The following is a 57671-nucleotide window of genomic DNA, read 5'->3' on the forward strand; positions in this document are numbered from 1 at the left end:
CCGGGTCACATTCTGAAACGCATTAATCTGAGGACAATCTGTGTGTTTGCACAGATTGTCTGTCTGTTTGTACCCGATAAAAATGTTTGAATCGACAGTATTATGTTTTCCCTGAAAAAAATTTTGCCTGAATATCATTTAAGTGCTGAAACAAGCCGGCTGATTGCCGGCCGTACATTGCGGGTGGATAGCAGAAAGGTACAGCCCGGAGATGTATTTGTAGCCTGTCAGGGTGAGTATAGTGATGGCCGTGATTTTATACAGGCTGCTATTGATAATGGTGCAGAATTTATTTTCTGGGATGATGATGGTCAGTTTGTATGGCAGACCGGCTGGAAAGTAGCGAATGAGGCTGTAAAAGATTTACGTCAGCGTGCCGGACTGGTGGCTGCTGCCTGTTATGACTATCCGGGCAGAAAGCTGAGTGTCTGGGGAGTGACCGGAACTAATGGTAAAACGTCAGTGTCACAATGGCTGGCGCAGGCTTCAGATATTCTTGGCAAAAAATGTGCCATTATGGGTACGGTAGGGAATGGATACTGGCAACAGCTGCATGATACTGCCAATACTACTATGGATGCGGTATCCAATCAGACATGGTTACGTGATTTTGCTGAAAATAATGCTGCAGCCGTTGCCATGGAAGTGTCCAGCCATGGTCTGGATCAGAGCCGTGTCGTTGGTGTCCCTTTTACCAGTGCTGTTTTTACCAATCTGACCCGGGATCATCTGGATTATCATCATAGCATGCAAAGTTACGGTGATTGCAAGGCTTCATTGTTTTACTGGCAGGGGCTGAAACACGCCATTATTAATATTGATGATGAGTTCGGCTATCGGTTATGGCAGGATTTATGCCGTGATTGTCCGCAGTTAACTGTACTGGCTTATGGTTTTCATGCTGATGCAGATATTCATATTAGTCAATTTCACGCTTCAGCAAGTGGTATGCAGGTGCATTTGCGTACGCCGTGGGGAAACGAAGTAGTACATACACGTTTACTGGGTCGGTTTAATGCTCAGAATCTGGCAGCCTGTATAGGTGTATTGTGTGCTAATGGTTTTACTTTTAATGAGGTAATTGCTGTCTGGCCGCAGATTAATCCTGCTACCGGACGTATGGATTGTCTGATGGGAAGTAATCAGCCGCTAGTGGTGGTTGATTATGCTCATACACCGGATGCACTGGAAAAAGCATTATCGACTTTGCAGGAAATTAAACCTGACGGAGCGCATTTGTGGTGTGTTTTTGGCTGTGGCGGAGACCGTGATGCAGGTAAAAGACCATTAATGGGAGCCGCAGCCGCTGCAGGAGCGGATTATGTTGTCGTAACCAGCGATAATCCGCGTACAGAAAATCCGCAGGCAATTATTAACGATATTTTGCCCGCTGTTGCTGAACCGGTGCTGGTAGAAGCAGACCGCAAATCTGCGATTAATTATGCTGTAAATCATGCAGCAGTTGACGATATTGTTCTTATTGCAGGAAAAGGTCATGAAACCTATCAGGATATCGGTGGTCAGAAGCAGCATTTTTCAGACTTTGAAATAGCACGGTCAGCTTTGCAACAGCGAGTCTAAAGTTTTGTAATTGCTTAATAATATGTCAAATTTAGATCTTAATTTTATTTATCAGACTTTTGGACAAGTGTTACCTGATAATAATCAGCCGGTCACACGGGTAGTTATTGATAGTCGTCAGATTCAGCCGGGTGATGTATTTGTAGCCATTAAGGGTGAACGCTTTGATGGTCATGATTTTGTTGATGAAGTGCTCGCTCAGGGAGCTCAGTTGTGTATTGTCAGTCGCTCAGACTGGCAAAATAAGGCGAAATGTCTGGTAGTTGCAGACACAGAAAAAGCGTTGGGAGAGCTGGCACAGGCATGGCGAATGCAGGTTAATCCGGCATTGCAAGTGTTTGGTATTACCGGTTCAGCAGGTAAAACCACGGTAAAAGAAATGCTGGCTACAATTTTGCGGCATCATGCAGGTACTAGTGCGGTTCTGGCTACTGCCGGTAACTTTAATAATCATATTGGTTTACCGCTGACATTATTACAGTTAAAGCCGCAGCATCGCTATGCTGTGATTGAAATGGGTATGAATCATACCGGAGAACTGAGTTATTTAACTGGTCTGACCAAACCGGACTATGCTCTGGTTAACAACGCACTGCGTGCTCATATCGGCTGCGGTTTCTCAAATGTTGCTGATATTGCCCGTGCTAAAAGTGAAATTTATCAGGGGCTGAATGCGAATGGAACCGGTTTTGTTCCTACTGATGATGGTCAGTCAGATATTTATATTTCAGCTTTGCAAGGTAAGCAATGTGTCCGCTTTGGTACAGAACAGGGTGATGTATATGCCGGCAATATTGTACTGCAGCCATTAAGTGTCTGTTTTGATTTGTGCAGTCCGCAAGGGGTGGTTAATTTACAAATACCGGTTCCGGGATTGCATATGGTACATAATGCTGTGGCCGCCTGTGCACTTGCTCTGGGTGCCGGTTTGCCCTTAGCGGCATTACAGGGACTGAAATCATTTGAAAATGCTAAAGGCAGATTGCAACAAAAGCACAGTGTGCATGGCGCTCTGGTAATTGATGACACTTATAATGCTAACCCGGATGCATTTAAGGCAGCTGTCGATGTTTTGGCGGCTTTTCCTGCGCCACGAATTATTGTGATGGGTGCTATTGGTGAGCTAGGCAATAATGCTTCTGCTCTGCATGCAGAGGTAGGTGCTTATATACGGGCACGCGGTATTGATGCGGCATTTTTTATTGGTGACGAAGCGCGGTTTGCAGCAGAAGCTTATGGTGTACCGGATGCATTTTATACGAATCGAAACAAACTAATTGATGATTTACGTGCATGGGATCAGCAGACAGCTACCATTCTGGTAAAAGGTTCAAGGTTTATGCATATGGAAGATGTAGTACAAGCAATAACACAGAAATAAATTATTGCTAACTCTCGTCAAGTAGTGCTGAACGACTTAAAATAGCCGTTTTTATCCGGCTCAGGCTATCTGGATGATTATGCATCATTCATATAGCAATAAATTATTTAATAACGGTTATGGCTTTGGCTGTGACAAGGGAAAACAACCATGCTGTTGTGGTTAGCAGAAATTTTTCACTATTGGATAAATGGTTTCCATTTATTTCAATATACTACCTTTCGTGCCGTAATGGCGGCACTGACTTCCATGGGGCTGAGTCTGGCATTCGGTCCGTGGATGATTCGCAAATTAACTCAGCTCAAAGTAGGGCAGGCTGTTCGCGATGACGGTCCCAAAACCCATCTGGTGAAAACCGGTACACCAACTATGGGCGGTACACTTATTTTACTGGCTATCACTGTTACCACATTATTATGGGCTAATCTGGCCAACATTTATATCTGGATACTTTTGCTGGTTATGCTGAGTACCGGTGCTCTGGGTTTTTATGATGACTGGAAAAAGGTAGTTTACAAAGATCCGCACGGGGTTTCAGCCAGATTTAAAATGATCTGGCAGTCTGTAGTGGCTCTGGTAGCCGGTCTGGTGCTGTTTTATGTGGCACACTTAAGCTCTACAAATACTTTTATTGTTCCTTTTTTCAAGGAAATTACTTACCCGCTGGGTGGCATTGGTTTTGTTATTCTGACTTATTTTGTCATTGTCGGTACTTCTAATGCAGTAAATCTGACTGACGGACTGGACGGGCTGGCTGCTTTTCCTATTGTGCTGGTTGCTGCCGGTCTGTCAATTTTTGCTTATGTCAGCGGTCATGCTGAATTTGCTCATTATCTGCAGCTGCCGCATGTCCCCGGTGCGAATGAAGTTATGATTTTCTGCGCTGCTATTTGTGGTTCTTGTCTAGGATTCCTGTGGTTTAATGCTTATCCGGCACAGGTATTTATGGGAGATGTCGGTGCACTGGCTTTAGGTGCAGCTTTGGGTACGATAGCTGTGATTGTGCGTCAGGAAATTGTGCTGGTAATTATGGGCGGCTTATTTGTTGTTGAGGCAATGTCTGTCATGCTGCAGGTAGGTTCATATAAATTACGGCGTAAACGTATTTTTTTGATGGCACCGATTCATCATCATTTTGAACAAAAAGGCTGGAAAGAAACTCAGGTTGTAGTACGTTTCTGGATTATTACCATGATTCTGGTACTGGTTGGTTTAGCTTCCCTGAAAATCCGTTAGTAGTCAGATAAGCAGGATCAGACGATATACATTTGGGTTAAATTTAGTGTAGGACTTAACCATGATTGACTGGCGTAATCAAAAGGTTTTAGTTGCAGGGCTGGGGCGTACCGGAATTTCAATGCTGGAGTTTTTAACTCAGGCAGGTGCTGATGTAGCTATTTATGATGCCCGGCCTGATGCAGAACAATTGCAGTCTTTAACTGAGCGTCATCTGGTTGCCGTATATACCGGAGAGCTGGCAACAGTGTTTGAACAGCACCAGTTTGATATTCTGGCTTTAAGCCCGGGAATCAGTCAGCGTCAGCCTGCTATTGTTGATTTTAAACGTGCCGGCGGTGTCGTACTGGGTGATGTGGCTATTCTGGCTGATTTACTTGAAAGCAGTAACAGTAAAATTATTGCAATTACCGGTTCAAACGGTAAAACCACTACTACCAGTCTGGTGGGTTTTTTATGTGCGCGATGCGGACTTGATACAGTGGTGGCAGGTAATATTGGTACCCCAGTACTGGAAGCCTATCTGGAGCGCGCAGGTAAAGCAGCAGATGTCTGGGTTCTGGAATTATCGAGTTTTCAGCTGGAGACTACCCCCTGCCTGAATGCGACTGCTGCCACAGTGCTGAATCTATCAGAAGACCACCTGGATCGCTATGATGATTTTCTGGATTATGCGCATAGCAAAGACCGGATTTTTCGTGGCCAGGCCATACAAGTGTTAAATGCCGATGATGTTTTTTGTCGTGCTATGGTACGGAATAACCGGCCGGTGAAATGGTTTTCTTTACAGCATAATACTGATTTCTGGTTGAATAAAGATATGCTGTGTGCCGGTAATGAACCATTGCTGGCTTGTGATGCTCTGTCTTTACAGGGTACACATAATGCGGCCAATGTTTTGGCTGCATTTGCTTTATGTGAAGCCATTGGCTTGCCGCGTGCACAATTGCTTCAATATGTGCCCACTTTCAAAGGTTTACCGCATCGTGTGGAAAAAGTAGCCGAAGTGAAAGGTGTGACATTTATTGATGATTCCAAAGGTACTAATGTTGGTGCTACCTGTGCTGCATTGCTCGGGTTGGATAAACCTATTGTGCTGATTGCGGGCGGACAGGGTAAAGGTCAGGATTTTACTCCGTTGCAGGCTGCATTACAGGATAAGGCACGTGCAGTTTTACTGATTGGTGTGGATGGTCATCAGCTTGGTGCAGTTCTCGGACAAGCCTCCTATCCGATAGAGTACTATGACGATTTGCCGCACGCTACTGAACGTGCTTTTGAACTGGCTCATCCGGGAGATATTGTGCTGCTTAGTCCGGCTTGTGCCAGCTATGATATGTTTAAGGGTTATGCACATCGCAGTGAGGTATTTATTGCCAGCGTCCGTCAATTGCAGGGTAGCGCAGCATGATTACTGAATCACGTCTGCTGGATCGCAAGCTATTGCGACGCGGATATACTTTTGATCAGTCACTGTTATGGATGGTGGTATTGATGGCCAGCTTCAGTCTGATCATGGTTTACTCGGCCTCAGTTGCGTATGCAAAGCATGATGGCGGCAGTACTTATTTTTATCTGATTCGTCAGGCTATTTTTCTATTGTGCGGCGGCGTACTTGGTTGTGTGGCTGCACGTATTCCTTTGCGAACATGGAAAAAGCTGACACCACTGGTGTTGCTGCTCAGTATCGTGCTGCTGATTCTGGTGCTGGTAATGGGTAGAGAAATTAACGGTGCCAAACGTTGGATTAATGTAGGAATGGTTAATATCCAGCCTACCGAAGTTTTTAAACTGGCGATAATTTTGTATTTATCCAGTTTTTTTACCAGACGTGCTGAAATCTTGAAAGAATTCAAAAAAGTCTGGTTTGCAGGTATTCCGGTAGGACTTGGTCTCGGGCTGATTATGCTGGAACCGGATTTTGGTTCATTTGTAGTGGTTTCTGTTATTGCGGTAGGCTTGCTTTTTCTGGCTGGTTTACCGTTTCGCTGGTTTATGGCTGTAGTAGGTTTTGGTTTGCTGGCCATGGTTATGCTGGTGCTGTTTGAGCCTTACCGTATGGCACGTGTAGCCGGTTTTCTTGATCCGTGGGCAGATCCCCTGGGTAAAGGTTATCAGCTTACGCATTCATTAATGGCAATCGGGCGCGGCGGCTGGTTTGGTGTCGGACTGGGAGCCAGTCTGGAAAAACGTTTTTATTTACCTGAGGCTCATACGGATTTCATTCTTGCGGTCATTGGAGAAGAATTCGGTTTTGTCGGTATTCTGGTATTAATGTTTTGTTATATCTGGCTGGTAGTCCGTGCTTTTTCCATTGGTAAACAGGCTCGAGATTTAGAGTTGTTTTATGGATCTTTCGTCGCCAAGGGTATTGGTATCTGGCTGGGTATTCAAAGCTTTTTTAATATTGGTGTGAATATTGGCCTGTTACCGACTAAAGGGCTGACTCTGCCTTTACTGTCATATGGTGGTTCAGCTGTTATGATTATTTTAATCAGTGTGGGTTTGCTGTTGCGAGTGGATTATGAGAACCGGCGTGTGATGCGTGGATTCAAAGTATAAATAATCACAGAACTCTGATAGTTTTGACGGGAAAATAATGAGTGTAAAAACTTTCATGGTCATGGCCGGCGGAACGGGCGGACATATTTTTCCTGCGCTTGCAGTTGCTCAGGCATTACAGGCACAGGGTCATCGTATTATCTGGCTGGGTAGTGACGGGGCAATGGAAACCCGTCTGGTTCCGCAGTACGACATACCACTGGAAACCCTGGCAATCAAAGGAATACGCGGTAACGGGCTAAAGCGTAAGCTAATGCTACCTTTTACCTTATTAAATACCATTGCGGCAGCACGTCAAATTATTCGCAGGCATCAAGTAGATGCAGTCATCGGTTTTGGTGGTTTTGTTACTTTTCCGGGCGGTATAGCCGCAAAGCTATGCGGTTTACCCTTGATTGTCCATGAACAGAATGCGATTGCTGGTTTATCTAATAAAGTGCTGGCTCATTTTGCCAATCAGGTAATGTATGCATTTCCACAAGTATTCGCAAATGAAAACGGACTGGTAGGTAATCCGGTACGTGCTGATATTGCTGCATTACCACTACCGCAACAGCGCTTTAACGGTAGAAATGGTGAGCTGAATATTCTGGTAGTTGGTGGAAGTCTGGGTGCTGATGTATTGAATCAGATTGTGCCGCAGGCTGTGGCTTTGTTACCGGCTGAACAGCGTCCGCGACTGCTGCATCAGTCCGGACGAAATAAACTGGCACAGTTACAGCAGAATTATGCTCAGTGTGCAGTAAAGGCACAATGTGTTGAATTTATCACAGATATGGTATCAGCCTATCGTGATGCCGATTTGGTGATTTGCCGGGCAGGTGCACTGACAATTGCTGAATTAACCGCCGCCGGAGTAGGGGCAATTCTGGTGCCTTATCCGCATGCGGTAGATGACCATCAGACAGCTAATGCACAGTTTATGGTTAAAGATGGTGCGGCAATATTATTACCGCAGACGAATCTGAATGCAGAGACATTAATGGCTACGCTGGCCGATTTATCGCGCGAACGCTGTTTAGACATGGCGATTAAAGCACGTGCGCTGGCTCAGCCTGACAGTGCGGCTAAGGTTGCGGCAGCAGCCCTGGCGAGTATCCGTTAAATTTTGATTGAGCCGGATGAATTGTTGCAGACTCGAGCTGTCAATCGCAATTCAGACTGGCCGGAAAAGTTATAAAGTATGAAAGAAAACATGAAAGACCGTATCCGCCATATTCATTTTGTAGGGATTGGCGGAACCGGTATGTGCGGTATTGCAGAAGTTTTACATAATGAAGGTTATCAGATAAGTGGTTCTGATTTGGCTGATAATGCCGCCACCCGGCATTTACGGACAATCGGGGTGCGTATCTGTTCTGGACACAATGCTGAAAATATTACTGGTGCAGATGTAGTAGTGACATCAACAGCCGTTAAAAAAGATAATCCGGAAGTGGTAGCGGCGCAAGAACAAAAAATTCCGGTAATTCCGCGAGCCATGATGCTGGCTGAAATCATGCGTTTTGGTCGCGGTATTGCCATTGCCGGTACACATGGTAAAACCACAACTACCAGTTTAGCTGCTTCAGTACTGGCAGCAGCAGAGTTAGATCCGACTTTTGTTATTGGTGGTCGGTTAACTGCGGCCGGAACCAATGCCAAGCTGGGTAAAGGTGAATATATTGTTGCTGAAGCAGATGAATCAGATGCTTCGTTTCTGTATCTAACACCATTATTTACGGTCGTTACCAATATTGATACCGATCATATGGATACATATGATCATGATGTAGAAAAACTACATCAGGCGTTTGTGGATTTTGTGCATCGCATGCCGTTTTACGGCAAAGCCTTTCTATGTATTGACAGTGAGCATGTGCGCCAGATTTTACCGTTGATTCAGAAACCTTTTGTTACCTATGGTTTGGATGAAAGTGCTGATTTATATGCAACTAATATTGTTGCCGATGGTGCACAAATGCATTTTGATGTTCATACGCGTAAAAAAGGCATAAAACCTTTTAGTGTGACGGTCAATATGCCGGGGCGACATAATGTTCTGAATGCACTGGCTGTCATCGGGATTGCACTGGAGATTGGTGTCTCAGTATCGGCAATTCAGCTTGGGCTGGAAAGTTTTGCAGGTGTGGGTCGCCGTTTTCAGCAGTACGGTGAGATTGCATTACCGAATGGTGGCGAAGCGTTACTGATTGATGACTATGGTCATCATCCTGTTGAAATGTCTGCAACCATAGCTGCTGCACGAGGTGCATATCCTCAGCATCGTCTGGTCGTAGCATTCCAGCCACATCGCTATACACGGACACGGGACTTATTTGAAGATTTTGTTCAGGTTTTGAGTAAAGCTGATGGCGTGGTTTTAACAGAAGTGTATTCAGCAGGTGAAGACCCGATTGTGGCGGCTGACAGTAAGGCATTAATGCGTGCGATCAGGGTGCTAGGCAAAGTTGAGCCGATTTATGTGGCAAACGTAGACGAAATGGCGCCCACGTTATTAAATGTCTTGCAAGATGGTGATGTTTTGCTCAATATGGGTGCCGGCAGTATTAACAAAGTACCTGCTATGCTTACCGGAATGTCTGCTGCAGTATAATGACTACAGTTTAATTATTTCACATACTGTTCTTATTAAAAGAAAAACAGGATTAATGACAAACAATGAGTGATTTTGGTAAAGTTGCCGTACTGATGGGCGGTTTCTCCAGTGAGCGTAAAGTCTCACTGGCTAGTGGTGCATCAATTCTTACTGCATTGAAAAGCCGAGGTATAGATGCACATGCATTTGATCCGTCTGAGCGGCCATTGTCTGAACTGGTCAGTGCCGGCTTTGACCGGGCTTTTAATATTCTGCATGGCTCTTATGGAGAAGACGGAGTTGTACAGGGGGCATTGGAAGCATTTGGTATTCCTTACACCGGTTGCGGAGTTGCAGCCAGTGCGCTGGGTATGGATAAATTCCGTAGTCGTCTGGTCTGGCAGGGAGTTGGTTTGCCTTGCGTACCATTTATTGTGTTGCATGACGATAGTGATTTTGCTGCGGTAGAAGAAGAACTGGGTTTACCTTTATTTGTTAAGCCGGCAGCAGAAGGCAGTAGTGTGGGTGTGGTGAAAATCAGGCAGATTGGTGAGCTGGCACGAGTTTATCAGCAACTGAAACAGTACCATGGTGAAATTCTGGCTGAACGTGCAATCGAAGGTGGTGAGTATACGTGTGGTATTCTTGGTGAACAGGTATTGCCCAGTATTCGCATCGTACCGGCAACGGAGTTTTATGATTATGAAGCTAAATACCATCGCGATGATACCGAGTATCTGTGTCCGGCTGATCTGACACCGGCGGATGAGCAGTATATGCGTGATTTGACAGCCCGTGCTTTTAAAGCATTGGGTGGTCGGGGCTGGGGGCGAGTAGATTTTCTGCGTGATGCGGACGGTACAATCTATATTCTGGAAGTTAATACTGTACCCGGTATGACCGGACACAGTCTGGTGCCTAAAGCTGCACGTGAAATTGGCTTGAGTTTTGAAGATTTGTGTGTTGAAATTTTAAGTCATGCGACTTTGGGATAATGCACAGGCCTTAAAACGGCTTTACCGGTGGTTATATGTATGTGTATTGTTCTGCCTGCTGGCAGCAGGCGGATCCTGGCTGGTGCATTCACCATATTTTCCGGTCCGGCAAATTCAGGTAATACATCCGTTGAAGCATTTGCAGTCGGCCGAAATTGAACAAATCAGCAGACAGTATTTGCAGGGTAATATTTTTACTGTGGATGTAAGTGCAGCACAATCTGCATTGGCTAAACTACCCTGGGTATATAAAGTACAGGTAAAACGAATCTGGCCGGATACGGTACAGTTAGACATCAGGGAACGGGACCCTGTTGCACGCTGGAATGACCAGCAGCTGGTGGATACTGACGGACAGATATTTAATGCAGTAGTTCATGAGCAGCTGCCGGTATTTGTTGGAAGCAGCGGTTCTGCTCGCTACATGACCGTACATTTGTTAACATTCGAAAATTTGTTGCAATCAACAGGTCTGCATATTCAGCAGTTGCAGTTAAGTAATCGTTCTGCCTGGCAGCTGACCTTAAGCAACGGAATTACCCTGAAACTGGGGCGGGAAAAGGTAGAACAGCGTTTGGCTCATTTTGTCTGGGCATGGCCACAGGTTTTACAGAAACAGGCCAGTAATATCGATTATATAGATTTGCGTTATCCGGATGGTTTTGCGTTACGGTACAAAAATAAGGCTAATTCAGCTGCAAGTACCAGAACAGTAAATGCATCTGAAGTGGCGGATCAGTATGAAGCAAATCTGGATTGATCCGGACAGACCGATTGATTATTTGATTTTAAAGTGATGACCATGGTTAAAGGTAAAAAATACATCAGTGCACTGGATATCGGCACTTCAAAAGTAATCGCTCTTATTGGTGAGGTTCAGGAAGATAATGAAATCCACATTGTTGGTTTAGGACAGGCCCCGTCGCGCGGTTTGAAAGCAGGTATGGTGACCAACATTGAAACCACTGCACAAGCAATCAAGCAGGCCATGGAAGAAGCGCAGATGATGGCTGATGTACAGGTAGACTGTGTAACAACCGGTATTGCAGGTAATCATATTCGCAGTTTCAATTCACAAGGTGTGGTTAAAATCAAGGACGGAGAGGTGAGTCAGGCTGATATTGATCGTGCAATTGAAACAGCCAAAGCTGTCAATATCCCGCCGGATCACGATATTTTACATACAGTAGTGCAGGAATTTATTATTGATAATCAGCCGGGTGTGCGTGAACCCATTGGCATGAGCGGGGTTCGTCTAGACACGCGCATACATATTATTACCGGTGCTGTAACAGCGATGCAGAATATCCAGAAGTGTGTCAATCGCTGTGGTTTGCAAATCAATAAAATGATATTACAGCCACTGGCCAGTGGTCAGGCAGTACTGACTGAAGATGAAAAAGATCTGGGTGTCTGTGTTATTGATATCGGCGGCGGCACGACAGATATTGCCGTATATACTAATGGAGCTATCAGGCATACAGCCGTTATTCCGGTGGCAGGGGATTTGATTACCAAAGATCTGGCACAAGCGTTGCGTACACCCCACAGTGCAGCTGAATACATCAAAATCAATCATGGAGTGGCACTGGCAACCATGGACGGTCTTGATGATATGATTGAAGTGCCCAGTGTGGGCGACCGTAATCCGCGCCAGATTTCGCGTCGGACACTGGCAAGTGTAATTGGTCCGCGCGTGGAAGAGATTCTGGAACTGACACTGAATGAATTGCGCCGTTCCGGTTTTCCTGAGGATGTGCTGACTTCAGGCATAGTTCTTACCGGCGGAGCATCATTATTACCCGGAATGGTCGAGCTGGCAGAGGATGTATTTAATCTGCCAGCCCGAATTGGTGTGCCGCAGGAAATGGGTGGTGTCTCAGAACGGATTCGCAATCCGCGTTATGCTACTGCTATTGGTCTGTTACAGTCTGCCTGTGAAGAAGAAAACAAAACAGACATGCCTGTGGCAGCAGCTTCTGAACCGAAAGATTCATGGCTTAAAAAATTACAGACTTGGTTTAAGAACAATTTTTAACTAAACTCAAACATTAAATGACAGAACTTTTGCGCATTGTATATAACTGTCTATATAATGATAGCTATACAAGGGCAGATGACGTTTATGCATAGGTTTTGTCAGGAGACATAAATGCAATTGGTATATGATGTTGTGGAGACGGTAGTCGGTGCTGCAGTTATCAAAGTCATTGGTATCGGCGGTGGTGGCTGTAATGCTATTAACAATATGGTGGAAAATGCGGTTGCCGGTATTGAGTTTATCAGTGCCAATACTGATGCACAGTCTTTACAAAACAGTAAAGCATCTAAACGCATTCAGCTGGGCAATAATCTCACCCGTGGTCTCGGCGCAGGAGCCGATCCGGAAATTGGCCGTAACGCCGCAATGGAAGACCGCGAAGCATTATCTGATGCTATTCGCGGAGCGAATATGCTGTTTATCACCACTGGTATGGGGGGGGGTACAGGTACAGGTGCGGCTCCGGTAGTTGCAGAACTGGCAAAAGAGATGGGTATTCTGACTGTTGCTGTTGTTACCCGTCCGTTTGAATATGAAGGTAAACGTATTCACGTTGCTAATAACGGGATTGAGATTCTTAAAAATACCGTTGATTCACTCATTGTGATTCCAAATGACAAATTAATGTCAGCACTGGGTGAAGATGTAAGTATGCGTGAGGCTTTTCGTGCGGCAGACAATGTATTGCGTAATGCAGTAGCCGGAATTGCTGAGGTCATTACTAATCCGGGTATCATTAATCTGGATTTTGCCGATGTGAAAAATGTCATGAGTATTATGGGTATGGCCATGATGGGGTCAGGCAGTGCACATGGTGTTGACCGTGCCCGTATTGCTACAGAACAGGCTATTGCCAGCCCGCTTCTGGATGATGTGACTCTGGATGGCGCACAGGGTGTGCTGGTTAATATTACTACCGCACCAGGCTGCCTGAAAATGTCTGAATACAAAGAAATTATGTGCATGATTGATGAATATGCACATGATGATGCCGCCCTGAAATACGGTACTTCTGAAGATGCCAGTATGGAAGAAGGCGAAATCCGCGTAACCATTATTGCAACCGGATTGCAGGAACAGAAAGTTTTACATCACCAGCAGCCGAGCAGTTTGCGTGTTTTGCAAACCGTACAAGCCACTGGTACAGAAGATGCCTATCCGGATATCGGAAGTGTGGTACGTTCAGGACGCAGTGCACGCGGGATGAATCTGGCTGCTGCTGATTTCTCAAATCAGTCTGTGCTGGATGACTTCGAAATTCCGGCAGTCATTCGCCGACAAGCTGATTAATTGATTAAAGTTATTAAAGCTGTCCGGGCTAAGCTCCGGACAGCTTTTTTATTTTTAAAATCAATATATATAATTTAAATACGATATATTGCCGGCATAAGAAAATTTTTTTAAAAAGTTAGATAAAAAAGTTTATTCTTTAGAAAAAATGCAATTTCTGAAAAGTTGTGTTGTATAAAAACCAACAATATTTTACTGAAATGATAATGGTTTTTATAACATGAATTTCTGTTTTGTTATTTCATCAAACCAAAAGCAGTAGTTTTGGGTATAAAAGCAAAATCCTTTACAATAGGTAGCTTAGATAATCTGTTCCACAGAAGAATTTAATTAAGTCAGAATAAGTATGAGTGAATCTATTCAACAATCAGACCGCAGTGATGATCATCTGTTACTTGGTCAGTATGCAGAACGTGCTTACCTTGCGTATGCCATGAGTGTGGTAAAAGGGCGGGCATTACCGGATGTGGCTGACGGGCAGAAGCCGGTTCAGAGACGCATTTTGTATGCTATGAAAGATATGGGGCTGGCTCATGGTGCCAAACCGGTAAAATCTGCCCGCGTGGTTGGTGAGATACTAGGTAAATATCATCCGCATGGTGATTTATCTGCTTATGATGCTATGGTTCGGATGGCGCAGGATTTTACCTTGCGTTACCCTCTGATTACCGGTATTGGCAATTTTGGTTCACGTGATGGTGACAGCGCAGCAGCTATGCGCTATACCGAAGCTCGTTTAGCACCAATTGCTGAATTGCTGCTATCGGAAATCGATATGGGTACTGTGGATTTTGTGCCCAATTATGATGCCAGCTCTGCTGAACCCTCTGTATTACCGGCACGCCTGCCAATGATATTGCTTAATGGCGCCTCAGGTATTGCAGTAGGTCTGGCAACTGAAATTCCTTCACATAACTTGCGCGAAGTCAGTGCAGCTGTTGTGGCTCTGTTGAAACAGCCTGAGCTGAATTCGGCAGCCTTAATGCAGTATTTACCCGGTCCTGATTTTGCCGGTGGTGGTCAGATTATTACTGCACCAGAGGATATTCAGGCAATTTATGCACAGGGTAAAGGCAGTATACGTGTACGTGCCCGTTATGAAATTGAAAAACTGGCACGCGGACACTGGCGGGCTATTGTCACGGAGTTACCTCCCGGTACTTCTGCGCAAAAAATTCTGGCTGAGATAGAAGAACAGACTAATCCCAAACCGAAAACCGGTAAAAAAAATCTCACTCAGGAACAGCAGAATACGCGCACATTAATGCTATCACTGCTTGAGCGGGTGCGTGATGAATCAGATAGTCAGGAACCAGTGCGTCTGGTGTTTGAACCGAAATCCAGTCGTCTTCAACCTGAAGAATTTATGAATACTTTGCTGGCACAAACCAGTTTGGAAGGGAATGTGCCGGTCAATCTGGTTATGATGGGGCGGGATAATAAACCGGCACAAAAGAATTTATATCAGATTCTGCGTGAATGGTTGGATTTTCGGATACTGACTGTAACCCGGCGTTTGCAATACCGTCTGGAACAGGTGGAAAAACGTATTCATATTTTACATGGGCGGCAAACGGCATTTCTTCATATTGATGAAGTCATCAGGGTTATCCGTGAATCAGATGAACCCAAAAATGAATTGATGTCTGCATTCGGTTTAAGTGAGATACAGGCGGATGATATTCTTGAAATCCGTTTACGTCAGCTGGCCAGACTGGAATGGATTAAACTGGAAACAGAACTGAATAAACTACAGCAGGAACGTGATCAGTTAACCACCCTTCTGGAAGATGATAAAGCTAAAAAACGACTAATTATCAAAGAAATTGAGTCTGATACCAAAATCTATGGAGATGACCGGCGTACACTGATACAGCCGGCAGAGCGGGCTTCGCTTACCCGAACTACTGCAGATGAACCAGTTACGCTGGTATTGTCACAGAAGGGCTGGCTGAAAACGCGTGTCGGACACAATCTGGATTTAAGCCAGACTACTTTTAAGGAAGGTGACGGTCTGCTTCAGGCAGTAGAGGGACGTACAGTTTGGCCGGTAGTTTTACTCGATTCGCACGGGCGAGCATATAGTGTGGATGCTGCCAGTATTCCGGGCGGACGTGGTGATGGTGTGCCTGCAGGTTCATTGGTTGATTTAGATAAAGGTGCCAGAATTGTAGCTATGCTCAGTGCCTTGCCGCAACAGCATTATGTACTGAGTAACAGTGGCGGATATGGATTTGTGGTTGCATTTAAAGATATGGTCAGCCGTACTAAAAACGGTAAAGTTGTTATGACAGTTAATAGTGATGAGACATTGCTGCCGCCGCTTCCTGTACCGTCTGCCTGCCTGTCTGTAAACGGGCAGACTCAACTTATTGCCATTTCCAGTGCCAATCGCCTGCTGGCCTTTCCATTACATGAATTGAAAGTGATGGCTAAAGGCCGCGGTCTGCAAATTATGAGTTTACCGGCTAATGAGAAACTGCTTTATCTTACTCTGACAAATAAATCGGAATTTAAACTGGAGACTCAGGGAAAACGTGGCGGACGCTATCAGGAAACCTTACGCGTTCAGGATATTCTTAATAAACGCGGACATAAAGGTAAGGAATTAAGCGTTTCGGGTGAAATCGTTGCCATCTATGGTGATCTGGATAACGGAAACTAAACCTGTATGAAAACACGCACAAATAGCTGGCCGCAATATCTGGACAGGCTTTCTGCTTTGCTCAATATTGCGCGAATGAGTTTGCTGTTTTCAATTATGACCTTCTATGTACTGACCCGCAGCGTGGATGAACCCGGTCTGGCTGTACCCATATTCAATAAAATTGAACTGTATAGCTGGGCGACGCTTTATGGGGTTTTGATTGTCTTTTCCATGCTGGTACCACGCTGGCAGAATCAGCCTGATGCATTGCCTAATGTCAACTCTGTTGTAGATATCACCATGATAGCCTGGCTGATGAGCATGGGGGGGGGGATAGATAGTGGCTTTGGTATTTTGTTGCTGCCATTTGTCGGCTCGGCTTGTCTGTTCAGCCGTGGCCGGTATCCGATGCTTTATGCCGGCTATGTAACTTTACTGATTGCCATCATCACCTGGACGCAGCTAAGCCGTAATGGTTTTGAAAATATCAGTATGCGAGTATGCACTGTTGCCATCATACTGATTGCTGCTGTCTATCTTGTGGCCGGTCTGACTGCCTATGCTGCAACCTTGCTGGTACGCTCACAAAATTTGCAATATCAACAGTCAAAAATGCTCGACAGTTACCGGCATTTACTTGATCGTGCCTTTAATTATGTGCAGGAAGGTGTGGTTGTACTGGATGAAAGTGGTCTGGTATGGCTGATTAACCGGAAGGCGCAGAATTATTTTCCGATGTTAGTGGTTGATACCCAGACTACTTTATTTCGTCAGGTTATGCATTACTGGCATACTGAGCAGAAAAATATTTTTGAAATGAATTGTACGCTGGATGGTTGGCCGATGCGGATACATGCACGCTTGTTACAGGAAGCAAATACGCCTTTACTAATGTTATCAATGCGTTCGCGTACTGAAATTGATAAGGAGGCTATGGCTATTAAACTGGCCTCATTAGGCCAGTTAACAGCTAATCTGGCTCATGAAATTCGTAATCCGATGTCTGCAGTAAGACAGGCCAATGAATTGTTACAGGAAGAAGAACAAGACCCGATGCGGCGGCACCTGTTTAATATTATTGAAAACAATATCAGTCGTATTGATAAAATGCTTGAAGACATCAGTATGCTGAATAAGCGAGACAAAAAAAATAAACAGGCAATTGATTTGCAGGTATTCTGGACAGCCTTTTTGCAGGAATTTATACTGATTAAACAAAAAGCTAAGGATTGTATACAGCTACAAGCCGATAAGGGAGACTTAGTCGTCTGGTGTGATTCCGTCCACTTACAACAAATTATATGGAATCTGATGAATAACGCCTGGCGTCATAGTTTGCAGAATAAAAATGCTATTCGTATTATCTTTTACAAAAAAGAACAGAATGAAATTTCCATTACCGTAATTGATAATGGTGCTGGAGTCAATGCGGAAAATCAGTTGCATTTGTTTGAACCGTTTTTCACGACTGAATCCAGCGGTACCGGTCTTGGATTATATGTGGCGCGCGAACTGGCTCAGGCTAATCATGGTCAGTTAATATATCGCCCTGAAGTGAATGGATTTGAATTAACATTGCCAAGGATGGTTGATGAATAATAATAATCAAATAGATTTAAAGAAGCCGGTACTGGTGATAGATGATGAAGCCGATATACGTGATTTAATGGAGTTAACCCTGATTAAAATGGGTTTATCTGTAAAAACTGCTTCAGGCGTGACTGAGGCAAAAAAAGCTTTACGTACGCATGCTTTTTCACTGGTGCTGACGGATATGCGTATGCCAGATGGTTCCGGTCTGGAGATTGTTGATTATATCACTGCCCATAATCTGGATATTCCGATTGCAGTTATTACTGCTTACGGAAATGCAGCACAGGCTGTACAGGCACTGAAAAACGGTGCTTTTGATTATTTACAAAAACCCATTACTCTGGCACAACTGCGTACCCTGGTTAAATCTGTTATTACAATCAATAATACTGTTGAAACCGAAATAGATAATAAAATGGTAACCGCATTTAAACAGTCTGAAAATAAACAAAAAAATGAAGATACTTCCGCAACGGTTAATGAACAGCCAGTACGTGAGCGTCTACTGGGTAATTCTCCGTTAATAACTGAAGTACGTCAGCTGATCAGCAGACTGGCTAAAAGTAATGTACCGGTATACATTGCCGGAGAATCAGGCAGTGGTAAAGAGCAGGCAGCACGCAGTATTCATGAACAGTCAGAACGCAGAGACAAGGCATTTGTTGCTGTAAATTGTGGTGCCATACCTGAGGCATTGATGGAAAGTGAGTTTTTTGGTTATAAAAAAGGCAGTTTTACCGGAGCTGAATCAGATAGGGTCGGTTTTTTCCAGCATGCGGACGGCGGAACATTATTTCTAGATGAGGTAGCTGATTTACCACTATCAATGCAGGTTAAATTATTGCGAGCCATTCAGGAACGTGCTGTACGCCGGATTGGCGAAATGGAAGAAAAACAGGTTGATGTCCGTATTATCTGTGCAACCCATAAAGATTTAAATGCTCTGGTTGAATCAGGTCAGTTTCGTCAGGACTTGTTTTATCGTTTGAATGTTGTATCTATTACCATGCCGCCATTACGTGAATTACGTGATGATTTGCCGCAGTTAATTCGGGTTTTACTGCAACGAATTTTGCATGATGAAACCATGACATTAACACCAGAAGCAAAAAAAGCACTGTTGCAATATAGTTATCCCGGTAATTTCCGTGAATTGGAGAATATTCTGGAACGTGCTATTGCACTGTCAAAAAATCATATTATTGATATAGATGATTTACAGATTCATAGCTATCAGCTGGATAATCCGCGTACTGAATCTGCAGAGAATGCCGGCAGTAATCTATCCGCAGATAGTAATGAGGAAATTAAGGATTACCAGTTCGGAAAAACTCAGATACAAGATTATCTGGATGAAATAGAGAGAAAAATCCTGGAACAGGCTTTGGCGCAAACCCGATATAACCGAACACAGGCCGCCAAATTACTGGGTATCAGTTTTCGTTCTATGCGTTACCGGATGGAACGGTTAGGGATTGTCTGATGGTAAAGCCTCTGATTTTAACCAGTCAGATAGCAGATAAAACTGATCTGATCACTCCTTTACAGAAATTGCTGGCCAGTAAAAATCTCTGTTATCAGCAACAGCCACCCGAACAGGGATTGTATCTGATATACGAAAATGGCAGTCTTGCGCTGGCTAAAGCCGGGCAGAAAGGAGTTGTGCGGGTTGATTTTGTAGAAGGCACTGCACGACACCGGCGGCTTTTTGGCGGGGGAGAGTTACTGGCACGTGCTATTCAGGCTAAAAACCGGCCGTTTGTCTGGGATGCTACCGGTGGATTGGGTCGGGATGCTTTTGTAATGGCTACATTGGGTCTGGAAGTTACGGTATTTGAACATAATCCTTATGTACATGTTTTGCTGGCAGACGGGCTGCGGCGGGCACTGGCAGAAGAACAGACTGCGCATATAGCACAGCGGATTCATTTGTATTATGGCAGTATTACTTTACCGGATGCTGAACAAAAACAGATACCATTGCCTGATGTGGTCTATCTGGATCCGATGTATCCGCAAAAGCAAAAAGCGGCGGCAGTAAAAAAAGAAATGGCTTATTTTCATGAATTACTGGGTAATGCGGATATAGATAATGATCAGGCTTTATTACTCGCAGCACAGAAATTAGCCCGAAAACGGGTTGTGGTAAAAAGACCGGCTAATGGGGTAGTTTTAGCAGGAAAGACGCCGGCATTTCAGTATTTTGGTAAAACGACTCGATTTGACGGGTATATGCCTTTGTAGCTTTAAAAAGAAGTCAATTTTGTGAATCTGAATTATTTTGTTTAAATTTAATACAGGGGAGAATAACAAATGGCTAGAAAAGTCTGGGCATATGCTAAAGATAAAAATCAATGTTTTATCTATAAAAATCAATCCTTGCAGCCAAAAATTTTTTATATCTGGGATGTTCTGAGATTAAAAGAACAAAATTTTAAAAAATATCAGGAATTAAAATTTTATTCAACGGAACACGATGAAATCAATCGTCTGGAATTAATTCCAACTGAACACGGCTTTTTTCGGTACAAATCCGACGAAATTGATGAGAACACTAAAGAGTCTATCTATCACTCTGCAGCGACACTGATATTACTGGAAATGCCTGTAATTAAATTCGCTTTTGATAAAAATAAATATATTTTAAATTTTTCAAAATTTTTAGTTGAGCCGTGTTTTCGATTTAAGGATTTTGATCAAAATGAAGAGAAATATTATCCTGATCTTGTTGGCTATTTTTCCTCGGAGTGTGAATTACAGGAAAAATGGAAAGGATGCCTGGCTATAGAGGTTGTTTATACTAGTAGATGTTATGAAAAAAAGGTGAATTCTTTTGAAAAAAATAGTATTCCGATAATTGAAGTAATTATTTCTAAAGAATTAAAATTTAATACAAATTTTTGTGGTGAAATTAATTTTACTGCAGCAGATGTTGAAAGTTATTATAAATTATTAAAAGCAGAGTTTAAGAATCAGGTATGCGGAGAAATTCTTTCTGATCCGGTGAGTCCTGATTTTTATATAAAAAAAGTTAGTTCTTTGAAAGAAGAATGTAAACGTAAATTAGAGATCAAACAGCAATTCCATAATAATGAAAAAGCAAATTTAAAAAGAGAGCTTAGTTATATAAATCTAAAGTATGAAGAAATGAAATCTGAAGCATCACATTTACACAATTTACTTGAACAAATGAAACAACAGGAATGGCACTTAAATAACCGGTTAAATAATTATGCAGTAATGGGATTTTGGCAGAAACTAAAATTTTTATTTAATATTTCTGCAGATTAAATAATAAAGCTGCTTAGTAATTAAGACAGCTTTATTATTTCCTGGCAGATATTTAATCATTTTGATTTATTTAGAAGGTATAACCTGTCTGAACTTCTTCTGAGCCAATTAATTCAGTAATTAATTGCAGTAGCGGGCGCAATTCACCATAACGGCGGCTGGTTTTGCGTAAATATTTCAGGAAGCGATGAATTTCACCGCGATATTTATCTTTACCATCGCGGTAATATAAGCGGGCAAAGATACCGGCAACTTTCAGATGGCGCTGTACACCCATCCATTCAAAATCACGATAAAACTGATCAAAATCGGTACGTACCGGTAATCCGGCAGCTCTTGCTTTTTCCCAGTAACGAATGACAATATCAAGTATAAATTCTTCGTCCCATTCGATAAATGCATCACGTAATAGTGATACTAAATCATAAGTAATGGGACCATACAATGCATCCTGAAAATCGAGAATGCCCGGACGGCTGCGGGTCAGCATGATGTTTCGAACGATATAATCGCGATGCACATAGACCTGCGGTTGTGACAATATCACCGGCAATATAGTAGTAACTGTCTGCTGCCACAACTGTTGCTGTTGTTCAGTTAAAGATAAACCAAGTTCTTTCTGAATATACCATTCAGGAAAAAGTTGCATTTCCTGCTCTAACACAACATCATCATATAATGGTAGCTGGTCCGGCTGGCTTGAAAGTTGCAGTTTGATGAGTTCATCAATGGCTTCCAGCAGTAATACTTTGTGTACTTCAGTACGTCTATCCTGTTGCAGTGCAGCCAGATAAGGAGTACTGCCGAAATCTTCCAGAGCCATAAATCCCTGCTGTATATCCAGATGATAAATTTCGGGAACCTTAATAGCCTGAAAAAGTTTTTGTACTTTAATATATGGCAGGATACTCATTTTATCCGGTGGCGCATCCATACAGATTACAGTGTTGTCATCTGTGAAAGTGGCGCGGAAATAGCGTCTGAAATCAGCATCAGCGGCGGCAAAGCTAAGAACAAATTCCTGTTGCGGGTAGCAGCTATGAAGCCATTTTTTTAGTTCAGTTTCTCGTTGCATGACATTTTTCAGGGTAAAATAAACACTATTTTAACTGTCAAAGCCGTTTAGGTGATACTTTGTCTTACTTATTCTCTCCAAAACCATTAGTTCTGGCTTTAACAACAGTTTTTTATACCTTGCCCGGGCTTGTTCTTGCTGCTTCTCCTTTATCTATGGGTGAAGGAAACGTTTGTACAGCACCACATCGTCCGAAAAACTTTGTCAAACCTGTTAAAAGCAGCGGTGAAACTAATCCGGGTAATGATGTTACCCGGGTAGTGGCTGATGATGTCAATGGGCAGTCACAGGTTCAGGTACATGCAAAAGGGAACGTTATTATTGAGCGTAATGATGTTACTCTGAATTCAGACTGGGCTGATTATGATCAGCAAAATCAGATTGTGAAGGCGGGTGACCATTTTACTTTAGATAATGGTCAGGGACGTGTTACCGGTGAGCATGTTACTTACGACATGGCTAAAAATACAGGTATTGGTGATGCTGGTCGTTTTGAAATGGAAAAAGATAACCGGCGTCTGCAAGGTGTTGGTGATGAGATACAGATGGGTGGTAAAAATCGCTATCGTCTGCAAAGTGCCAAATTTAATACTTGTAATCCGGGCGATGATAGCTGGTATATCCGTTCAGGCAGTATTGATCTGGATTATGATAAAAATGTTGGTGTAGCCCGTAATGCAACGCTGGTCTTTGGCGGTGTTCCGTTGCTGTATACACCATGGATTGATTTTCCGTTGAACGGTAGTCGTAAAAGTGGTTTTCTGGCACCTACGCTTAAGGGAGGATCTGACGGTTTTGAGCTGACGGCTCCTTATTATCTTAATCTGGCACCCAATTATGATGCAACTATCCGGCCGCATTTTATTAGCAGCCGTGGCATACAGCTGGGCGGTGATTTTCGTTACCTGCAGCCGAATTATCAGGGACAGCTTAGTGCTGACTGGGTGCCGAATGATCAGAAAAGTAGTCACAAAAATCGTGCTGAAATTGATTTTACTCATTCCCAGAGACTGACAAAGGGATTAACCGGCGGTATTGACTATCATCAGGTATCGGATGATGATTACCGGCGTGATTTCTGGAACGGAGATAATGGCAGTTCTAATCTGAACCGGCAGGCATGGCTGAATTATCAGCGGGATTTATGGGGCGGGACATTTGATGGCAGTTTAATGGTGCAGAAATATCAGACTCTGGCCTCAACCAGTGGTTATAAGGATCAGCCTTATTCACGTTTACCGCGTTTATCTGCTACGTGGAACCGTTATTTTGGCAACCATTACACTGTTAATATATATGCAGAAGCAACTCGTTTTGAAGGCAGGGAATTAGGCCATAAAAATTCGATGTATAAATACCCCAATGGTACCCGTCTGGTATTATTGCCAGCGTTTACTGCTGACTATTCCAATAACTGGGGTTATATCCGGCCAAAACTGAGTTTTCATGCCACTCATTATGATATCAACCGGCAGGATAATCAGGACAGCCGCAGTATGGATCGGGCCGTACCTTTACTGAGTGTGGATTCAGGCATGACGTTTGAGCGTTTATGGAAAAACAATCAATTACACAAAGGATATATTCAGACACTGGAACCTCGCCTGTTTTATACCTATATACCGCGACGTAATCAGAATGATATGCCTTTGTTTGATACTGCTGAAAACAGTTTCACCTATGATCAGTTATTTCATGAAAACCGTTATTCAGGACAGGACAGAATCAATGCGGCTAATTTTATGACAACGGCGCTGCAGTCTCGCATATATGACAGTAGTAACGGTATTGAACGTTTTGCGGCCGGTATCGGTCAGCGCTTTTATTTCCGTGATGATAACGTTAAACTGAACGACAATACGCCTAAAAATAAAGAACGCAAACGCTCTGATATGGTGGCTTTTGGGCGTGCTGCTCTGAGTAAGCACATTACAGCTGAAACCAACTGGCATTACAATCAGGATTTAAAAACATCTGAAAGTTATAATTTTGGCATCCGCTATACCCCAAATCCGGGTAAAACTGTCAGTGTTCGCTATAAATATGGCCGTTATGAAAATTTATACGATGATGTTTATGGCAAAATGCGTACAATAGATGTTGGCGTTCAGTGGCCGATAACCCGTAATTACTATCTGGTTGCACGGCAGGATTATGATTTTAACAGTAGTACATCTCTGAATCAGACAGTAGGCATAGAGTACCAGAGTCCGTGTCATTGCTGGAGCGCCGGACTGGTAGGTTCCCGTTATACAAATGATTATAAAAAGCATAAAACCGCCGTATTATTTCAATTACAGCTGCGCGATCTGGCAGGTATGGGGAATGGAACCCTCAATCAGCTCAGTTCGCAAATTCCCGGTTACAGCAATACTTATGAGGTAAAACATTAATGAAGCAGAGACATTCATGGCTGGCAGCGACTATGCTGACTGTATTATTACCCTCAGCAATGGCATTGGATATTAAGCCTGTTGATAATATTGTGGCTGTTGTTAATGATGATGTAATAACACGTCAGGAGCTGGATTTAGTGGCTGCTCAGCTGCATTCACAGTTACCCAAAGGACAAAATATTAATAAATCAGCTTTGTACCAGCAGGCACTGGATCAGCTGATACGTAAAGATCTGCTGGTGCAGGCTGCCAAACGTTCTAATATTAGTTTAAGTAATGCTGATGTAAATGATGCGATTGAACAATTTGCTTCACAACGCAATATGACAGTTAAAGAACTGATGCAGCGTATTGCCAAAGAAGGTGTGAATGAAAACCAGTTGCGTCGTACCATTACTGAAAACTTACTGGCACAGAAGATTGAACAAAGTGAAGTAATGGGCAAAAGTCAGGTCAGTGATGCAGAGATAGATGATGCTATTGCACGCGCACAGCAGGAAGGGCGACCTCTGCCGCCACCGGTTACAGCCTATTCCTACCATGTGCAGCATATTCTGTTGAAAAATGACAACGATATCACACGAAAACTGATCGAGCAGATTGCCCACCAGGCTCGTTCCGGTGCCTCATTCGATCAATTGGCACGGCAGTATTCTCAGGATGGCAGTGCACAAAATGGCGGGGATCTGGGCTGGATTATCGATGGTGAGACTGTCCCGCCATTTGAGGCAGCGGTGAAATCATTGCAGCCCGGTCAGATATCCATGCCGGTGCGTACTCAGTTTGGCTGGCATGTAATTCGTCTGGTGGCTGTCAGAAGCAATGACAGCCCGCAAGAGCGTCAGCGTAACGGGATGCGTGCAGTACTGGTGCAGGAAAAACGCGAAATTTTGTTGCAGAATTTCCTGAAACAGTTACATGATCAGGCCTTTATCCGAGTTCGTCCTCTGGATTAATTGTCTTGATACAAATTTTTTCACAATTTGTGCAGCCAGTATCATGATCAGGTCTGTATATTCTGGCAACAAACCATTTTACTGTTGGTTGTTCCGTGGAAATACAAGATAAAATTCTGGCTTAAATTTATGAATACTCAGTTGATTATTGCCATTACAAGTGGAGAACCGGCAGGTATTGGTCCTGATATCTGTCTGGATCTGGTCAGCCGCGACTGGCCGCAACGCGTTGTGGTATTGGGAGATATGCATTTATTGCAGCAGCGTGCGGCACAACTGAATAAAAAAATTACCATACAGGCTTATCAGCCTGATAGTAATAAACCTGTATCCGGCATACTGGAAGTTTGTCATATTCCGGTTCAGGTATCTGTTCAGGCTGGAAAGTTAAACGTACAAAATGCGGCTTATGTATTGCAATTGCTGGACAGAGCATATACAGGCATAGAACAGGGTGAGTTTGCTGCAATGGTGACCGCTCCGGTGCATAAAGGTATTATCAATGATAGCGGTATTGCTTTTAGCGGCCATACTGAATATCTGGCTGCCAAAAGTGCTACTTCTCAAGTAGTAATGATGCTTGCCGGTGGTGGTCTGAGAGTGGCTTTAGCCACTACACACTTACCATTGCGGTCTGTAGCAGATACCCTGACAATTGAATTATTAACCGAAGTACTAACTATTCTGCATCACGATTTACAGACAAAATTCGGGCTGATGCGGCCACGTATTCTGGTTGCCGGTCTCAATCCGCACGCTGGTGAAGGCGGTCATCTGGGTAATGAGGAAAATGATATTATTATTCCGGTAATCAGACAGTTACAGAAACAGGATATGCAAATAACCGGACCATTTCCGGCAGATACACTGTTTCAGCCTTTTATGCTCGAACAAGCAGATGCTGTACTGGCTATGTATCATGATCAGGGATTGCCGGTATTAAAATATGCAAGTTTTGGTGAAGGCGTTAATATCACTCTGGGTCTGCCTTTTATTCGTACATCAGTGGATCATGGTACCGCGCTGGATCTTGCCGGATCCGGCAAAGCAACCAGCAGCAGCCTGTTTGCCGCAATTCATGCTGCAGTGGATATGAGCGGGCACTGGAAAGCGGATAAGTGTCCATCTGTATTTGATAAATATCTTCAGACATCATAAAATCTAAGTTGCTATACGGCATGGGAATTCTCAATATGGTTACGCCGTTTATTGAAATGAAAGATGTGGTTTTCGCTTATGGCGACCGACCCATTTTAAAAAATATTAATTTTAAACTGGATCAGGGCAGTTTTACCGCTATTATGGGTAGTTCCGGAAGTGGTAAAACAACCCTGCTGCGTCTGATTACCGGCCAGATCAGTGCACAACAGGGGCAGGTTTTGATCAATGGTCGTGATATTGCCGAATTCAGCCGAGAAGAACTGTATAACCATCGGCGTAATATGGGTGTACTTTTCCAGTTTGGTGCTTTGTTTACGGATTTATCGGTATTCGATAACGTTGCTTTTCCAATGCGGGAACATACTGATTTGCCGGAAAGCATGATACATGATCTGGTGGTCATGAAACTGAATGCAGTTGGTTTACGCGGGGTAGAGCAATTAATGCCATCCGAGCTTTCCGGTGGTATGGCAAGACGGGTGGCATTGGCTCGTACAATTGCACTTGATCCGGGATTATTGCTATATGATGAACCATTTACCGGCCTGGATCCGATTTCACTCGGAGTAATAGCCAGTCTGGTAAGTAAGATCAATAAAGCCTTACATGCTACCAGCGTAATGGTGACACATGATATCCAGCAATCTCTGGATATTGCTAGCCATGTGGTTTTTCTGGCACACGGCGAAATTATTTTTTCCGGTTCACCGCAACAAATGCGTGAACTGGATTCACCATGGATAAATCAGTTTATTCATGGTCAGGCAGACGGCCCGGTAGCATTTCGTTATCCGGCTACCACCACCTTACAACAGGATTTAGACATCGCGTGATGAAAGCAATCGAACAACTGGGTGCAAAAACCCTGAGTTTTGTCCGGCATCTGGGGCGGGCGGCATTATTTCTGTTTGCCGCTCTGTTGCGCAGCGGAACAGTTTTACGCCGTCCGCGCCTGATGATCCGGCAAATGTATTTTTCCGGCGTTCTTTCTATTGTCATTATTGCTGTATCAGGACTGTTTGTCGGAATGGTACTGGGGTTACAGGCCTATACACAGCTGGCTAAATTCAAATCTGCTGATATTCTTGGTTATATGGTGGCCGCAGCTATGCTGCGTGAGCTTGGTCCGGTACTGGCAGCGATACTGTTTGCCAGCAGTGCCGGTGGCGCAATGACCAGTGAAATAGGTTTGATGAAAACCACTGAACAACTGGAAGCCATGAATGTCATGGCTATTGATCCGGTGGCAAGAGTTATCGCTCCCCGTTTCTGGGCAGGTGTACTTTCCATGCCTTTACTGGCTTCAATATTCAATGTGGCCGGTGTATATGGTGCTTATCTGATTGGCGTAAAATACTTTGGCATGGATAACGGCGTATTCTGGGGTCAAATGCAGAATAATCTTGATTTTTATTATGATGTTGTGAATGGCTTAATTAAATCATTGGTATTTGGCGTAGTTGTTACTCTGATAGCCGTTTATCAGGGTTTTTATGCAAAACCGACATCAGAAGGTATTTTGCGCGCCAATACACGTACGGTTGTATCCAGCTCACTAACTATTCTGGCAGTGGATTTTATGCTGACCGCTCTGATGTTTACTAAGTAGGGTGCAGATTAACAAGGTAATGATATGAAAAAAAACAGTCTGGAAATGCTGGTTGGTCTATTCGTTTTAATAGGTGTAGTGGCAATTCTATTTTTATCTTTTCGCGTTGCAGGCGGTAATGGGATCGGTTCTTCACAGCCTACATATACTTTGTCGGCATCGTTCAGTGACATTGGCGGTTTGAAAACACAGGCACCTGTCAAAGTAGCTGGTGTTGTGGTTGGCCGGGTAGACAGAATTGTGCTTGATCCGAAAACTTACTGGGCTAAAGTGACTTTAAAAATTGATAAACAGTACCAGTTTAGTACAGATACCTCAGCGCAGATTCTGACTTCAGGTTTGCTTGGCGACCAATATATCGGACTGGCGCAAGGCGGCGATCCGGATAATCTGGCCGATGGCGATAATATTACTATTACCAGTTCAGCTTTGGTGCTGGAGCAGTTAATTGGTAAATTTATGACCAGTTTTGCTGAGGGTAATGCCAAAGGCGATAATAAAAAAACAGATACTGCTGCTTCTGCAAGTGAATAAGCAGAATTAACAGTAAATAAACAAATTTGATTTAATTAAAGGAATATATTAATGAAACTGAATAAATCTTTATTTTTCGGGGCGGTAAGTATTGCCATTATGAGCATTAGTATGGCATTTGCTTCACCTCAGCAGGCAGTAAGCCAGCTTAAAGACAATGCTACTCAGGTATTGAATATTTTAAGTTCAGCCAATGGTAAAAATGATAATCAGGTACGTCGTCAGGCTGAAAACTATGCAATTCCGTATTTTGATTTTGAGCGCATGACTGCACTGGCAGTAGGTGCTCCGTGGCGTACAGCCAGTACTGCACAGCAGCAGGCATTAACTCAGGAGTTTAAAACCCTGTTAATCCGTACTTATTCCGGCACTATGCTGAAATTTAAAAATGCTCAGGCAAATGTATACAATAATCCTGTCGTTAATAAGGGCGGACGCGAAATCATTGTGCGTGTAGATGTTACTACACCTAACAGTAAACCAGTACGTATGGATTACACACTGTATCAGGCAGGCAATATATACCGTATTTATAATGTAGCTGTAGAAGGTGCCAGTCTGGTGACTGTATACCGCAACCAGTTTAACCAGACTATCAGTCAGAAAGGCATAGATGGTTTAGTAGCGGATTTACGTGCCAAAAACGGTAAATAATCATGCAAACCAAAGTGCAGGGTAAAACCCTGATGATTCATGACAAGGTAACTATGGGTACAGTAGGAGAAAACGATTTCAAACGTTTCTGTGACTGTATCCAAACTGGACAAATAGAAAAAGTGGACGTCAGTGGTGTAACCGAAGCCGATTCTGCCTGCGTGGCATTACTCGTGGCAGCTAAACGGCTGGCGCACAAACAGAAATTTATGTTGCATATCGCCGGTGTGCCAGCGGGACTCATTACCCTAATGGCACTTTACGGTGTAGAGGAATCATTACAATGAGTAGTAAGAAAAAGTTGCTGGCAGGTTGTGTACTGCTTGTGCTCAGTCAGGCTGGCTGGGCAGCAGCAGAGCAGACCTATAAAGATCCGTATGAAGGATATAACCGGGTGATGTTCAATATTAATGATCATCTTGATCGTTACATCATGACCCCGGTTGCCCGCGGTTACCGGAAAGTAACTCCTTCACCTGTACGTACAGGCGTCAACAACTTTTTCAATAATCTGCGCGATGTGGTTAGTTTTGGCAGTAATCTGCTACGACTGGATATTGAAAAAGCCAGTACAGATTTCGTACGCGTGGGCATTAATACAACTTTTGGCCTGGGTGGTTTACTGGACATCGCTGATTTAGGTCAGATTCCGAATAATAAAAATACCCTTGGTGATACCTTTGCCTCATGGGGCTGGAAAAACAGTAATTACTTTGTTTATCCTCTTCTGGGTCCGTCGACAGTACGTGACAGTATCGGAAGTACCATTACTGATGTATTCCCGATAGAAAATGCCATTTTCAAAGATGATCCAGTTCGCTGGAGTCTTACCGGTCTGAATGGTGTTGCTTCGCGTGAAGCATTGCTGGATGTAACTGATAGCTTGAATGATGCTGCACTGGATCGCTATACATACATGCGTGATGTATATATGAAATTGCGTAACAATCAGGTAGGCGGCTCACTGTTTCCGGCAGATGATGAAGATGATGACGATATTGATAATCTGGTAGCTCCGGGTAGTGAGACTACAGCTACACCGCCTGCAGCTTCAGTATCCTCAAATAAATCAACTGTAAATACAACTGATTCTAATGATAGAGTACCAGCTACAGCTGCATCAGAAACAGATAAACAGACAGACAGTGCCACCATATCTGTGCCGGTTTCAGCAAGTCAGCCTTATTGGCAGCTGGATTAAACAATCAGCGTATAAAAATTATTATTACTTGATGAAGCCTGAATTCAGATTCGTATAAAACAGGAATAAGATTATGTATGAAGTTAATCGCAGTGTATTTTTGCTTGTTCCGCTTGAACCATTCTGGGCTTGGTTACAAAGCCTGCCCGATATCGATCTGGAACAGTTGTCACTGGATATCTTGCAACAGGATGCCAATGCCTATCTGACTTCTACCAGTGAAGATATAGATAATTTGTGGGTCGAGATTGAACAGCGTTATGAGGATATCTTTGCAGCAGAACTGGCTGACTGGTGTGAGGATGAAAGTTTATGGCCTGATTTAAGTTTTGATAATTTCAGAAGCTGGTTCGGAGTACAATTTTCCACAGTAGTAACAGATCTGGCACAGGAAGATTTGGTGCGTGAAGCTTTTGTACCGATCGCCCTGAGTTAAGAAGTTCAGTTGTTATATCATGAAAAAAGCCAATATTGATATTGGCTTTTTTCTTTAACACAGTTGTCTGGTATGGATTCTGTGAAGTAAAAAATTCATGTTGTCATAAAAAATACTGTATAAACTTTAAAATATCTAACTATATTTAATATAATCAATTAAAATTACCTATCGTAATCTTGCAATCAGTTTGTATACAATACACAAACGGAATTAAATTATATGCCGTACAGAAATAAATCTGTCTCGCGACGCCGGCTGTTACAGGCAGGCAGTGCTACCTTACTGGGAATGGCTATACCGCGTATGGTGCTGGCAGGTGCACAGCGTGAAGAAACGCTTTCCGATGATGTCGCTTCGATTATGCGCAATGCTGTTAATAATGCCAATCCTCCGCGTCTGATTTTCTCTTCACCGGCAGAGGCCAGTCGCTGGTTAAATGCTATGTCGAGCCGTTTGGCTTCGCATATTCCGGATGATTATGCACGAAAACGTTTATTAACCAATATTCAGTATGAATCAATGCGTGCCGGTCTGGATACACAGGTTATACTTGGTCTGATCGAAGTAGAAAGCCGTTTTCGTCAATATGCTATCTCCGGAGTAGGCGCCCGCGGTTTAATGCAGGTAATGCCTTTCTGGGTAAAACAAATTGGTCGTCCGGAACATAACTTATTCGATATTCGCACTAACTTACGTTACGGATGTACTATCCTGCGTTATTACCGAAATCGTGAGAATGGTAATATGGTAAGAGCGCTGGCGCGTTATAATGGTAGCTTAGGGCGTAGTACTTACTCGAATGCTGTTATCAATGCCTGGCAACGGCACTGGCAATGGACCTGAATTCCCGGCATTCTGCTATATTTGTAATCTTTTAATTATGGGTTGTCATCTTGGACAGCCTGTATTCATTATTAGGAAACCACCATGTCTGTTAATAAAGTCATCCTGGTTGGCCGTCTGGGTCGTGATCCTGAAACACGATATATGCCCAGCGGAGATGCAATAACCAATTTTTCCATAGCTACTGATGAACAGTGGCGTGACCGTAATGGTGAACGCCAGACTCGTACTGAATGGCATAATATTACTCTGTTCGGTAAATTGGGTGAGATAGCCAGCCAGTATTTGCGTAAAGGCAGTCAGGTGTTTATTGAGGGCAGGATTCAAAGCCGTAAATATACCGGTAAAGATGGTATCGAACGCACAGCATACGATATTATCGGCAGTGAAATGAAAATGTTGGGCAGTCGCAATGACGGTGCTTCTGGCTCAGGTAATAGCTATGATCAGATGAATAGCGGAACCAACTACGCACAGGGAGGTAACTATAATCAGGATGGTTATGATGCTGCACCTGCTGCTTCCAGTCCGCCACCGGCAGCTCCGCGCCGTCAGGCACCACGGCCGGCACCTACTCCTGCTCCGGTAGATGATATTGATGACGATATTCCGTTCTGAGTTATACATGAAGTAAAAATGTAAAATATAACTACAAATTAACAAGAGAATCGTTGAAAAAAAATGATTCTCTTTTTTACTTTATTATTAATAATTTACCCCCAATTTTATAGTGTTTATACATATTTATTTTGTAAAATCAAAGTAATATGTATAAATTAGAAATAGTTCTTTATCAAAGCAGAGTACGTTTTTTCCTCTATCGTTTAATAAAGAAACTGGTATACCTGATTTTTATTCCAACCTTATGGGTAACTGTATAGATACGCTATCAAGCTGCAGCAAATACGATTAGGAATAAACAAACTTGTTGGGGTCATACCAATGGTTAATGAATTGGGTGCAAGATAATCAATTAGCCATCTGTCTGATTTATTTCATAAAGAGATAAGTACCATCACTGAAAAAATGGGTCCTAAGTTTTCTTTCACCCACATATTCTTCATCATGATTGGAACTAAGATCTTTCTTGAAACGTAAATAAAGGATAACTTAAGTGTAGATAATGATTCTTAATGTTAAGATTTTATTTCTCCTGAAAAAAAGCAAAAATGAGACAACTTCTCATGAGGCATGCATCAGAAAAATAACAAAATGTTTGTAGTCAATGTTTTAAGCGATAAAATAAAAATCCTCTCCCACTAAAACATCATTTTCCAAATAATAAATCCCCGAAATATTCAGTCTCTTTTCTGTTGATTTTCTTGAATGATACATGGCAGTTTTTTCTGACAGCACAGTCCAAATTACTCTGCAACCAGTCTTTTCTTGCAGTATTTCCAGATAATCCTTCCTAATTAATAAATTTGTTTCTTTATTGTTGCTATAAAGAGATTCATCATATATAACCACCTCCCCATTATCGTTGACCCAAGAACCTGCAAATTGGTCGTTTTTAAGGTTTAAAGTTTCATGTAACAACTGAGTGGGAGCGGAAATATGATAAGACATATCATGATTTTTAATACCTTCTGAAATATGTCGTTCTGAGCATAAATAAACTTTTCCTATTATAGTTTTTTTTCTTATGCCTCTATTAAATTCAATTTCTTGCCAGTCTGTACTACCATAATAATCACTCTCATAGATTTTTAATAATGGTGACCAGTAATATTCTAGATTAAAAATATTGTTATAGCGCCGTACAGGCTCTGGCATTCGATTATCCATAAAATTTTTATTTTTTAGCTTTTTAACAACATTTTTAAAATCCTGCTCTTTCACAAGATAGGCATTAACCGTGTACCACATAGATTGATATTCAGATAAAATATCTTCTTTCCCCAATTTTTTTTCTGGTCTGAACGCAATATGTCTATCTAATGAAAACCATTCATTGTTTTGATAAGAATTTAAAATTAATGACTTTGAGTTAATTAAATTAGCTGTAGATACAGCCCAGGATTCAAGATCGTTTCCCCAGTCATTGTAAGTAGGTCTTTCTATTTCTCTAATATCAGACTTATTTGGCGAAATAAAACTTGGGTCAATATCCCTAAAAGATGGTTCAATAGAACCGTTATACCATATCTGCTTTTTATCATCATTCCACCTAGTAGCAGGGTCTGTTATTTGTGTATGGTCAGCTAATCTTGCAACTACTTCATACATAGCAAGCCATTGATATTTTTTACCAATTCTTTCTACGGTGTTGAGGAAACGAGAGTCAGAATACTGCTGTTGGTCAAATTTTCCATGTTTTTGAGCATCATAACCATATTTTTCAAAAATCAATTCAACAGCATAATTACTTAACTTATCAACATCAATATTTTTCCAATCATATAAATGTGATTGAAATGTATAACGTCCAAAATCACCATACCAACCTACACTACGGCCGTATTCAGTTGTCATTGATGATAATATTGTATTTTGTTCCAAATAAAAATCAGGAATAGATTCATTTTCATATTCAATTTTATATTTTTTATCAATTTCTTCATTAGTTGGTAAAATTGCGGGTATTGGTATACTTTTATATGGTGGTCGTATTCTTTCCAACGTCTTTAAGTCGCACTCTATTAGTTTATGGATATGAGAATATTCAATAATATTTCTAGCGAAATCCCTAACTAAAACATTAGGATAAACCTCTGATTGTAAGAATAAATCCTCAATTAAGAAGTAACACAATTTATCAATACCTTGATAATAAGATGATGAAAGCAATGCTCCATATGAAGCTGATAATACTCGTTCAAAAATATAAGGGTCATCAATGACGATAAAGTGTTTAATTAGTTTCTCTGCAACATCAAGATTGTTTTGTAATAGTCTTGCCAATGCAATTGTAGCGTTATCTCTTAATTGAATATAAGTGCTTGATAAAATCCAACTAATTGCAATTGCTATTAGCAATCTACTGTTATGGGATAAACTCTCTGAAAATCCTTTTTGCTTTGCCCACTCTATTAAATCCATTAGCGCAGGGAAGGAATTATATTTATTTTCACTAATCACTGTAGTCCAATATGAATCTCTAATAGCTAAATTGCTTTTTGATAGGCAGCGATAAAGTTGATTTGCATTTAATGGGTGATTTTCTTTTCCCGCAACCTTATATTGCATATCAATAAATTTTTTTAATAAAGAATCATTTTTAAATATATTTTCATAAATAAATCTCTTACATTTAGTTAAACTAAAATTCTTATTATTTCTCCAATATAAGCTGTCAATAAACGCATCTCCTAGCAAATGATTATTAAATCTATCATTTTCACTAAAAATTTCAAAAAATTCAAAATTACTTCTTAAAGGTAACAATATAGATAAAAACCCTAGAACACCTTGAGATATAGTCTTACCACTATATGTTATTGTGTCATTGTCTATTTTTAAAAGATTTTTGAAATTATTAATATCTTCAATATTATTAATAATGGCTTGAGCAGAAAAGTAATCATTAAATTTCTCATAAGAGAAAGTTAGAACCTCTTCCCCTCTAATCTGATTAGACATGAGTAAATGTACTGAAATTAATTCCTGTAAAAATAAATTCTCATTGATATTTCTGAAATTTAGAGAAGCTAAAACATTTAATGCCTCTTCATATTTAATATTAGAAGAATTTGTATGGAAAATAGTTTCAGCAATTTTTAGTAGATATTTCTCAACATACTTTAATGATTTTCTATATTCAAATTTTTCTGAAATTTTTTCATTAAAAACATCAATATATTTTTTAAAAATTTTATCAATATCAATGTCATCATATATTGAGCTAGATGTACTTTTTCTATATTCGCAAAAAATTTTAAGAAATAATGGGTTTTTAAATTCATTTAGCATCAGTGGTTCAGTTGGAAATGCTAATTGATAGTAGTCAAAAAAAGATTGAATAGCTTGATAAATATTGGTCTCAAAACCTTTATGCTTTACTACATTAAGATAATTTTTGGCTATATCCGAGGTTAAATTAGTTAAGATATTATCTTTATATTCACTTCTAATTGATAAAATAAGTGCTACCCATGGATATTTTTTAAACTTTTCAATAAAACCTGCTAATGTATCTTTCCACAGCTTTTGACCTTGTCCTTCATTTAAAGCATCAATAATAATAGGAACTCGTTCTTTCTGTATTTGTCCAATTGTATTTAATGCACCTAAAAATTCAGCTTCATTACAATACAATCGTAATTCATCTTGCAAAATTTGAGACCAAGGATTGATCTGTGTCGTTAATCTTTGACCCAATATAAAAATACAAGGCTTATGTTATAAAATTAAATGATTGGCAAAATCTCCCAATAAATGCGACTTACCTATACCGGCATCTCCATAAATAACCAAATATGGATAATCAATCAGATTGAATTGAGTACTTTTTAATTTATTGGATAGCTTTTCTAATTGATATATTTCAGAGCTAAACTCTTCCATTTCAATTTGTGTATCTAGCACCCAAATTTTTTATTGAACCATTGACCTGCTCTTGAAACCACATTTCAGAAAAGAATTCTTTATCAAACCAGTATTTAAGAATGCCGCTATTTTCTGGTTTCATTAATTTGTTGTTTAACTCAAAAGCTCCCCAGTATTCAATATCAATATTTATTTCTTGATTTAGAGCGAAATTTTTGCATTCATCAACAAATTTATTCCATCTATCTTGAAGATATTTTTTACCTTTAATTCTAGGATCTTGTTTGTCAATAGGACAGCAGACAATATATTTAATTAATCTAGGATGTGTTTTTAAAGCAGTTTGAAATGATTCTTTTATTTGTTTAAATTGCGGGTCTTGAATATCAAAGAAATATTTTGCCTGCCAACCAATCTCGTCACCATTCTCTAATATTAAATAGGCTTCAACACCACCATCAGGTGCATCTATCCGTGTAAAATATCCATTTTTTCTATTTTCACTAGATGCTAATTGACAAACTATCTCCTCAAAAGCTGTACGTTGAGACTGTTGGTAACTTTTTATTTGATGCCAGTTAATTTCTACTATAAAACCTGTTTAAATTGAAGATTTAAATTGATTTTGGGGCTGTTACAGACTATTCAACTACAATATTTTATTATTTCTCAATCTGGCTAAAAGCTTTTAAGTTCTTATCCTATCCTTCTCCTTTACCACCAAATGCCTCATTCGACCAAATTCAGTACTCCCTTTCAGTGAAATATCTTTAAAAGTTATTTAATTCAATTATATATGAGTAGTTAAATTAGATAGTATTTATTTTTGTGTTGATTGGATACCGATCAGATAAGATAATTAAATTTAGCTCTTAATTTATAGTAAAGATTATTATTTATATAATAAGTTATTATTTAATAATTAAGTAAATGTTTAAAATAAAGCATTTTTATGCCAGATTAAATGGTCTACCAGAACCCATTGATGCTGTTTTTTCTCATACCAGATAGTTAAATTTTCATCTTTATTGCTAGACCATGTAACTTCTCTGATTAGAATGTCTCTGTTTTCAATTTCTTTTTCTGTAAATGTGTTTCTTAAACCAATTCTGAATTCTGAAATCACACCATCTCCTTTGCCTAAAATAAAAGTACTATCTGTTAATGGCGGGTATTTTGATACTAAAGTATTAACTGGTATCTGTTGTATTTGATTTAAATTTATATTTTTTTCAGTAATAAATTCTGTATTTACATTCAGAGTATCTGTTTTATAGCTTTCTTCTAATGATTTGGTTTTATTACAGGCAGATAACAATATTACTAATAGCATAGCTACAAAATTTTTATTTGTTTTAAATAGATTCATATTGAAATAATTTTGGATTTTTAAACGGGATTATTTGATTAGATATAAAACAAGAGCGAAAGGATATACTAATAGCCTTATTTAAATCTAATTAGCGTAGTGATGTTGAGTATTTTATCAAAAAACCAATTAATGTATATATTTTTTAAATAGTTAGTAGCATTATTCTTTATGGTAATTTTGTTCTGATAAATTTCAGCAAAAAATTTATATCTGGTTAATTCTCCTTATCAGGCGAAACTGAATTTTTTAAAATTCATAAAAGAAAGCTGAATTGATTTACTATATATTATGAAATAACTAAAAGATTAGATAACTGAGGCAAAAATTAATAAAAGAATTAAAATATGTATACATTTGTTGAATATATTTAAATAAAGTTTGGGATTTAGATAAATCTGGCGATGATTGGTTCGATTAATCAGATTAATGAACATATAAAGCCACAGTATTGATGATGAATATTATGGCAAATTAAATTAGCTGATTATTCTATGAAATAGTCGTTATAAACATTGCTATTTTATACCGGTCTGCTAAAATAGCACCTATGGAACAGCGCAAGCCGCCAAAATCGGGCGGCTTGCTTTTTGTTATTAATACGAAATACCGTTGATGCATTCTGCAGCGGTATCTTGGAGAAATATGATGCAAAAAATTCCGTTGACCGTAATTGGTGCTAATTTGCTGAAACAAGAGCTACAAGAGCTTAAAAGTGTAGCTCGGCCGGCTGTAATTGAAGCAATTGCTGAAGCACGTTCGCATGGCGATCTGTCGGAAAATGCAGAATATGAAGCTGCTAAAGAAAAACAGGGCTTTATTGAAGGCAGGATTGCTGAAATTGAGCACAAGCTTTCTCTGGCGCATATTATTGATCCAAAAGAAACCAATGCTGATGGTAAGGTGGTTTTTGGTGCTACAGTGAAAATGCAGGATCTGGAAACCGAAGAAGTAGTGAGTTACCAGATTGTGGGTGAAGATGAGGCAGATATTAAACAGGCTAAAATTTATGTCGGTTCACCTATAGCACGTGCTCTGATTGGTAAAGAAGAGGGTGATGTGGCAGAAGTTCAGGCACCGGGCGGTATTCGCGAATATGAAATTCTTGAAGTGTTTTATATTTAATTTATCTGCATTTAAAAAATTGTTTACTGTTTTACAGAAACTAGCCGGATAAAATAAAAGCGATTCATGTAATGAATCGCTTTTATTTATTCTGCCGGATTCTCTTTGCGGCGGAATAATATTAGTTGTTTGCCAATATGCTGAATTAATTCGGCATGAGTAGCTTTACATAGTTCTTCTGCAATGGCTATACGCGCTGCACGATCGTCACCTGCTACCTGTACTTTAATCAGTTCATGTGCATCAAGATTACGATTGGTTTCGGTGATTACTTCAGTAGTCAGTCCGTGCTGACCAATCAGTACTACTGCATGTAATTGATGTGCACGAGCTTTTAATGCCATTTTTTCTTTACTGTTTAATTTATCTGTTGCCATTTTACTTTCCGGATTAATTACGATCTGATTAGCCTGTTATTCAAGTTAGGTTCAGAGTTAAGCTATTTTAAATGAGACAGACGATTTTTTATAGTTGAGAGGGTCTGTATATCTGCATTGAAAATAAAAATTCAAAATCAGTATATTAATAAGGTATTTCTTATTTTAATTAAAATAGTAATTTATAAAACATTCAGGTATATTTAATTTCTGTGATATTTGTTTATTGTTGGTAATATTTATTCTATTTTAATTAGTTAGCAAAAATTAATATCTTTTTCGTTAAGTCATTATAATTATGAAATTTTCGCAGATTTTGGGCCTTGGCATACTGAGAGTTCTGGATACCTTTATTTTCAGATTAGTTGCAGGGCTTGGGTTGTGCGTGGTTTGTCTGCATTTAGTGTCGCATATATATACTAGAAGCAGCATCAAAAACCAATCTCATTATCCTTTTGAAGTTGCGGTATTTCAGTCTGATGGTACTTTTACTCAGGTAAATTATAGTACTAATAGAGATTTTAAACCGGAAAATACGTCATTTCTGGCCAAATTCCCCAGTGGGCGGGATAAATCATCAGATGGTAATTATTCCTTCAGTTATAAGGTACTTAAAGAGGAGCCACAGCTTCAATTGATTGAGATTGAAACTATTGACCTGGAAAATGATAGAAATACATGGGCAACATATGTTGCTACGGCCGATACTATCATGCCATTGAGTACCAGAATTGAAACCCCTGCTTATCTGCCGCTATGCGCTCTTATAGCTTTTATTCTGGTGCAGCTAATGAAACAATTTATCAGATATGTGCGCTGGTGTTTCACTATGTCAATCTATTCAGATGAGTAACTTACACTAAAAAAAGATTTGGAATAAAATCTGAGAGAGACAGGTCTGATTAATTGCTAAGTATAGCCGGTGGATAAAATTATTTATGCTGATGAATTTATCTTTTATATAAGGGGAAATGCTGTATTCTGTATCAATTTCACGATACAATGTGGTGATTTTTTCAAGAATTTGCATCATGGGTGTTCGCTCTAAATCTTCCAGTGCATGGCTCAACGAGCATGTTAACGATCATTATGTTCATCTGGCTCAGAAAGAAGGCTACCGTGCACGCGCAGCCTATAAGTTGCTGGAAATCAATGATAAGGATCATCTGATACGACCGGGTGCGGTAGTGGCTGACCTTGGCAGTGCTCCGGGTAGCTGGTCGCAGGTTGCGGCCAGGCTAGCTGGTGCGGCAGGACAGGTATTTGCACTGGATATTCTGCCTATGGAACCAGTGACGGGTGTACGTTTTATTCAGGGTGATTTTCGCGAGAATGACGTGCTGGCAAAGTTTGAAACTTTGCTGGATGGTTGTGAACTGGATCTTGTAATTTGTGATATGGCACCCAATATGTCTGGCAATAACATTACTGATCAGGCACGCAGTTTTTATCTGGCAGAATTGGGTCTGGAGTTTGCTCAGGCACATCTCAAACCGGGTGGTGATTTTCTGGTGAAGGTGTTTCAGGGAGCAGGTCTGCAAGAGTTTCAGCAGGCTATGAAGGATTGTTTTGCTCAGGTAATGGTTCGCAAGCCGAAAGCATCCCGTGACCGCTCGAGCGAAATTTATTTGCTTGGTCGCGGTAAAAAATAGTAGTTATAGCCAATGCTATATGAAGAAGTTGGCTATATTAACTATTCTGAACAACAATTAATTAACCTCCTTAGGAGTTTCTGACAGTGCGGAATACCGTAAAGAATCTTTTGGTCTGGCTGGTGCTGGCGTTAGTATTAATGGCCGCATTCAATGCCATTACTGAGAAAAAAGAGAGTAAACAGCAAATTGAATACTCTCAGTTTATTCAGCAGGTTAACAAGGGTGAGATTGCCAGTGTAAATATTGAAGGTTCAGTGATTAATGGTCTGCAGCTGAAGGGCCAGCGTCATGATAAATCTTCTTTCATTACCAATGCACCGACACCGCTGGAAAATAATTTTGTTAGTAATCTGATAGCGAAAAATATTCGGGTTAATGTGATTCCGGAAGAAAAACCGGGTATTTTGACTAATATGTTTATCAGCATATTACCTATACTGTTGCTGATTGGTGTATTTTTTTATTTCATGCGCTCCACACAAGGCGGCGGAGGCAAGGGTGGTGCCTTTTCTTTTGGTAAAAGCCGTGCCCGATTACTGGATAAAGAGTCTAATAAAACAACCTTTGCTGATGTAGCTGGTTGTGATGAGGCTAAGGAAGAAGTGCAGGAAATTGTGGATTATCTGCGGGCACCACAGCGTTATCAGACGCTTGGCGGACGCGTACCGCGCGGTATTCTGATGTGTGGCAGACCGGGTACAGGTAAAACATTACTGGCAAAAGCAATTGCCGGCGAAGCTCAGGTGCCGTTTTTCAGTATTTCCGGTTCCGATTTTGTAGAGATGTTTGTTGGTGTGGGTGCATCGCGTGTTCGCGATATGTTTGAGCAGGCAAAAAAGAATGCTCCCTGTCTGATTTTTATCGATGAAATTGATGCGGTAGGCCGCCAGCGTGGTGCTGGTTTGGGTGGCGGTAATGATGAACGTGAGCAAACACTGAATCAGTTGCTTGTGGAGATGGATGGTTTTGAAAGCAATACAACAGTTATTGTGATTGCGGCAACTAACCGTCCGGATGTGCTTGATCCTGCTCTGATGCGACCAGGCCGTTTTGACCGTCAGGTAGTGGTACCGTTACCGGATATCCGTGGACGTGAACAGATTCTGAAAGTACATGCTGCTAAAGTGCCTCTGGATAAATCAGTGGATTTACCTGTGCTGGCACGTGGTACTCCGGGTTTTTCCGGCGCTGATCTAGCCAATCTAGTAAATGAGGCTGCTCTGTTTGCAGGTCGTCGGAATAAGACCAAAGTAGACATGAGTGACTTTGAAGATGCTAAAGATAAGATTTACATGGGTCCTGAGCGCCGTTCCATGGTTATGCATGAGGATGAGAAAAAAGCCACAGCTTATCATGAATCAGGTCACGCTGTTGTTGCTGAGACACTGGATTTTACAGATCCGGTACATAAAGTAACGATTATGCCCCGCGGGCGTGCTCTTGGTCTGACTTGGCAGCTGCCGGAACGTGACCGCATCAGTATGTATGAAGATCAGATGCTTAATCAGATTTCAATTCTGTTTGGTGGTCGTATAGCTGAACAGTTGTTTATTGGTCGTGTGTCTACTGGCGCTTCTAATGACTTTGAACGTGCTACTCAGATTGCGCGTGATATGGTAACCCGTTATGGTATGTCCAAAAAAATGGGACCTGTAGTATATGGTGAAAATGAAAATGAAGTGTTTCTCGGGCGCTCTGTAACGCAATCGAAAAATATTTCTGAAAAAACCATGCAGGAAGTAGATGCTGAAGTACGTCGCATCCTTGATGAGCAGTATGAAATTGCTTATAAAATTCTGGATGAGAATCGCGATAAGATGCATACCATGGCTAAGGCTCTGATTGAATGGGAAACCATTGACCGTGATCAGGTGCTGGAAATTATGGCCGGTAAGCAGCCTAGTCCGCCAAAAGATTTCAGTGAAAATATAGTTGAGGATGGTGATACTGAGCAGCCGTTAGCTGAGACTGAAACTGAAGCTAAGACTGATGCGGTAGCTGAAACCGAAACAGGCGCTAAAGCGGATGGAGCAACTCAATCCGAAACTAAAGCTGATGCTGTGGCTGAGGATGCAGATAATACTGAATCTAAAGCATCTGCACCTGAACAGAAATCACAGGACTAATTAATGTAGTTATATGATTTTTAACGGCAGCAATAGCTGCCGTTTTTTCTATGTTTTATCTGAAAATAAGAGGCACAAAATATAATAGTAATACTGAAAATAGTTATTCTGGTATATAGGTATATGCTATTTTGGTTTATCTGAATTGTTGAAAAGCATGGTAATTTAAGTCAGGAAGATTCTGTATTATGTAAATGATAAAATACTGGTAAAAGCTGGTGTGATAAATTCAGCCAAACGGTTCATTCATGAAAGTAGTAAATCAATATTTCCTATGAGGCAAATATTCTTTCATTAATTAATTTGGCTGGCTTTAAAATAGGTGAATTTATAAATTGAATATTTCTCCATTATTATCAGTTATAAATGTGAAATCAGAGCAATTATGATGCTTACATTGAGTCCGGATTATTTATATAACTCAGATAATGACAGGATATTTAAATCTTGAGATTTATCAATTTATTTTACATCAAGGTATTCTGTCTTAGTTCTGATAGCAATTCTGGTTGTAGTTCAATATATATCTTTGTTAATTTCAATATTTTTTGATTTGCAATGATTTTTAATAGATTTTATGTTTTTGTTATTTTCAGTGAGTCTGAATTTGTACTTTGCGAATAAAAAAATCGAGATGCGAAGAGAAATAACTTTATTTGGCTAATCAGAATTTATTGTTAGTATTATTGGTTTAACCACAAATACAGACTGTATGATTATTTGATAAATGTTAAGGGATTATGATTAAGTATGGATAATTCTGGTCAAAATTACTGGCAGTGCGGGCGCTTTCAAATTGATTTGGCGCAGCCGAAAATTATGGGAATCGTCAATTTAACGCCGGATTCATTTTCAGATGGCGGAAGTTACAGTACTGCTCTGACTCTGGCATTAAAGCATGCGGAACAGTTATTAAAGGATGGGGCAGATATTCTGGATATTGGCGGAGAGAGCTCCCGTCCCGGATCTAATTTTGTTTCACCCCAGGATGAGTGGAAGCGTATTGAGCTAGTATTAAGAGAGTTGGTTACCTGGAATGTACCATTAACTGTCGATACACGCCGCACTTGGGTAATGCGTCAGTTACTTGAGCAGCAGCTGGCTGACGGAATAAATGATATTCAGGCACTGGAAGATACTGGTGCAGTGGATTTACTTGCGCAGCAGCAAAATATTGGTGTGTGTCTGATGCATATGCAGGGACAGCCGGAAAATATGCAGCATAATCCTGAATATCAGGATGTAGTTACTGAAGTTGGTCAGTATTTGCAGCAACGGGTATCTGTGTGTAATCAGGCTGGGATTGAACGTTCGCGTCTGACAATAGATCCGGGTTTTGGTTTTGGTAAGAGTCTTCAGCATAATATTGCATTAATGCAGCACTTTGCAGACTGGCATGCGGCCGCCGGTTGTCCGGTACTGATTGGGGTATCACGTAAAACTATGATTGGTTTACTGACTGATGAAACTGAACCAAGACAACGGGTTGTCGGAAGTGTGGTGGCTGCAGTAGCAGCCGTGGCACGTGGTGCAGCAATTATACGGGTACATGATGTACGTGAAACATGTCAGGGTTTACAGGTATGGGCGGCCTTGGGCGGAAGTATTTAATAAGATAGGTTGCAGATTGTCAGCAGACGCGGGCTGCGGTTTTTATTATGTAATCTAAGTGGAATTTAATAGGATTCAGATTTATTGTGAACCGGATAGTTTTCAAATAACATTTTATTTACTGACTGAACAGCTATGCCTGTTCTACAATAATAGTCTTAAATTAATCGGTCGGAGCAGGTGATGGCAAAAAAATATTTTGGTACAGACGGGGTGCGTGGTGAAGTTGGTAAGTTTCCGGTAACCCCCGAATTTGTACTGAAATTAGCGTATGCTGCCGGACATGTATTGGTACAACATGGAACTGATCATCAGCCTACTGTGCTGATTGGTAAAGATACAAGAATTTCCGGTTATATGTTGGAAGCAGCAATGGAAGCGGGCTTTACAGCAGCAGGGGTAAATGTACTGCTTACCGGACCATTACCTACACCGGGTGTGGCTTATTTAACCCGTGCACTGCGTCTGGATTGTGGGGTGATGATATCTGCTTCACATAATGCTTATCATGATAATGGTATTAAATTTTTTGCAGAGGGCGGAGTCAAGTTAAGTGATATTCTGGAGCTGGAAATTGAAGCAGAGCTGGAAAAGCCGGTAAAAACTGTACCCTCCAGCGAGCTTGGTCGTGCGCGGCGCATAAATGGTGCTGTTGACCGTTATATTGAGTTTTGTAAATCTACTTTTCCGAATCATTTGAATTTGCGTGGTTTGAAGCTGGTGGTAGATACGGCAAATGGTGCGGCCTATGCTGTGGCACCTAAGGTATTTCATGAGCTGGGTGCAGATGTGGTCTGCATCGGCGATCAGCCGGATGGTTATAATATCAATCAGAAAATCGGGGCAACATATACTAAGTCACTACAGGCAGCAGTATTACAGAATGAAGCCGATTATGGTATTGCGCTGGATGGTGACGGCGACAGGCTGATGATGGTGGATAAATTCGGCAAAGTCTATGATGGGGATACGCTCATTTATGTAATTGCCAAAGCTCGTGCTGCAGCAGGCTGTCTGGATGGCGGTGTAGTGGGGACGGTTATGACCAATCTTGCTATGGAGCTGGCGTTTAAGCGGCTGGGCATTGATTTTGTCCGCGCTAAAGTAGGTGACCGTTATGTTCTGGAACAGCTGCATCAGCATCAGTGGTCACTGGGAGGAGAAGCTTCCGGTCATATAGTTTGTCTGGATAAGCATAATACTGGTGACGGAATTATTGCAGCTTTACAGGTCTTTGCAGCCTTACAGGTTTTACAGCAGGATTTAGCCAGTATACTTACTGACTGGCAGCCTTTTCCGCAAACTATGATTAATGTTCATATTGAGCCTGATCAGGACTGGCAGAGTATTGCGGCGCCGGTAGCTGATGAGGTGATAAAACAGCTCGGAGATAATGGACGTGTGGTACTTCGCCCGTCAGGAACAGAACCGGTGGTGCGGGTTATGGTAGAAGCTCGTCAGACTGAAGTTGCGCGTCAGGCAGCTGAAAAAATTGCCAATGCAATTAAGTCGGGTTTGGCAGAATAAATCTGTCTGACAGGAATAAAAAAAGAACGGGCATTTTATGTTTGCATTGCTGGAAGCTTTTTTTACTGAGTATGGCTATGCAGCGGTATTTCTGGTATTGGTCGCCTGCGGCTTTGGTGTGCCAATACCGGAAGACGTAACGCTGGTTGCCGGTGGTGTTATAGCCGGACTGGGACATGCGCATGTACATACCATGTTTATGGTAGGTATGGCTGGTGTTCTGGTAGGCGATGGTATGATGTTTAGTGCCGGACGCGTATTTGGTCATCGTATTCTGAAATTTCGTTTTGTTCAGCGGGTAATGACGCCCAGGCGCTATGCCCAGGTACAGGATAAATTTGATAAATATGGTAGCTGGGTATTATTTATAGCCCGTTTTCTGCCGGGTTTGCGTACCCCGATTTATATTACCGCCGGGATCAGCGGGAAAGTTTCTATACCGAAATTTTTGCTGATGGATGGTCTAGCTGCAATGATTTCAGTACCCGTGTGGGTGTATCTGGGTGAATATGGTGCGGAAAATATTGACTGGCTGATGCATAAGGTGCATCAGTTCCAGGCAGTTGTGTATGTTGTGATTGGCGTTGGTGCACTGGCACTAGTCTATTACTGGTGGAAAAAGCGTCAGCGTATCCAGTTTTTTAAACGTAAAATTGCTGAAATTCGTCAGCGCAGGCGCAATCGTAAGCAGCAAAAACAAAATTTGAAGTAATACGCCGGAAATAAAGAAAAAGACAGTTGAGAAAACTGTCTTTTTTTATTTATGGTCGCTATGTTAATTTATTATTTAGTTTCGCCGATTTTACCTTCACGACCGCTGAACAGGTTTTTGATATTGCTTTTATGCCGGTAAAGAACCAGTATATCAATCACTATAACAGCAATTACCCAGCTTAACTGAGGCATAAACCACCAGGCAGCAAACGGGCTGATCAGAGTAGCTATTAATGCGGCCAGTGAAGATACTTTGAAACCAAAGGCCATAATCAGCCATACTGCTGCACAAATAAGTGCAGTAGGCCATGATAAAGCCAGGAGTACACCCAGTGCAGTAGCTACGCCTTTACCACCTTTAAATTTGAAAAATACCGGCCACATGTGGCCAATGAGAACAACTACGGCAATGATGGCAATGGTATTGCTGTCCAGTTGCCAGACCGTCTGATAGTGTTTTGCCAGCCAGACGGCCAGCCAGCCTTTGAGTGCATCGCCTAGCAGTGTAAGAGCAGCGGCGCTTTTTTTGCCTGTACGCAAAACATTGGTAGCACCGGGATTGCCGGAACCATAGCTGTGCGGGTCGGGCATACCCATACAGCGTGAAACAATAACGGCAAAAGACAGAGAGCCCAGTAAATAGGCACCGATAATTGCAAGGTAATTGACCATAAAGCGGTTTCTTTAGTCTACAATCTGAGGGTTTGCATTTTAGCTCAGTAGGTTGGACATGGATACTATCTTTTTACACGGTATGACTGCGCAGACGCTGATTGGGGTATATCAGTGGGAGCGGCAACAACAGCAAACACTGTTGCTGGATGTGGATATTGGTACAGATTTTCAGCAGGCGGCGCAAAGCGATAATATTGACGATACGATTCACTATGCCAGAGTGGCTGATGATTTGCGTGAGACACTTGCTGAACAGGAATTTTTGTTACTGGAAGCACTGGCAGAGTATGTGGCTCAGTTTATATTGAACCGTTACAGGGCATTATGGGTGCGGGTGAAAGTGGTGAAGCCGGGTATTCTTGCTGGTATTAAGGAAGTGGGCGTACAGATTGAACGCCGGAATACCCAAGTATGATAATAATCTGTTTTTCCTACTAAAGGATACGATATGACTACGCCGGTCTGGACTGTGGCACAGATGAAAGCATGGGAGGATACACAGAACCGTGAAGGTTTGAGTTATGCCCGAATGATGGAACATGCAGGAAGTCGTGCAGCAAAGGATTTATTATGTCGGTTTCGTTCCTCGCAGCATACACTGATATTGTGTGGTAAAGGGAATAATGCAGGTGATGGGCTGGTATTAGCCCGAGTGTTGTCTTTACATGGCTGGCCGGTAACGATTATGTTTTTACAAGGACAGCAATTATCAGCTCTTGCAGAAGCCAACCGGAAATGTCTGCCGGTTACTGTAGATTGTATTAATGTTTCGCAATTGCATACTGTGCTGCCGTCTGTGCATCTGGTTGTGGATGCTGTTTATGGTACTGGTTTCCATGGTGAGTTGCCTCAGGCTATTGCACGTTGTTTTGATGCAGTTTCTCAGGCAGATGTGTTTAAGGTGGCACTGGATATGCCCAGTGGTGTGGCTGGAGATGGCGAAGAAATAGCTGCCGGAAGTTTTCAGGCTCAGCTTACTTATGCTTTTCAGGCCCTGAAACCGGCACATTGTCTGGAGCAGGTAAGACAGTTATGCGGAGAAATAGTACGTGTTGATTTACTGGATTAGTGTTGATGGTTTTGCCTGCTCCATACCTGATAGCATTGAGCCAGGTGTAATAGCATGCATGCAGTCGCTCCCCAGATATGCCGGTTCTGATAGTGTAAATGATAAACCTTAAGCTTAAGATGCTGATATTGAGTAATACTATGCTGGTATAGCCCGCTATCCAGAACAACAGGTAAGGGTACAGGGAATATTTCGCTGACTTCTGACGGGTTGAGCTGCCAGTGCAGAGATGAATTGGTCCAGGCCAGAACAGGAACAACTTTGAAACCGCTAGGCAGATAGCATTGGGGTAAGGTTCCGACCAGCCGCCACTGATTACGGATTAGTCTGGTTTCTTCTTCGCTTTCGCGAAATGCTGCATTGATACTGCTTTCATTATTTTCCAGTTTGCCGCCGGGAAAAGCGATTTGTCCGCGGTGCTGGCGTAGTTGCTGACTGCGCTGAGTGAGCCAGATTTGCGCGTTACCATGATTCCAGTCAACAGGTATCAGTATCGCAGCGCAGCGAAAATTAACGGGCAGATGCTGTAATGCATCCTGGCGCTGATTAAGTATAGTAGGCAGTGTACTAGTGCATGTGTAATGTAAAAACTGTTTCAGCTTATCAGGTGTAGTAAACATTTCAATGATGCCAGACTGTTCTTTTTTCAGGATACTAAGTAATTTATATATCGTTCAGGCATAAATGACCAGAATAATTATAAAGAGGATTAACCAGTGGTTACCAGAGGGTGATTGAAGCACTGAAGTACTTAGGCGGAGTTGGCTGGCTAAGGATGTCAGTAAATAAATATGAGCAGGAGTTGAAAGCATCTGGAAGTATGCTTTATACCTGGCAATATGATTTACGTTGGGCTGCTCAGCAATTGCGTAATGAGAAAAATTAAAACCAGTTCATAAACGGTGTGATTTACCGTGGGAACTGGTTTAATTTTAAACAGTAAAATTGGTTTGCAGTTAAGTAAATGGCGATGACGGACAGTTGAAGTATTTATTAATTTTGGCAACGTTATTTATCTTGCTGATAAAACGATGGTAACTGTTGCGGTTTGATTATTATAATGTACGCGAATACTGGGCTTCGGTGCGCTTCTGACGCAAATAGTAGTCAAATACCATGGCGATATTGCGAATCAGCAGCCTCCCTTTGGGTGTAACCTGTAAATTCTGCTCACTAAGATTGAGCAAGCCAAGCTGTTGCAGATGCTGTAAATCAGTCTGCTCAGCAGCAAAGTATGTTTGAAAAGGCTGCTGCATGGCATGGCTATAATCAGGGTAATTAAGCTGGAAGCGGCACATTAAATCCTGAATTACACGCCGGCGCAGTAAGTCGTCTGCATTAAGCTGGTAGCCGCGCATAACCGGCAGGCGGTTTTCATCCAGAGCCTGATAGTAGGCAGACAGTTCTTTTTCATTCTGGCTGTAGATATTGTTGATTTTGCCGATGCTGGATACGCCGATGGCGATTAAGTCACAGTCTGCATGGGTTGAATAACCCTGAAAATTGCGTTGCAGGCGGCCTTCAGATAAGGCAATGGCCAGTTCGTCATCAGGTTTGGCAAAATGATCCATGCCGATGAAGATATAGCCCTGCTGTAACAGATATTGAACGGTGTTTTGCAGAATATCCAGTTTAACACTGCTGTCGGGTACGGCTGATGTATCAATACGCCGCTGTGGTTTGAACAGATGTGGCAGATGTGCATAGTGATACATGGCAATGCGATCCGGCTGCAGAGTCAGTACGTGATCCAGTGTGCAGCGCATAGAGGCTTCAGTCTGGTGCGGTAAGCCATAGATTAAGTCGACACTGACAGAGTGAAAACCATTAGCTCTGGCTGCCTCAATAACTGTCCGGGTTTCAGCTTCGCTCTGGATGCGGTTAACGGCCTGTTGTACCGCCGGATTGAAATCCTGAATACCGACGCTCATCCGGTTAAAACCGAGTCTGCCCAGATGAGCTACAGTTTCAGCTGTCACTTTACGCGGGTCGATTTCAATTGAATATTCACCCTGTTCTGACAGGGTAAAGTAGCGGCTGATACTGGCAAAGATATGACTGAGCTGGTCATCATTCAGAAAGGTTGGTGTACCGCCGCCGAAATGTAATTGTGCCAGCAGCGGTTTACTCTGCCAGTTTTTTGCCAGCAGTGCCATTTCTTTATCCAGATACCGGATATATATATCGGCACGGCTGGTATCTTTGGTAATAATTTTATTACAGCCGCAATAGTAACAGATGGTATTACAGAAAGGCACATGTACGTACAGGGAGACTGGTTTGTCACCAATATTTTGCTGTAAAGCAGTTTGTAACTGAGTTGCGGTGAATGAAGTATTAAAACGGTCTGCTGTAGGGTAGGAAGTATAACGCGGGCCGGAAGACGGTAAGGAAGCAATAAGGGTACGGTCGAATTCTATGTTGATGCGTGGTGTGTTCATTGGATAATGATGGTTATTCTTGTGTTGGTCTGGTGAAATAGATAGGAGTGATAACTATTTATGGTAGAATACATCCGGCAGTAAAGTAAAGCAGTGAAAACATAATAAGCCAATTTTTTTATTAAATCAGGGTCTGAAGGAAATTCAATTCACTTTGTCTATAACAATACTATATTGGATAGTTTTTAAAAAATTGATTTATATCAATATGTTTTTTATATGATGTTCTGGGCAAAGTGTAATCAGTAATTATTAAATATATTATGATTAGATTGTATAAACAGGGTGAAATAGTACAGAAATTATGCGAAAAATGTTCTTTGCATATTCTCTGTATGCCGGTAATGCTTAAAGAGCGGGAACTAACCGATTTAGGAGCGATTATTCGTCAGAGTCGTCGTTTAAAAAAAGGGGAGTATCTGTTTCGTGCCGGTGAACCGTTTGATGCAATATTTGCCATACGAACCGGTTTTTTTAAAACCATGGTTAATAGCCGGGACGGACGAGATCAGGTAACTGGTTTTTTTATGTCAGGTGAATTGTTGGGGCTGGACGGTATTTGTCATAATGTTCATGGCTGTGATGCAGTAGCTCTGGAAGATAGTGAGGTATGTGAGCTACCATTCACTAATATGGAAGATGCCGGTAATATTTTGCCTTCATTACAAATACATTTTTATCGTCTGATGAGTCAGGAAATTCTGCGTACTCAGGAGCTGATGCTGATGCTGGGTAATATGCGTGCAGAAGAGCGTCTGGCTGCGTTTCTGGTGAATTTATCTCATCGTCTGAGTTTTCGTGGTTTTGCTGCAAATGATTTTATTTTGCGTATGTCACGTGAAGAAATTGGCAGCTATCTGGGGCTAAAGCTGGAAACAGTAAGCCGTACTTTGTCTAAATTTCAGCATGAAGGCTGGATAAAAGTTGAGCACAAGCATATTCAGTTATTAGAACCATGGATGTTGCAGAAAATGGTGATGCATTGTCAGCGGGCTGCAAGCTGAATTCAGTTAATGCTTAAAAAAGCTGTAGCATGTTATTGTTGCTACAGCTTTTTTGCTTGATGAGAAAAATTATTTTATATACCTGAGTTTGCAATATCGATCATGATTGTGCGTTAGCCGGGCTTATTTCAGGCGTATCTGGCCATCGCGGCAAGCTTAAGTGTATCTTTACCATAAAATTTAGCCTTTAGATGACGCATCCAGCGGATTTTATGTAAGCTTTTGTTGACAATACTGCTTACTTCATCAGGTTGATTATGCAGTACGCTATGCCATAATTCTTTAGCCTGAATAGTTACGCCGAATTCCTGCATTAAACGTGCACCTGAGTGCAGATAGCATAGCCAGTCGCGGGAATGGCATTGCGTTAATGTCATCGCGGATAAAGGATCATCTTCGAAATCGATAAAGCCTATGCTGTCCTGATTAATGTAAATCATATTGCGCGCAAAAGTTTCACTCAGGTATTGCTTGCGTTTATGTACATCTTCGATGGCGTTAAGACCAAGCTGCCAGCGTTGCAATAGAAGTTCAGGCTGATGCTTACAGTGTTTCCATTCTTTTTCTAGATTGTGATTGCCAATATGACTAATCATCAGAGCATCCGGTTGTTGCGCCAGAATGGCAGGAACCCGCACTCCTGCTGAGGCCAGAGCCCGCAGACGGGATGCTTCGGTTTGCAGTGCAGGTATTCCGCCCAAATTGGGTACAGGTTGCAGCATGTGAATACCACTTATTTTCTGAGCTATTTTTAATAAGTGATAGCGCCAGGCACTATTGCGTGCACCAGCTTGCCGTACCCATACTTTTTCGCCGTTAGTCAGTATATGGCTTTGCATCAGGCCGGTTTGTATGAGCAGGCACTGTTGTAATGCATGCTGATAAAAGGCAGAAGAGTCGGAAGCGGTCATGAAGCCTGTTGCTTGAATTCAAAAACGGGTATTGATTGTACTATAGTTAAGTTTATAACTCTTAAAATTAAGGTAATAAATCTTTTAGACGGTAATAACCTGTTCCTGCCCATTGTATGGGAAGGCGCAGTAAACTGCCACCGGGAAAGTTGTGATGTATAATTTTTTCAAACATGCACAGGCGGCTGTCATCGCCGCTGATTGCCTCAGCAATAATTTGCCCGCCCATACCGGCAGCAGCCACGCCATGTCCTGAAAATCCTTGTAAAAAATAGAGTTGCGGGTTAAGACGCCCGAAATGGGGCAGGCGGTTCATGCTGATATCAACCAGACCACCCCAGGCATAATCAATTTCTGCATCAGCCAGCTGTGGAAATACTTTAAGCATATCACGGCGCATACTCTGAATGAGTTGCTGCCGGCCGGGTTCACGACCGGAATAATTCACTTTACCTCCGAATAACAGACGTTTGTCTGCACTCAGGCGATAATAATCAAGTACAAAACGGGTATCACATACTGCCATGTTATTTTTGATGAGTTGCTGACCACGTTCCCCAAGCGGCTGGGTTGCAATCATGTATGTACCTACCGGCAGGATTTTGGCTTCGAGTGCCTTTATAGGTGCCTGCCGGAGGCTGCGGGTAAAGGCATTGACGGCAATCACGAGGTTTTTTGCAATGATATTTCCGTTTGGTGTGGTAATCCGGTATCCGTGCTGCCATGTTTCCAGCGAAAGCATAGGGGAATGTTCAAACAGCAATGCTCCGGCACGGGCAGCTGCACGAGCCAGTCCAAGTAAGTAGTTTAGTGGATGTAAATGTCCGGCCTGATGGTCAAAAATCGCGCCGGTATAGCGTTCGCTGGCCAGTTGCTGTTGCAGCTGGTTTGAATTCCATACTTCATAATCATGAAAATGGTAGTGTTCGGCAGCTTCTTTCACCCATTCAGTTAAGGCACGCAGCTGGCGCGGACGGATGGCTGCATGAGCGTAACCGCGTTGCCAGTCACAGCTGATTTGGTAGGTTTGAATCTGTTGTTCAATCAGAGTGACAGCTTCACGGCTCCACTGCCAGAGTGTTTGTGCATTTTTCAGTCCGATCATGCCGGCCAGATTGCTCATTTCAGCAGCGTAACCATAAATGACCTGACCGCCGTTACGGCCGGAGGCGCCATAACCGATTCGGGCGGCTTCGATAAGTGCTACGCTATGCTGCTGTTGTGCCAGTGGCAATGCTGTACCGATTCCGCTCAGTCCGCCACCAATGATGCAGGTTTCCACTTCAACAGTACCTTTTAAACTTGGATAGTGGCTGTGGTCATTACAGCTGGCTGTATAGTAGCTGTCAATGCGTTCTGTATCTGGCGGTATGTAGGTAGACATAGTTACATGATTAAACTGATTAGGAAGATGAAAAACTGGCAGCTAACCGAAATCAGATAGCTGCCATGTATGCATTTTTATTTGTTAGCCTCAAGTAACTGACTCTGTCGATAGGCTTCTGCCATTTCCCGTTCACGTCGGGTATTTTGCCGCATCATGAAGTAATTAATACCAATAACCAGTGTACCTACCAGTGCAATGATGATGGTGGCCAGTACATTCATTTGCGGATCCAGACCCAGTTTGATTTTTGAAAATATAATCATTGGCAAAGTGGAAGAACCCGGACCGGACAGGAATGATGTAATGACTAAATCATCCAGCGACAGCGTAATGGACAGCAGAAAGCCGGATGCAATAGCCGGAGCAATTGAAGGCAGTGTAATCAGAAAAAATACCTTTAATGGTCTTGCACCAAGATCCTTGGCTGCTTCTTCCAGTGACTGATTAAGCTCAGACAAACGTGAGCGGATAATAACAGTTACATAGGCCATACACAGGGTAGTATGACCAAGCCAGATAGTAAAAAAGCCGCGTTCAAAATACAGAAAGCTAAAAACACTGTTTTGCAACAATATCTGTACCTGAATAATTAACAGAAGCATGGACAAACCGGTAATGATGTCCGGCATAACCATTGGTGCAGAAACCATACCAGCAAACAAGGTACTACCACGGAAACGTTTGATGCGGGCTAATGCGTAGCCGGCAAGTGTCCCCAGAATGACTGCGGCTGCCGCCGAGCACAAAGCAATGCGTACTGAAAGCCACGCAGCATCAAGTATCTGTTCATTTTGTAATAATTTACTGTACCACTGAGTGGAAAAACCTCCCCATACAGTGACCAGTCGCGAATTGTTGAATGAGTAGATAATCAGCACAACCAAGGGTATGTACAAAAATGCCAGCCCCAGAAACAGCATTACTCTGAGAAACCAGGATGATATGTTTTTATGCATGACTGGCTCCTTCTTCAATTTCCCGGTTTTCATATCGATGGAACAGGGTAATCGGAATCACCAGCAACAGCACCATAATGACAGCCACTGCTGACGCCAGCGGCCAGTTATTCTGATCGAAGAAAGCCTGCCACAGTACTTTACCAATCATCAGATTTTTTGGTCCGCCTATCAGTTCGGGTATCACAAACTCACCAACTGCCGGAATAAAGACCAGCATCGAACCGGAGATAATCCCGGCTTTGGATAGTGGCAGAGTAATGGAAACAAATGCTTTAATAGGGCCGGCACCGAGATCGGCAGCGGCTTCCAGCAGGCGGTTGTCCAGTTTTACCAGCTGAGTATACAGAGGCAGAATCATAAAGGGCAGATAGGTATATACCATAACCAGATTCAGTGAGAATGAGTTGTATAGCATATTCATCGGGTTGTTGATGAGTCCCCATTTGATCAGATAAGTATTAATAATACCGTTATGGCCGAGCAGGCTCATCCATGCATATACACGCAGCAGAAATGATGTCCAGAAAGGCAGCATAATGGTAAGCAGCAGACCGTTACGGATTTTTTCCGGTGCCCGGGCGATAGCATAGGCTATCGGATAACCTGCCAGCAAACAGATAAGTGTCGTAGTGAAAGCGGTTTTAATAGATAACCAGTAAGTCAGCAGGTAAATATTATCGCCTAGATTGCCAATAAACATTTGTCCGAGAGAATGCCAGAAATCATTGAAAATATCGGCATAATTCTGGTAGCTGACCAGAATATTTACCCGTCCCATTTCAGCATCTACATGATACAGCGGAGTATAGGGCGGGATAGCAATATCCTGTTCGGCAAAGCTGATTTTAAGTACGATAAAAAACGGGATAAGGAAAAGTACCAGTAGCCAGATATAAGGGATGCCGACAACCAGTCCCTGTGTCGGGCGCAAGCCTTTGAGGCGGTTAAACCAGTTCATGTTTAAGCTCCCGCGCCAATTAATGGGTCAGAGGACTGACCTGATTATCTGGCCAGCTGATGTAAACTTTTTCTTCCCAGGTGGGCATAGGAATGCTGTATTGTTCCCAGTATGAGGATAATACCTGACTTTTAATAATTTTGCCGGAAGGCAGCTGGATATGAAAAATACCGAAGCTGCCCAGATAGGCAATTTCTTTGACAATTCCGGCAGACCAGTTATATTCCTGCTGAGGTTGCTCGCGATAGATGTTGATATCTTCAGGACGAATAGACAGCCAGATTTTCTGATCTTCAGGTCCGCTGATACCGTGTCCCAGATAAACCAGTTGCTGCATTTCGGGGCAGTGAATAATGGTATGGTCGGCACCGTCTTCAGTCACTTTGCCTTCCAGAATATTGGTTTCGCCCATGAATTCAGCTGTAAAGCGGCTATTCGGATAGTCGTAAATATCAGAAGGTGTGCCAACCTGTTGCAACTGTCCGTCTGACATGATGGCAATACGTGAAGCCATTGTCATGGCTTCTTCCTGATCATGGGTAACCATAATACAGGTAGCGCCTACTTTTTCGAGAGTATTCACCAGTTCCAGCTGGGTTTGCTGACGCAGTTTTTTGTCTAAGGCGCCCAGAGGTTCATCCAGTAACAGCAATTTAGGGCGTTTTGCCAGACTGCGTGCCAGTGCAACACGCTGCTGCTGACCACCGGAAAGCTGGTGAGGTTTGCGTTTGGCGTATTTGCTCATTTGTACCAGACGCAGCATTTCTTCTACCCGTGCACTGATTTCATCTTTGGGCAGTTTGTCCTGCTTTAGTCCGAAAGCGATGTTTTGTTCGACCGTCATATGCGGAAACAGGGCATAGCTCTGAAACATCATATTGATAGGGCGGTCGTAGGGTTGCAGTTTAGTAATATCTTCACCATCAAGGATAATCTGTCCCTGAGTTGGTGTTTCCATACCGGCGAGCATGCGTAATAAAGTCGATTTACCGCTGCCGGAGCTGCCGAGCAAGGCAAATATTTCGTTTTTTTTGATGGTCAGATTAATATGGTCTACAGCGTAATTATCGCCATAGGTTTTGACGATGTCTTTAATCTGTAAGTAATGTGCTGGATCGGCACCGGGTCTGGTGGTTGCGTTTTCGCTCATAATTAAAGGTTACTCCAGAAAAATCGTTCCAGCCAATGCTCGGCATATGGATGTTTACTGTA

Annotated in this window: 52 protein-coding genes (1 of these 52 running past the window's edge); 39 read left to right on the plus strand and 13 right to left on the minus strand. The window is 42.0% G+C overall.

From position 1 onward, the window contains the following. From H3T84_RS01045 to H3T84_RS01125, 17 genes are all read left to right on the plus strand, one after another. On the plus strand, positions 1-26 hold the 3' portion of the coding sequence (locus H3T84_RS01045) for a penicillin-binding protein 2 (protein ID WP_078475698.1). Its footprint begins 1717 nt before the window's first position; the window shows 26 of its 1743 coding nt (coding positions 1718-1743); its start codon lies off the left edge, out of view; its stop codon occupies positions 24-26. Between the two features lie 76 nt (positions 27-102). Further along, on the plus strand, positions 103-1581 hold the full coding sequence (locus H3T84_RS01050) for a UDP-N-acetylmuramoyl-L-alanyl-D-glutamate--2,6-diaminopimelate ligase (RefSeq protein WP_198217231.1): 1479 nt from the start codon (positions 103-105) through the stop codon (positions 1579-1581). A 22-nt stretch (positions 1582-1603) separates the two neighbouring features. After that, positions 1604-2962 carry a UDP-N-acetylmuramoyl-tripeptide--D-alanyl-D-alanine ligase gene (murF, locus tag H3T84_RS01055; protein ID WP_084565513.1) on the plus strand — a complete coding sequence of 453 codons (1359 nt, stop codon included), beginning with the start codon at positions 1604-1606 and terminating at the stop codon, positions 2960-2962. Positions 2963-3112: 150 nt separating this feature from the next. Continuing rightward, a complete protein-coding gene (mraY, locus tag H3T84_RS01060; RefSeq protein WP_025331240.1) occupies positions 3113-4198 on the plus strand; it encodes a phospho-N-acetylmuramoyl-pentapeptide-transferase in 1086 nt (361 codons plus the stop codon). A gap of 64 nt (positions 4199-4262) precedes the next feature. Beyond that, the gene (gene murD / locus H3T84_RS01065; protein WP_198217755.1) at positions 4263-5609 is read left to right on the plus strand and encodes a UDP-N-acetylmuramoyl-L-alanine--D-glutamate ligase; all 1347 of its coding nucleotides are present in this window, start codon (positions 4263-4265) and stop codon (positions 5607-5609) included. Next, positions 5606-6760 carry a putative lipid II flippase FtsW gene (ftsW, locus tag H3T84_RS01070; protein WP_025331238.1) on the plus strand — a complete coding sequence of 385 codons (1155 nt, stop codon included), beginning with the start codon at positions 5606-5608 and terminating at the stop codon, positions 6758-6760. The genes murD and ftsW overlap by 4 nt, the downstream gene beginning before the upstream one ends. Before the next feature lie 37 nt (positions 6761-6797). Further along, complete coding sequence (murG, locus tag H3T84_RS01075; protein WP_198217233.1) at positions 6798-7865, plus strand: undecaprenyldiphospho-muramoylpentapeptide beta-N-acetylglucosaminyltransferase; 1068 nt, start codon at positions 6798-6800, stop codon at positions 7863-7865. A 78-nt stretch (positions 7866-7943) separates the two neighbouring features. Continuing rightward, a complete protein-coding gene (murC, locus tag H3T84_RS01080) occupies positions 7944-9356 on the plus strand; it encodes a UDP-N-acetylmuramate--L-alanine ligase (RefSeq protein ID WP_232346074.1) in 1413 nt (470 codons plus the stop codon). Positions 9357-9421: 65 nt separating this feature from the next. After that, the gene (locus H3T84_RS01085) at positions 9422-10333 is read left to right on the plus strand and encodes a D-alanine--D-alanine ligase (RefSeq protein WP_084585940.1); all 912 of its coding nucleotides are present in this window, start codon (positions 9422-9424) and stop codon (positions 10331-10333) included. Then, a complete protein-coding gene (locus H3T84_RS01090) occupies positions 10317-11093 on the plus strand; it encodes a cell division protein FtsQ/DivIB (RefSeq protein ID WP_078475693.1) in 777 nt (258 codons plus the stop codon). The genes H3T84_RS01085 and H3T84_RS01090 overlap by 17 nt, the downstream gene beginning before the upstream one ends. A gap of 42 nt (positions 11094-11135) precedes the next feature. Next, positions 11136-12371: a cell division protein FtsA gene (gene ftsA, locus H3T84_RS01095; protein ID WP_025331233.1), complete on the plus strand. Its 1236-nt coding sequence runs from the start codon at positions 11136-11138 to the stop codon at positions 12369-12371. Positions 12372-12485: 114 nt separating this feature from the next. Beyond that, the gene (ftsZ, locus tag H3T84_RS01100; RefSeq protein ID WP_025331232.1) at positions 12486-13664 is read left to right on the plus strand and encodes a cell division protein FtsZ; all 1179 of its coding nucleotides are present in this window, start codon (positions 12486-12488) and stop codon (positions 13662-13664) included. A 346-nt stretch (positions 13665-14010) separates the two neighbouring features. After that, positions 14011-16329 (plus strand): DNA topoisomerase IV subunit A, encoded by a 2319-nt coding sequence (gene parC, locus H3T84_RS01105; RefSeq protein ID WP_198217235.1) that lies wholly within the window; start codon positions 14011-14013, stop codon positions 16327-16329. A 6-nt stretch (positions 16330-16335) separates the two neighbouring features. Continuing rightward, the gene (locus tag H3T84_RS01110; protein ID WP_198217237.1) at positions 16336-17910 is read left to right on the plus strand and encodes a nitrogen regulation protein NR(II); all 1575 of its coding nucleotides are present in this window, start codon (positions 16336-16338) and stop codon (positions 17908-17910) included. After that, positions 17903-19387, plus strand: coding sequence for a sigma-54 dependent transcriptional regulator (locus H3T84_RS01115; protein ID WP_198217239.1), 1485 nt, complete (start codon positions 17903-17905; stop codon positions 19385-19387). Before H3T84_RS01110 ends, H3T84_RS01115 begins: the two co-directional genes overlap by 8 nt. Beyond that, entirely contained in the window at positions 19387-20148 is a 762-nt protein-coding gene (locus H3T84_RS01120; RefSeq protein WP_198217242.1) for a class I SAM-dependent methyltransferase, read from the plus strand. Before H3T84_RS01115 ends, H3T84_RS01120 begins: the two co-directional genes overlap by 1 nt. Positions 20149-20217: 69 nt before the next feature. After that, positions 20218-21195 carry a hypothetical protein gene (locus H3T84_RS01125; protein ID WP_198217244.1) on the plus strand — a complete coding sequence of 326 codons (978 nt, stop codon included), beginning with the start codon at positions 20218-20220 and terminating at the stop codon, positions 21193-21195. A gap of 70 nt (positions 21196-21265) precedes the next feature. On the opposite strand, the gene amgK is transcribed toward H3T84_RS01125, so the two are convergent. Further along, positions 21266-22270, minus strand: a complete 1005-nt coding sequence (gene amgK / locus H3T84_RS01130; RefSeq protein ID WP_198217253.1) for an N-acetylmuramate/N-acetylglucosamine kinase AmgK — start codon at positions 22268-22270, stop codon at positions 21266-21268. A gap of 59 nt (positions 22271-22329) precedes the next feature. On the opposite strand from amgK, the gene H3T84_RS01135 reads away from it, so the two are divergent. The 12 genes from H3T84_RS01135 to H3T84_RS01190 all read left to right on the plus strand — a co-directional run bounded on the left by H3T84_RS01135 (position 22330) and on the right by H3T84_RS01190 (position 32681). Beyond that, positions 22330-24663 (plus strand): LPS-assembly protein LptD, encoded by a 2334-nt coding sequence (locus tag H3T84_RS01135; protein WP_198217255.1) that lies wholly within the window; start codon positions 22330-22332, stop codon positions 24661-24663. Further along, complete coding sequence (locus H3T84_RS01140) at positions 24663-25622, plus strand: peptidylprolyl isomerase (protein ID WP_198217257.1); 960 nt, start codon at positions 24663-24665, stop codon at positions 25620-25622. Before H3T84_RS01135 ends, H3T84_RS01140 begins: the two co-directional genes overlap by 1 nt. A gap of 129 nt (positions 25623-25751) precedes the next feature. Further along, positions 25752-26780, plus strand: a complete 1029-nt coding sequence (pdxA, locus tag H3T84_RS01145; RefSeq protein WP_037475874.1) for a 4-hydroxythreonine-4-phosphate dehydrogenase PdxA — start codon at positions 25752-25754, stop codon at positions 26778-26780. Between the two features lie 35 nt (positions 26781-26815). Then, the gene (locus tag H3T84_RS01150; protein ID WP_198217259.1) at positions 26816-27616 is read left to right on the plus strand and encodes an ABC transporter ATP-binding protein; all 801 of its coding nucleotides are present in this window, start codon (positions 26816-26818) and stop codon (positions 27614-27616) included. Beyond that, positions 27616-28392 (plus strand): lipid asymmetry maintenance ABC transporter permease subunit MlaE, encoded by a 777-nt coding sequence (mlaE, locus tag H3T84_RS01155; RefSeq protein WP_037475757.1) that lies wholly within the window; start codon positions 27616-27618, stop codon positions 28390-28392. The genes H3T84_RS01150 and mlaE overlap by 1 nt, the downstream gene beginning before the upstream one ends. A gap of 24 nt (positions 28393-28416) precedes the next feature. Next, the gene (mlaD, locus tag H3T84_RS01160) at positions 28417-28926 is read left to right on the plus strand and encodes an outer membrane lipid asymmetry maintenance protein MlaD (protein ID WP_037475759.1); all 510 of its coding nucleotides are present in this window, start codon (positions 28417-28419) and stop codon (positions 28924-28926) included. Between the two features lie 57 nt (positions 28927-28983). Beyond that, positions 28984-29580 (plus strand): phospholipid-binding protein MlaC, encoded by a 597-nt coding sequence (locus tag H3T84_RS01165; protein WP_037475877.1) that lies wholly within the window; start codon positions 28984-28986, stop codon positions 29578-29580. A gap of 2 nt (positions 29581-29582) precedes the next feature. Continuing rightward, entirely contained in the window at positions 29583-29867 is a 285-nt protein-coding gene (locus H3T84_RS01170) for a lipid asymmetry maintenance protein MlaB (RefSeq protein ID WP_037475761.1), read from the plus strand. Beyond that, a complete protein-coding gene (locus H3T84_RS01175) occupies positions 29864-30781 on the plus strand; it encodes a VacJ family lipoprotein (RefSeq protein ID WP_198217261.1) in 918 nt (305 codons plus the stop codon). Before H3T84_RS01170 ends, H3T84_RS01175 begins: the two co-directional genes overlap by 4 nt. Positions 30782-30854: 73 nt before the next feature. Further along, on the plus strand, positions 30855-31217 hold the full coding sequence (locus tag H3T84_RS01180; protein WP_037475763.1) for a hypothetical protein: 363 nt from the start codon (positions 30855-30857) through the stop codon (positions 31215-31217). A 222-nt stretch (positions 31218-31439) separates the two neighbouring features. Next, positions 31440-32063 (plus strand): lytic transglycosylase domain-containing protein, encoded by a 624-nt coding sequence (locus tag H3T84_RS01185; RefSeq protein ID WP_198217263.1) that lies wholly within the window; start codon positions 31440-31442, stop codon positions 32061-32063. A gap of 84 nt (positions 32064-32147) precedes the next feature. Beyond that, positions 32148-32681 (plus strand): single-stranded DNA-binding protein, encoded by a 534-nt coding sequence (locus H3T84_RS01190; protein WP_037475768.1) that lies wholly within the window; start codon positions 32148-32150, stop codon positions 32679-32681. A gap of 612 nt (positions 32682-33293) precedes the next feature. Here H3T84_RS01190 and H3T84_RS01195 read toward each other — a convergent pair. The 3 genes from H3T84_RS01195 to H3T84_RS01205 all read right to left on the minus strand — a co-directional run bounded on the left by H3T84_RS01195 (position 33294) and on the right by H3T84_RS01205 (position 37920). Beyond that, complete coding sequence (locus tag H3T84_RS01195) at positions 33294-36383, minus strand: hypothetical protein (protein ID WP_198217265.1); 3090 nt, start codon at positions 36381-36383, stop codon at positions 33294-33296. 21 nt (positions 36384-36404) lie between these two features. Next, on the minus strand, positions 36405-36590 hold the full coding sequence (locus H3T84_RS01200) for an ATP-binding protein (RefSeq protein WP_198217267.1): 186 nt from the start codon (positions 36588-36590) through the stop codon (positions 36405-36407). Between the two features lie 895 nt (positions 36591-37485). After that, positions 37486-37920: a hypothetical protein gene (locus tag H3T84_RS01205; RefSeq protein WP_100125818.1), complete on the minus strand. Its 435-nt coding sequence runs from the start codon at positions 37918-37920 to the stop codon at positions 37486-37488. A gap of 648 nt (positions 37921-38568) precedes the next feature. On the opposite strand from H3T84_RS01205, the gene greA reads away from it, so the two are divergent. Continuing rightward, the gene (gene greA / locus H3T84_RS01210; RefSeq protein WP_025331212.1) at positions 38569-39045 is read left to right on the plus strand and encodes a transcription elongation factor GreA; all 477 of its coding nucleotides are present in this window, start codon (positions 38569-38571) and stop codon (positions 39043-39045) included. A gap of 86 nt (positions 39046-39131) precedes the next feature. Here the strand turns inward: greA and yhbY are convergent, their stop codons facing one another. Further along, a complete protein-coding gene (yhbY, locus tag H3T84_RS01215; protein ID WP_041881436.1) occupies positions 39132-39422 on the minus strand; it encodes a ribosome assembly RNA-binding protein YhbY in 291 nt (96 codons plus the stop codon). A gap of 298 nt (positions 39423-39720) precedes the next feature. Between yhbY and H3T84_RS01220 the strand changes: the two genes are divergently transcribed. From H3T84_RS01220 to H3T84_RS01245, 6 genes are all read left to right on the plus strand, one after another. Beyond that, positions 39721-40275, plus strand: a complete 555-nt coding sequence (locus H3T84_RS01220) for a hypothetical protein (RefSeq protein ID WP_198217269.1) — start codon at positions 39721-39723, stop codon at positions 40273-40275. Between the two features lie 178 nt (positions 40276-40453). Further along, on the plus strand, positions 40454-41074 hold the full coding sequence (locus H3T84_RS01225) for an RlmE family RNA methyltransferase (protein ID WP_041880460.1): 621 nt from the start codon (positions 40454-40456) through the stop codon (positions 41072-41074). 86 nt (positions 41075-41160) lie between these two features. After that, positions 41161-43203 (plus strand): ATP-dependent zinc metalloprotease FtsH, encoded by a 2043-nt coding sequence (gene ftsH, locus H3T84_RS01230; protein ID WP_198217277.1) that lies wholly within the window; start codon positions 41161-41163, stop codon positions 43201-43203. A 750-nt stretch (positions 43204-43953) separates the two neighbouring features. Beyond that, positions 43954-44814, plus strand: a complete 861-nt coding sequence (gene folP / locus H3T84_RS01235; protein WP_198217279.1) for a dihydropteroate synthase — start codon at positions 43954-43956, stop codon at positions 44812-44814. A gap of 183 nt (positions 44815-44997) precedes the next feature. After that, positions 44998-46341, plus strand: coding sequence for a phosphoglucosamine mutase (gene glmM, locus H3T84_RS01240; protein ID WP_084565496.1), 1344 nt, complete (start codon positions 44998-45000; stop codon positions 46339-46341). Positions 46342-46378: 37 nt separating this feature from the next. Continuing rightward, entirely contained in the window at positions 46379-47053 is a 675-nt protein-coding gene (locus tag H3T84_RS01245; protein ID WP_084552052.1) for a DedA family protein, read from the plus strand. Positions 47054-47124: 71 nt separating this feature from the next. Here the strand turns inward: H3T84_RS01245 and plsY are convergent, their stop codons facing one another. After that, positions 47125-47727 carry a glycerol-3-phosphate 1-O-acyltransferase PlsY gene (plsY, locus tag H3T84_RS01250; RefSeq protein ID WP_078475673.1) on the minus strand — a complete coding sequence of 201 codons (603 nt, stop codon included), beginning with the start codon at positions 47725-47727 and terminating at the stop codon, positions 47125-47127. Between the two features lie 58 nt (positions 47728-47785). Here plsY and folB point away from each other — a divergent pair, with 58 nt between their 5' ends. Then, entirely contained in the window at positions 47786-48145 is a 360-nt protein-coding gene (gene folB, locus H3T84_RS01255; RefSeq protein WP_037475789.1) for a dihydroneopterin aldolase, read from the plus strand. A 33-nt stretch (positions 48146-48178) separates the two neighbouring features. Beyond that, on the plus strand, positions 48179-48799 hold the full coding sequence (locus H3T84_RS01260) for an NAD(P)H-hydrate epimerase (RefSeq protein ID WP_198217281.1): 621 nt from the start codon (positions 48179-48181) through the stop codon (positions 48797-48799). Here H3T84_RS01260 and H3T84_RS01265 read toward each other — a convergent pair. Beyond that, on the minus strand, positions 48796-49419 hold the full coding sequence (locus tag H3T84_RS01265; RefSeq protein ID WP_198217283.1) for a CoA pyrophosphatase: 624 nt from the start codon (positions 49417-49419) through the stop codon (positions 48796-48798). The two genes, H3T84_RS01260 and H3T84_RS01265, sit on opposite strands and share 4 nt — an antisense overlap. A gap of 435 nt (positions 49420-49854) precedes the next feature. After that, on the minus strand, positions 49855-51240 hold the full coding sequence (hemN, locus tag H3T84_RS01270) for an oxygen-independent coproporphyrinogen III oxidase (protein ID WP_198217284.1): 1386 nt from the start codon (positions 51238-51240) through the stop codon (positions 49855-49857). A gap of 263 nt (positions 51241-51503) precedes the next feature. On the opposite strand from hemN, the gene fnr reads away from it, so the two are divergent. Next, positions 51504-52244, plus strand: coding sequence for a fumarate/nitrate reduction transcriptional regulator Fnr (gene fnr / locus H3T84_RS01275; protein ID WP_025331198.1), 741 nt, complete (start codon positions 51504-51506; stop codon positions 52242-52244). A 128-nt stretch (positions 52245-52372) separates the two neighbouring features. On the opposite strand, the gene H3T84_RS01280 is transcribed toward fnr, so the two are convergent. From H3T84_RS01280 to H3T84_RS01300, 5 genes are all read right to left on the minus strand, one after another. After that, positions 52373-53155, minus strand: coding sequence for a hypothetical protein (locus H3T84_RS01280; protein WP_198217286.1), 783 nt, complete (start codon positions 53153-53155; stop codon positions 52373-52375). Positions 53156-53222: 67 nt separating this feature from the next. After that, positions 53223-54539 carry an FAD-binding oxidoreductase gene (locus tag H3T84_RS01285; RefSeq protein WP_198217288.1) on the minus strand — a complete coding sequence of 439 codons (1317 nt, stop codon included), beginning with the start codon at positions 54537-54539 and terminating at the stop codon, positions 53223-53225. A gap of 77 nt (positions 54540-54616) precedes the next feature. Further along, positions 54617-55498, minus strand: a complete 882-nt coding sequence (locus H3T84_RS01290; protein ID WP_084547894.1) for an ABC transporter permease subunit — start codon at positions 55496-55498, stop codon at positions 54617-54619. Next, complete coding sequence (locus H3T84_RS01295) at positions 55491-56459, minus strand: ABC transporter permease subunit (RefSeq protein WP_078475665.1); 969 nt, start codon at positions 56457-56459, stop codon at positions 55491-55493. The genes H3T84_RS01290 and H3T84_RS01295 overlap by 8 nt, the downstream gene beginning before the upstream one ends. 19 nt (positions 56460-56478) lie before the next feature. Then, positions 56479-57609, minus strand: coding sequence for an ABC transporter ATP-binding protein (locus tag H3T84_RS01300; RefSeq protein ID WP_084547893.1), 1131 nt, complete (start codon positions 57607-57609; stop codon positions 56479-56481). Positions 57610-57671: the final 62 nt, after the last annotated feature.

Source organism: Snodgrassella sp. M0110 (assembly GCF_016101465.1).
GTDB lineage: Bacteria > Pseudomonadota > Gammaproteobacteria > Burkholderiales > Neisseriaceae > Snodgrassella > Snodgrassella alvi.

Coding starts and splice junctions, on each gene's coding strand:
- H3T84_RS01265 (WP_198217283.1), bottom strand. CDS start 49,419: ATGTTTACTACACCTGATAAGCTGAAACAGTTTTTACATTACACATGC.
- H3T84_RS01225 (WP_041880460.1), top strand. CDS start 40,454: ATGGGTGTTCGCTCTAAATCTTCCAGTGCATGGCTCAACGAGCATGTT.
- H3T84_RS01220 (WP_198217269.1), top strand. CDS start 39,721: ATGAAATTTTCGCAGATTTTGGGCCTTGGCATACTGAGAGTTCTGGAT.
- H3T84_RS01090 (WP_078475693.1), top strand. CDS start 10,317: ATGCGACTTTGGGATAATGCACAGGCCTTAAAACGGCTTTACCGGTGG.
- murG (WP_198217233.1), top strand. CDS start 6,798: ATGAGTGTAAAAACTTTCATGGTCATGGCCGGCGGAACGGGCGGACAT.
- H3T84_RS01260 (WP_198217281.1), top strand. CDS start 48,179: ATGACTACGCCGGTCTGGACTGTGGCACAGATGAAAGCATGGGAGGAT.
- hemN (WP_198217284.1), bottom strand. CDS start 51,240: ATGAACACACCACGCATCAACATAGAATTCGACCGTACCCTTATTGCT.
- murF (WP_084565513.1), top strand. CDS start 1,604: ATGTCAAATTTAGATCTTAATTTTATTTATCAGACTTTTGGACAAGTG.
- H3T84_RS01180 (WP_037475763.1), top strand. CDS start 30,855: ATGTATGAAGTTAATCGCAGTGTATTTTTGCTTGTTCCGCTTGAACCA.
- H3T84_RS01115 (WP_198217239.1), top strand. CDS start 17,903: ATGAATAATAATAATCAAATAGATTTAAAGAAGCCGGTACTGGTGATA.
- greA (WP_025331212.1), top strand. CDS start 38,569: ATGCAAAAAATTCCGTTGACCGTAATTGGTGCTAATTTGCTGAAACAA.
- H3T84_RS01110 (WP_198217237.1), top strand. CDS start 16,336: ATGAAAACACGCACAAATAGCTGGCCGCAATATCTGGACAGGCTTTCT.
- ftsA (WP_025331233.1), top strand. CDS start 11,136: ATGGTTAAAGGTAAAAAATACATCAGTGCACTGGATATCGGCACTTCA.
- fnr (WP_025331198.1), top strand. CDS start 51,504: ATGATTAGATTGTATAAACAGGGTGAAATAGTACAGAAATTATGCGAA.
- pdxA (WP_037475874.1), top strand. CDS start 25,752: ATGAATACTCAGTTGATTATTGCCATTACAAGTGGAGAACCGGCAGGT.
- plsY (WP_078475673.1), bottom strand. CDS start 47,727: ATGGTCAATTACCTTGCAATTATCGGTGCCTATTTACTGGGCTCTCTG.
- H3T84_RS01290 (WP_084547894.1), bottom strand. CDS start 55,498: ATGCATAAAAACATATCATCCTGGTTTCTCAGAGTAATGCTGTTTCTG.
- amgK (WP_198217253.1), bottom strand. CDS start 22,270: ATGCAACGAGAAACTGAACTAAAAAAATGGCTTCATAGCTGCTACCCG.
- H3T84_RS01190 (WP_037475768.1), top strand. CDS start 32,148: ATGTCTGTTAATAAAGTCATCCTGGTTGGCCGTCTGGGTCGTGATCCT.
- yhbY (WP_041881436.1), bottom strand. CDS start 39,422: ATGGCAACAGATAAATTAAACAGTAAAGAAAAAATGGCATTAAAAGCT.
- mraY (WP_025331240.1), top strand. CDS start 3,113: ATGCTGTTGTGGTTAGCAGAAATTTTTCACTATTGGATAAATGGTTTC.
- H3T84_RS01050 (WP_198217231.1), top strand. CDS start 103: ATGTTTTCCCTGAAAAAAATTTTGCCTGAATATCATTTAAGTGCTGAA.
- H3T84_RS01140 (WP_198217257.1), top strand. CDS start 24,663: ATGAAGCAGAGACATTCATGGCTGGCAGCGACTATGCTGACTGTATTA.
- H3T84_RS01280 (WP_198217286.1), bottom strand. CDS start 53,155: ATGACCGCTTCCGACTCTTCTGCCTTTTATCAGCATGCATTACAACAG.
- H3T84_RS01150 (WP_198217259.1), top strand. CDS start 26,816: ATGGTTACGCCGTTTATTGAAATGAAAGATGTGGTTTTCGCTTATGGC.
- H3T84_RS01185 (WP_198217263.1), top strand. CDS start 31,440: ATGCCGTACAGAAATAAATCTGTCTCGCGACGCCGGCTGTTACAGGCA.
- glmM (WP_084565496.1), top strand. CDS start 44,998: ATGGCAAAAAAATATTTTGGTACAGACGGGGTGCGTGGTGAAGTTGGT.
- H3T84_RS01205 (WP_100125818.1), bottom strand. CDS start 37,920: ATGAATCTATTTAAAACAAATAAAAATTTTGTAGCTATGCTATTAGTA.
- H3T84_RS01170 (WP_037475761.1), top strand. CDS start 29,583: ATGCAAACCAAAGTGCAGGGTAAAACCCTGATGATTCATGACAAGGTA.
- H3T84_RS01085 (WP_084585940.1), top strand. CDS start 9,422: ATGAGTGATTTTGGTAAAGTTGCCGTACTGATGGGCGGTTTCTCCAGT.
- folP (WP_198217279.1), top strand. CDS start 43,954: ATGGATAATTCTGGTCAAAATTACTGGCAGTGCGGGCGCTTTCAAATT.
- H3T84_RS01300 (WP_084547893.1), bottom strand. CDS start 57,609: ATGAGCGAAAACGCAACCACCAGACCCGGTGCCGATCCAGCACATTAC.
- H3T84_RS01285 (WP_198217288.1), bottom strand. CDS start 54,539: ATGTCTACCTACATACCGCCAGATACAGAACGCATTGACAGCTACTAT.
- ftsW (WP_025331238.1), top strand. CDS start 5,606: ATGATTACTGAATCACGTCTGCTGGATCGCAAGCTATTGCGACGCGGA.
- parC (WP_198217235.1), top strand. CDS start 14,011: ATGAGTGAATCTATTCAACAATCAGACCGCAGTGATGATCATCTGTTA.
- H3T84_RS01175 (WP_198217261.1), top strand. CDS start 29,864: ATGAGTAGTAAGAAAAAGTTGCTGGCAGGTTGTGTACTGCTTGTGCTC.
- H3T84_RS01295 (WP_078475665.1), bottom strand. CDS start 56,459: ATGAACTGGTTTAACCGCCTCAAAGGCTTGCGCCCGACACAGGGACTG.
- H3T84_RS01120 (WP_198217242.1), top strand. CDS start 19,387: ATGGTAAAGCCTCTGATTTTAACCAGTCAGATAGCAGATAAAACTGAT.
- folB (WP_037475789.1), top strand. CDS start 47,786: ATGGATACTATCTTTTTACACGGTATGACTGCGCAGACGCTGATTGGG.
- murC (WP_232346074.1), top strand. CDS start 7,944: ATGAAAGAAAACATGAAAGACCGTATCCGCCATATTCATTTTGTAGGG.
- ftsZ (WP_025331232.1), top strand. CDS start 12,486: ATGCAATTGGTATATGATGTTGTGGAGACGGTAGTCGGTGCTGCAGTT.
- H3T84_RS01245 (WP_084552052.1), top strand. CDS start 46,379: ATGTTTGCATTGCTGGAAGCTTTTTTTACTGAGTATGGCTATGCAGCG.
- H3T84_RS01125 (WP_198217244.1), top strand. CDS start 20,218: ATGGCTAGAAAAGTCTGGGCATATGCTAAAGATAAAAATCAATGTTTT.
- mlaE (WP_037475757.1), top strand. CDS start 27,616: ATGAAAGCAATCGAACAACTGGGTGCAAAAACCCTGAGTTTTGTCCGG.
- mlaD (WP_037475759.1), top strand. CDS start 28,417: ATGAAAAAAAACAGTCTGGAAATGCTGGTTGGTCTATTCGTTTTAATA.